The sequence below is a fragment of the Pseudomonas sp. CGJS7 genome, assembly GCF_036961695.1.
Genome location: NZ_JBAMDI010000041.1, coordinates 1 through 56538, shown reverse-complemented (window position 1 = coordinate 56538; position 56538 = coordinate 1). Strand labels below are relative to the sequence as shown.

Here is a 56538-nt window from a genome sequence, read left to right as displayed (position 1 = left end):
TGGATGTGGGTTACCGCACTGGTGGGCATGTCCAGCAGCTTCTTCGAATGCACCCTGGCCCAGGTGTACAAGCGCGCTGATGGCGACGGCCTGTACCGTGGCGGCCCGGCCTACTACATCCAGCACGGGCTGAAGCGCAAGAGCATGGCCATCGTGTTCTCGATCTTGCTGCTGGTCACCTACGGCTTCGCCTTCATCGGCCTGCAGTCGTACACCGTTACCCACTCGCTGCAGAATGCCTTTGCCTTCGACCCAAGCCACACCGGTATTGTGCTGGCCGTACTGCTGGCCATCACCTTCATCGGCGGCATCAAGCGCATCGCGGCAGTGTCGGACCTGCTGGTACCCGTCAAGACCCTGGCCTACATCGGCGTGACCCTGTACGTGATCGGCACCCAGATCGAACACGTGCCAGCCATGCTGGAAACCATCTTCAAGAGCGCCTTCGGCCTCGACCCGGCGTTTGCCGGCCTGCTCGGCAGCGCCATCGTCATGGGCGTGAAACGTGGCGTGTTCGCCAACGAAGCAGGCCTGGGCAGTGCACCGAACGTCGCTGCCGTGGCTGCCGTGAAACACCCGGGCGCGCAGGGCGTGGTCCAGGCCTTCAGCGTGTTCCTCGACACCTTCGTGATCTGCACCTGCACCGCCTTGCTGATCCTGCTGTCGGGCTTCTACACCCCAGGCTTCGAAGGTGACGGCATCGTCCTGACCCAGAACTCGCTGGCCGCCGTAGTCGGTGACTGGGGTCGCGTGTTCGTCAGCGTGGCGCTGTCGCTGTTTGTCTTTACCTGCATCCTCTACAACTACTACCTCGGCGAGAACAGCCTGCAGTTCCTCAGCCGTAACCGCGTAGTGTTGATGGTGTTCCGTGGCCTGGTACTGGCACTGGTCGTTTGGGGTTCGATGCAAGACCTGTCGACCGTGTTCGCCTTCGCCGACATCACCATGACCTGCCTGGCCTTCGTCAACCTGGTGGCCCTGGCCCTGCTGTTCAAGGTCGGCCTGCGAGTCATGCGCGACTACGACGAGCAGCGCAAGGCCGGTGTAAAGCAGCCTGTGTTCGACTCGTCCAAGTTTGCCGACCTGGACCTGGACCGCAATGCCTGGCCTGCCAATCCTCAGGTGGAAACAGCCACTGACAAAGCAGTCGGCCAAGTTCAGACGCAGCGCTGATATCCTCCCCTGCCCAGCCGCCCCTTCCGCGGGCGGCTTTTCTTTGTCCGCTCACCGCTACGGATGCTTTCCATGCGCGCAGTAAAGAATCTTCTCGTTCTCTATACCGGTGGCACCATCGGCATGCTCGAAACCCCCGAAGGCCTGGCACCGGCCGGTGGTTTTGACGCGCGGATGCGTGAACACTTTGCCCAGATGGCCAATGCACCCCAGGTGCAATGGACACTGCACGAGCTGAACCCGCTGCTCGACAGCGCCAACATGCAACAGCACAACTGGCTGGCGATGCGCGATGCCATCGTCGCGGCGGTGGATGTAACGGGCCACGATGGCGTGCTGGTGCTGCACGGTACCGACAGCATGGCCTACAGCGCTGCAGCGTTGTCGTTCCTGTTGCTGGGCCTGCCAGCACCGGTAGTGCTGACCGGCTCGATGCTGCCGGCAGGTGCCCCGGACAGCGATGCCTGGGACAACCTGTGCGGCGCATTGCGCCAGTTCGAGCACGGCCTGGAAGATGGCGTGCAACTGTACTTCCACGGTCAGCTGCTGCATGGCTGTCGGGCGTCGAAGCTGCGTAGCGAAGCGTTCGATGCCTTTGCTGCGCTGCCGCGCCATCGTGACGCTGAGCGGGCCGATACGATCCCTGCCGAGCTGGGTTACAAGCAACCGCGCAAACCGGTCAACCTGGCGGTTGTGCCGGTGTTCCCGGGGCTTCAGGCCGGGCATTTGCAGGCCTTGATCGACAGTGGTGTGCAGGGCTTGCTGCTGGAGTGCTACGGCAGCGGTACCGGTCCGTCGGATGACCAGGCGCTGCTGAATGTGCTGAGCGCAGCGCGCCAGCGCGGCGTGATGTTGGCGGCGATCAGCCAGTGCCCGGAAGGCTCGGTGGTGTTCGACACCTATGCAGCGGGTAACCGCTTGCGCGGGGCCGGGCTGGTCAGTGGCGGTGGCATGACCCGTGAAGCGGCACTGGGCAAGATGATGGCGCTACTGGGCGCAGGGTTGGATGCTGACGCAGCAGACCGCTGGTTTGTCCTGGATTTGTGTGGCGAGCGGGCTTGATCAGCGCCCTTTAGGGCCTCTTCGCGGGTAAACCCGCTCCTACGACGATAGCGTTTCCTGTGTAGGAGCGGGTTCACCCGCGAAGAGGCCCTAAAGGGTGAAAAAATGGCGGAAGGCAGCGGGAGTCGAACCTGCCCGGGAACGGCTGCCGTCCCCAACCGGGTTTGAAGCCCGGCCGCGCCACCGGGCGCGATTGCCTTCCTTGAACTCAGTGCCTGGCGTGCTGTTGAGCCAGGGCGCTGTCGGCGCGGATGTGACGCTGGTCGGCCACCCTCCGGGTCAGGCCGATGCGGTCGAAGTATTCCAGAATCTGCACACTGCGCTTGCGACCGATGCCCAACATATCGCGAAACGCGGCAACCTGCACTATCGTCGTTTCGCTGGCCTGCCCCAGCATCAACGCTGCCATGCGCTGTAGCGTCGCCTCGGGGTAGAACAAGTCGCGCACCACCTGATGTACCAGGCCCAGCCGGGCCAACTTGCGCAGTAACAGGCGCACATCGGCTTCGGCACGGTTCTCCTCACTCGCCAGCGTCCTGACCCAGGGTGGGTCAAATTGCCCTGCGATCAACTTCGGCTGCAGACGTGCCCACAATGCACTGTCGGCTTCGCTCAACTGTACCTTGTGATCGGGCAGATGCAGCCATGGCCCGCTGCTGGCGATGGCGCTGTCGTCGAGCAGTTCATCCAGCAAACTGACGAATGCCGGCCGTTCCAGAGGCAAGGCTACAAAGCGCCGCAAGCGATCACGGTCAGGGCCAAGCTGGTCGGGCTCTTGCTCGTGAAAGCGCGCCAGCTGCTCCAGGACCTGCTGCTTGAGCGCCTGCCATTGAGCGTTGGCGAACAGCAGTTGGCCCTGCCGGGTGGCCACCACCCGCACATCGTCCGGTAACTGCCAGGTTTCCCGCAGGCGGTTGAACTGCCGCTCGAGCCGCTGCGGGCTAATACCGCCCGGTGCACTGGCGAGCAGCGCTGGCAGTGCCTGCTCCAGATCCACTGCGTCGCGCAGCACCAGCAACTGTTGCAGACGGGCATCGCTGCGGCGTTGGCGACTTGGCGCGAACGGGTCGAGCACCTTGCCGCCGCCCAGTGTGCGCTGGGCGCGCTGATCGCGCAGCACCAGGCGGTCGCCGTGCACGGCCTGCAACGGCGCGTTGAGCAGCAACTGGGCAAACATGCGTTGGCCGGCAGCCAGGCTTTCGCCTTCGAGCAAGGCGACCCGGGCCGTTACATCCTGGGTGCCGAGGTGCACATGCACGGCGCTGAAATGTTCGAAAGTACGCTTCTCGTCCGGTAACAGGTACAGCTCGATATCCACCCGAACACTGGGCGCATGCAACCATTCGGGCACCAGCCAGTCGCCCCGGTGCACCTGCTCCACGGCCAGGCGCTCGGCAGCGATGTTCAGCGCCACCCGTTGGCCTGCTTCTGCCACCAACGCGGCCTGGTTCTGCGCATGCAGGCCACGCACGCGCACCACCTTGCCGGCCTTGCCCAGCAACAACGTATCACCCGCACTGACCCGCCCGGCCAGTGCCGTGCCGGTGACCACCACACCGGCGCCGGTAACCGCAAAGGCACGGTCGACGGCCAGGCGAAAACCACCGTGCACACTGCGTTGCCGTGTACCTGCTTCGGCCTCCAGCAGGGCCTGGCGCAACGCTTCCACGCCCTCCCCGCTGATGCTCGACAGCGGAAACTGCCGCGCACCGGCATACGGCCCAGGCGCCAGCAGTTCACTGACTTGCATCTGCACCTCGGCCAGACGCGACGGCTCTACCCGGTCGCATTTGCTGATCGCCACCAAGGCCTGGGGAATGCCCAGCAGCTCGATGATCGCCAGGTGCTCACGGGTCTGCGGCATGACCCCGTCGTCGGCCGCCACTACCAACAGCACCAGGTCGATGCCATGGGCGCCGGCCAGCATGTTGTGGATAAAGCGCTCGTGGCCCGGCACATCGATGAAGCCGGTCAGCGGCCCGCCTTCGCTCAGCGCCGCATAGCGGTAACCAAGGTCGATGGTCATGCCGCGGGCGCGCTCTTCTTGCCGCTGGTCGCCGGCCTGGCCGGTCAGCGCCAGCAGCAGTGCGGTCTTGCCGTGGTCGATGTGGCCAGCGGTACCAACGATCACTGCACCGGCCCCAGCTGCAGGGCTGGCAACTGGGCCAGCCACTGGGCTTCGTCATCCAGCTGGCGCAGGTCCAGCCACAGGGCATCGTCGTCAATGCGGCCCAGCACCGGCACCGGCAGGTCGAGCAGGGCGCGCTCCAGCACATGCAGGCTGCGCCCGCGCAACTTCTTCGACACTTGCGGGCGCAGGCACAGCGCGGCACTGGGCAAGCGCGCAACCGGCTGGCTGCCACTGCCGATCATGCCCAACGCGGGCTCTACGCTAATTGCCCATTGCTCACCGAGACGCGCCTTGAGTTCAGGCGCCAGGCGCTCGGCCTGGGCCTGAATCTCGGCCTGGCTGCGGGTCAGCAGGCGCAGGCTGGGCAGGCGCTCGGCCAGGCGATCGGGGTTGCGGTACAGCGCCAGCACCGCTTCGAGTGCAGCAAGGGTGATCTTGTCGACGCGCAACGCACGCTTGAGCGGATTTTTCTTGATCCTGGTGATCAAGTCCTTGCGGCCGACGATGATCCCGGCTTGCGGACCACCCAGCAGCTTGTCGCCACTGAAGGTGACGATATCGGCACCATCGGCCAGAGCCTGGCGTACCGTGGGTTCGGCGGGCAGACCCCAGCGGGTAAGGTCGAGCAGGCTGCCGCTGCCCAGGTCTTCAAGCAGTGGCAGTTGATGTTGGTGGGCGATACGTGCCAGCTCGGCAGTAGGCACCTGGGTGGTGAAGCCCTGGATGCTGTAATTGCTGCAATGCACCCGCATCAGCAGGCCAGTGCGCGGGCCGATGGCGGCCTCGTAGTCGCGGGCGTGAGTACGGTTGGTAGTGCCAACCTCGTGCAGCTTCACGCCGGCGCGGGCCATGATGTCGGGAATACGGAACGCACCACCGATCTCGATCAGCTCGCCGCGAGAGATGATGCCTTCCTTGCGCGCGCCCAGGCTGTTGAGCGCTAGCAGCACGGCGGCGGCATTGTTGTTGACCACGGTGACGGCTTCGGCACCGGTCAGCTCGCGGATCAGGCCTTCGATCAGGTCATCACGGTCGCCACGTTTGCCGGTGGCCAGGTCGAATTCCAGGTTGACCGGGTAACGAGCCGCGGTCTGCATGGCCTCGATGGCTTCATCCGGCAGCAAGGCGCGGCCCAGGTTGGTGTGCAGCACGGTCCCGGTGAGATTGAACACGCGGCGAACCTGGCTGCGTTGCTGGAGGGCGAGGCGTTCGCCGCTGCGGCCAAGGAGGATTTCCGGGGCCAGTTCGGCGCTGCCGAGTTCGCCATTACGGGCGGGCTCGCGCAGGTCATCGAGCAACTGGCGCAGGGTATTCAGCACGGCGTCACGGCCGTGGCGATCGATCAGAGGGAGGCAAGCCGGGTGGCGAAGGAGGGTATCGATGGACGGCAGGCGTGGGGTGTCGCTGGCAAGGCTGTTGGACATGCGGTACTACCTTGGACTGATCCGTTGTCTGTGCTGGCCCATTCGCGGGTGAACCCGCTCCTACAAGTACAGCGTGATCCGGAAGGTTGGCGCAATTACCTGTAGGTACGAAGGCAAGTCGGTGTTTCAGTGTAGACCCTCAGCCACTTCCCGGGGCGAGCATCAGGTTGGGCGCCAGGCGATGGAACCCCTCCCCGTCCAGGCGTATATCCAGGGCCAGGCTGGCCAGGTCATCGGCCAGCGGCTCGGCCGCCGCATCGTTCTCCAGGTAGTTCTGCTTCAGGTAGCTGTCGCACCCTGGGCAGCATTCGGCGCGCAGCGGCGCTTTGCCTGGCGCATGGCGATCATCCTCAAGGCTGGTGTAACGCAAGTCCTTGCTCGACTCGCAGTACACGCACTTGACCCGCACCACATGCCACTCACAGGCACACAACGAACAGGCCAGGTAACGCAAACCGTTGTGCTTTCCACGGTTGCGCACCACCCCGGCCATCGCCGGCGAACCACAAGCCGGGCATTGGGCCAGGCTGCCGGCAGGCTCGAGCTGGTGTACGGGCAGCGCCAGCAGCCAGCTGGACCACGCCGCCTGCAACGCGGCCCCGAGGAACGGCACCAGTGCTGCAGGCACACCATCGTACTGACCTGCCAGCAAAGCAATGCCCCAGCCCTTGCGCTGATTGTCATCACTGCCTCGTAGCACCTGCAGCGCCTCACCCAGCGGGCCACTGCGTTCGCCGCTGAGGTGCTCTAGCAGTGCCTGCAACCAGACCAGCCACGGCCCTTCACGCACCAGGCTGTCAGCCGCCAGCGGCGGCAAACCATGATCCATGCACAGGCGCTGACGCTCCTCGGCCACGGGCAAGCCGCTGGGCGGGTTATCCACAAGCTGCTGCTGGATGCGGCATAAACGCGCAATCAACCTCAGGTAGTCGCCAAGCGCGTTGCCCTCGGCCAGTTGCTCCAGGCGGGCGGCGCGCAGTTCAAACAGGTTGGCGGCGGGCAGGTGCAGAAATGGCGGCGTGACTGCCGACGCTTCGATCTGCCCGGGTTCGAGTAGGGTGCTCAAGCGCTTATCCTTCTTTTCGTCCGTGATCACCCGGCGTCTTGTCGCCGGTCACTTCGCGGTACCACAACTCATGATGCTTGCGGGCCCAGGCGCGGCTGACCCAGCCATGCAGCATGGCGCCGATCGAGCCCTTGATCCAGATGCCGGCGTAGATGTGCACGATGATGCTGAGAATCAGCACGAAGGCCGCCAGCGCATGCAGCAGCGCAGACAAGCGAATGGCATCGATGCCAAACCAATGGCTGAAGTATGCGCGCCAGATCACCACGCCACTGACCAGCAATACCAGCATGCACACCAGCAGGGTCCAGAACAGCAGCTTCTGCCCGGCATTGTACTTGCCGATCGGCGGTACGCCCTCCTCCTCGTTGCGCATTACCCGGTCCACCCGGCGCAGCCACAGGCGATCATTGGCGGTGATGAAGTTGGCCCGCCAGAAGCGCAATACCAGGCCGAGGAAAAACACGAACATCGCCACCCCGATGAAGGGATGCAGAATGCGCGTCCACGGCCCGCCGCCGAACAGGTTGCTGAGCCAGAATAGCGCCGGATGGAACAGCGCAAGCCCCGACAGCCCAGCCAGGATGAACAGGATCGCCACCACCCAGTGGTTGCTACGCTCGTTGGCGTTGTAGCGCAGGATGGGTTTGTTGTCGTTCATGGCCGCTGCTCCCCTTGCCCACCGGGCTGCTTCGGATCATAGACATGGACCGACGGGTCCACTTGATGCACGCTTTCGTCCGGCGGTGTCGGGTGTTCATCCTCCTCGACACGCTGTGGGCCGATCCGCACATAGTGGAAGAACCCCGCCAGCACCGCCGCGCCCATGGCCAACAGCGCCAGCGGCTTGGTGAAGCCCTTCCACAACCCCACCAACGGGCTGATCACTGGCTGGTCCGGCAGGCCGGCATACAGCTTCGGCGTGTCGGCATGGTGCAGCACGTACATCACGTGGGTACCACCGACGCCGTCCGGGTCGTACAGCCCGGCCTTGTCGTAGCCCCGCGACTTCAGATCGACGATGCGCTCGGCCGCATGCACTTTCATCTCGTCCTTGCTGCCGAACACGATTGCCCCGGTCGGGCAGGTTTTCACACACGCCGGCTCCAGCCCCACGCTCACGCGATCGGAACACAGGGTGCACTTGTACGCCTTGTGGTCTTTCTGCGAGATGCGCGGGATGTTGAACGGGCAGCCGGTGATGCAGTAGCCGCAGCCGATGCAGTGGTCCTGGTTGAAATCGACGATACCGTTGGCGTGCTTGATGATCGCACCCGGGCTCGGGCAGGCCTTCAGGCAACCTGGGTCGGCACAGTGCATGCAGCCGTCCTTGCGGATCAGCCACTCCAGGTTGCCGTCGTCGCGCTCGTGCTCGGTAAAGCGCATCAGTGTCCAGGTCTCGGCAGTGAGGTCCTGGGGGTTGTCGTAGGTGCCGTGGTTGTGGCCAACCTCGTCACGCAGTTCATTCCACTCCGAGCACGCCACCTGGCAGGCCTTGCAGCCGATGCACTTGGTAGTGTCGATCAGCTTGGCGACCTCCTCCTGCTGACGCACCGAGGGCGGCACGGTAGTGGTGGCCGAGCGGGCGATGATGTCTTGGCTGGCCATCAGAGTTTCTCCACTTTCACGAGGAACGACTTGGACTCTGGCGTCTGCGTGTTGCCGTCACCGAGGAACGGCACCAAGGTATTGGTCAGGTAGCCATGCCGGGTAGCGCCGGTGAAGCCCCAGTGCAACGGAATGCCGATCTGGTGCACGGTCTGATTGTTGACCTGCAGCGGGCGAATCCGCTTGGTCACCACCGCCACCGCATCGATATGCCCACGCTTGCTCGACACCCGTACCCGGTCGCCGGCCTTGATGCCTTTCTCGTTGGCCAGCACCTCGCCTATCTCGACGAACTGCTCGGGCTGGGCAATGGCGTTGAGCCGGCAATGCTTGCTCCAGAAGTGGAAGTGCTCGGTCAGCCGGTAGGTGGTCGCCGCATAAGGGAACTCGTCGTGCGTGCCAAGGGTGTCCCACACAGAATCGAAGATGCGCCCGGCCGGGTTGCTGGTGGCCTTCTTGTTCTGCGGGTGCAGCGGGTTGATGCCGATCGGTGTTTCGAAGGGCTCATAGTGCTCGGGGAACGGGCCTTCGGCCATCTTGTCGATGGCGAAGAAACGCGCCACGCCTTCGGGGTTCATGATGAAGGGGTTCATCCCCGCCTCGGGCGGCGAGTCGACCTTGAAGTCCGGCACGTCGGTGCCGGTCCAGGCCTTGCCGTTCCACCATACCAGGCGCTTTTTCTCCGGGTCCCACGGCTTGCCTTGCGGGTCGCTGGAGGCACGGTTGTAAAGGATGCGGCGGTTGGCCGGCCAGGCCCAGGCCCAGTTCTGCACCTGGTGCATGCCATACGGGTCGCTGTTGTCGCGGCGAGCCATCTGGTTGCCTTGTTCGGTCCAGCTACCGGCAAAGATCCAGCAGCCAGACGCGGTGCTGCCATCGTCCTTGAGCTGGCCGAAGCCCGCCAGTTGCTGGCCCGCCTTGATCACCGCGCCAGTCGGGTCGGTGACATCGGCCACCGCCCAGCCGTTCATCTCCTTGGCCAGCTCCTCCGGGGAGGGCTCCTCAGGGATCTTGTACGGCCAGCTGATATTCATTATCGCGTCAGGATAGGCTCCCCCTTCGGCCTGGTAACGTTGGCGCAGGCGCAGGAACAGCTCGCTCATGATCTGCACGTCGGTACGCGTCTCGCCCGGGCCGTCTGCGCCCTTCCAGTGCCATTGCAGCCAGCGGCTGCTGTTGACCAGCGAGCCGTCTTCCTCGGCAAAGCAGGTAGTGGGCAAGCGGATCACTTCGGTCTGGATAGAGGCCGTGTCGACATCGTTGAACGGCCCGGCGTTGCGCCAGAATTCCGAGGTCTCGGTGGCCAAGGGATCCATGACCACCAGCCACTTGAGCTTGCCCAGTGCCGCAGTGACGCGGTTTTTGTCCGGCAGCGCGGCGATCGGGTTGAAGCCCTGGCACATATAACCATTGACTTTGCCCTGGCCCATCATCTCGAACATGCGCAGCACGTCGTAGGCCGGTACATCGAGTTTGGGCAGCCAGTCATAACCCCAGTTGTTTTCCGCCGTGGCGTTGGCGCCGTACCAGGCCTTCATCAGGCTGACGTGGAACTTGCCGTAGTTCTGCCAGTACGACAACTGCCCAGGCCGCAGCGGCTTGGAAGCGCGCTTGTCGATGTAGGCGGCGTAGTCCTGCTCGGCGTCACCGGCCAGGGTCAGGTAGCCCGGCAGCGAGTTGGACAGCAGGCCGAGGTCGGTCAGGCCCTGGATGTTGGAGTGCCCGCGCAGGGCATTGACCCCGCCACCGGGCATGCCGACGTTGCCGAGCAGCAGCTGGACCATGGCCGCACTGCGGATAATCTGCGCACCGATCGAATGCTGCGTCCAACCTAGCGCATAAAGGATCGTCATGGTCTTGCCCGGAACCGAGCAGGAGGCGATCTCTTCCCAGACCTTCATCATGGCGTCCTGTGGCATGCCACAGGTCATGCTCGCCAGTTCCGGGGTGTAGCGGCTGTAATGCTGCTTCATCAGCTGGAACACGCAGCGAGGGTGCTGCAGTGTCGGGTCGACCTTGGCATAGCCGTCCTCACCCAGCTCGTAACCCCAGCCGGACTTGTCGGCGTACACACGCTTGGCCTCGTCGTAACCGCTGAACAGGCCATCCTCGAAGCCATAGTTCTCTTTGACGATGAACGACACGTCAGTGTAGTTGCGCACGTACTCGTGCTGGATCTTGTCGTTGCTGAGCAGGTAGTTGATCAGCCCGCCCATGAAGGCGATATCGGTGCCGGTACGGATCGGCGCGTAGTAGTCCGCCACCGAAGCGGTACGGGTAAACCGCGGGTCGACCACAATAAGCCGCGCCTTGTTGTGCGCTTTGGCCTCGGTCACCCACTTGAAGCCACACGGATGCGCTTCTGCTGCGTTGCCACCCATCACCAGGACCAGATTCGCGTTGGCGATATCGGACCAGTGGTTGGTCATGGCGCCACGGCCGTACGTCGGGGCAAGACTTGCCACCGTCGGGCCATGTCAGACACGTGCCTGGTTATCGAACCCCAGCATGCCTGTTGCGCGGATGACCTTGTGGGTCAGGTAGCCAGCCTCGCTGGAAGCGGCGGAGGCGGCAAGAAAACCGGTGGTGAGCCAGCGGTTGACCGTTTGGCCTTGGGCGTTCTTCTCGATGAAGTTGGCATCGCGGTCCTGCTTCATCAGGTCGGCGACGCGGTCCAGCGCCTCGTCCCAGCTGACCCGCACCCACTCTTTGCTGCCCGGCTTGCGAACCTCGGGGTACTGCAGGCGGCTCGGGCTGTGGATAAAGTCCAGCAAGCCGGCGCCCTTCGGGCAAAGTGTGCCGCGGTTGACCGGGTGGTCGGCATCCCCTTCGATATGGATGATGTTCTGTTTGACGTTCTTACCCGCATCACCCTGGCTGTACAGGATCAGGCCGCAGCCGACCGAACAGTAAGGGCAGGTGTTACGGGTTTCTTTGGTATGCGCCAGCTTGAAGTGACGCACCTGCTCGGCGAATGCCGGCGTCGGGGCCATGCCCAACGCCGCAAGGCTCGAGCCTCCAAGGCCGACGGCGGCGACCTTGAAGAACTGCCGACGGTTCAGGTCCATCGTGCACTCCTGATCAGGTGGTGGACGCGCGGAACATTGCCGGCGCCTCTTGGTAGTCACGGTGGCGGCCAATTGATGGCCGCCAAAGGATAAGACTAGTCAAGAATCCAGAAGGTGCGATGACCTGGGTCAGTAGTGCGGACCCGATCAGGCACGTGGCAGGTTGCGCACCACATTCAGCGCCGCACTGCTCTGCGCCACAGGCATGATCTCGATGGTATTGATATTCACGTGCGCCGGCTGCTCGGCAACCCAGGCTACCGTCGCTGCAATGTCCTCCGGCAGAAGGGCCTCTACATCCCGATACAAGGCCTGCACGGCGTCCATGTCGCCATTGAGGCGCACTACCGAGAAGTCCGTGCCTGAGCACAGCCCCGGCTCGATGTTGCTCACCCGCACCCGGGTGCCAGCCAGGTCGGCACGCAGGTTGAGGCTGAACTGGCGGACGAACGCCTTGCTGGCGCCATACACGTTACCGCCCGGGTAGGGGTAAGTGCCGGCGATCGAGCCGATGTTGATGATCATGCCGCTATCGGCTTCCACCATCTGCGGCAGGATCTTGTGGGTGACCATGGCCAGGCCGGTGATGTTGGTGTCAATCATCTGCTGCCAGTTTGCGGCACTGCTGGTTTGGGCACGGTCCACGCCCAGCGCCAGTCCCGCGTTGTTGACCAGCAGATCGATCTGCAGCGACGCCTCACGCATCTGCTCGACCGCCTTCTCGAGCGACACTGAATCAGTGACATCCAGCGCCAGCGGAATGAAATTTACGCCGAGTTCGGCCTCCAGTGCTTTCAGTTTGTCCATGCGCCTGGCTCCACCGATCACACGGTAGCCTTTGCCGATCAGGGTGCAGCAGATGGCGCGGCCAAAGCCTGAGGAAGCACCGGTTACAAATGCGGTTTTCATTCGTTGTCTCCTATCAATGGGTCAGGTGAGGTACTTCACGCCCAGGCTGGTGAACAGACAGAGCATCGAGAACACCAACGCCTTGCGCACCACGTCGTTGCCTTTACGCAAGGCCAGGGAACTGCCCAGGTGGTTACCGAGGATGTTGCAGGCCACAAGTGGCAATGCCAGCAGGTAGACGACCTTGCCTGCGCTGACGAACGCCACCAAAGCACCGATGTTGGAAGCGAAGTTGAAGGTTTTGGAGTTGGCCGAACTGGAGACCAGGTCCATGCGCAGCAGGTAATGGAAAGCGATGATGAACATGCTGCCGGTACCGGGGCCGAAGAAGCCGTCATAGAAGCCAATGGCCAGGCACGTCAACGGCACTACGGTGTACAGCATTCGCGAAGACAGCTCGCGCTCCTCGACCGGACGATCCTTGGGGGTAAGGAAAATGAGAATGCCGAGGGGGATCAGTACCAGGATGATCTTGCCCACCGTTTCCTGCGAGATCGATACGATCAGATGAGCCCCCAGGTAGGCGCCTAATAGCGAAAACGGCACCCCGACCAACGCTACCTGCCAGACCATCTTGCTGTTGGCCAGGAAGTTGCGGATAGCAGCCAGCGTGCCAAGGGTACTGACCAGTTTTTCCTGGCCCAGTGCCACCTGGGGCGGCATGCCAACCAGCAGAAAACCCGGCACCAGAAACAAACCACCACCACCGGCAATGCTGTCGACGAAGCCCGCAACGAAGGCGATCGCGCCAAGTATGAGGACTGCCAGCAACCAGTGCTCCGCCCAGTAAGAACCCAACATTTCCATAGCGATGTCCATCCAGTGGAGCGTTATGCCAGGCACAGCCCGAGTGCGGCCGGCCTGATCGGTGCGATGATTGTAATTTCAAAAATTGAATCGATTCAATCTAAAATAAATTCAACTCAATTTAGCCGATTACCATCATTACCTGCATCCGAGCTTTCATGCTAGGCTTTCGCGCTCTTGCAGAGCCTGGTGCCATCTCCATGTGGGTCCCCCAATACAGCCATCAAACACAGCCGGTTTACCTGATGATCGCTGATGCCCTTGAACAGGACATCGAAAGTGGTCGGCTTGCAGAAGGCGATCGCTTACCCACGCTCAAGGACCTGGCCGAGGCGCTGAATGTAACCCCCGGCACTGTTGGCAGGGCCTACGACGAAGCAGCCAAGCGTGGTCTGGTGGCTGGCGAGGTGGGCCGAGGCACATTTGTCAGGCAACTGCGGCAGCCATTACCCGCCCCGTCGGTGCCCACACCCGTTGCCGGCGAGAGTAGCCAGATCGACCTCTCGATCATCAAGCCCAACGACGCTCACATGAGCGAGTGGCTAGGCACGGCTATCAGCGAACTGGCCGCCTCATCGGACTTGGGGCAGGTACTCGACTATGTGACAGAGGGTGGTCACACGTCCCACAAACAAGCCGGTGCGACCTGGATACAGCGCTGGCTGCCTGATGCTCGCTGGCAGCAGGTAGTACTGACCGCTGGCGCCCAACATGGGCTGCTGGTGGCCATCAGCAGCCTGTCGAAGAATGACGATGTGGTGCTGTGCGAGTCGCTCTGCTACCCGGGCATCATATCCCTGGCCCACAGCCTGGGCCGGCGCCTGCGCGGCGTCGCCATGGACGAACACGGGCTCATCCCGGAGGCATTGCGCGCGGCCTGCCTGGAACACCGCCCTTCCCTGCTGGTGTGCGTCACCACGCACCAGAACCCGACCAACTCGATCATGCCCCCAGCAAGGCGCCAGGCTATCGCCGAGATCGCCCGTGAGTTCGACCTGTTCATCGTGGATGACGATATCTACGGTTTTCTCGAGCCCAGCCCGGACTACAAGCCGCTTGCAGCGTATGCGCCTGAACGCTCGGTATACCTCACCAGCCTGTCCAAAAGCGTACTGCCGGCGCTGCGCATCGGCTACCTGTACGCCCCGCCGCAAACCCTGTCGCGGTTATCATCGATGGTACGCAGCAGCGTGTGGATGCCATCGCCTCTGATGGCGCAATTGGCCAGTAACCTGATCAACAGCGGCAAGGCCGACCAGTTGGTGCGTATGCAGCAGCAGGAGGCGGCCGCGCGCCAGCACATGGCCCGGGAGATTCTTGGCCAATACAAGATCCGCAGTCAGCCCCACAGCTTCCATATCTGGCTGGAGCTGCCAGAACCGTGGACCAGCGACGAGTTTGCCAACTTAGCGCGTGACAACGGCGTAACGGTGGTCAGCGGCAGCCAGTTCCTGCCTGAACGCAGCCACGCCACCAGCGGTGTGCGCATCGCCCTGATGGCACCCAGCCGCCAAGAACTGGGCTTTGCCCTGACCAAGCTGGCAAGCCTGCTGGATTCGCCGGAGCCCCGGTTGTTCTACTGAAAGCGATGCCAGATACGCAGTGCTGCCCATAAAAAAACCCAGGGCAACGGCCCTGGGTTTCTGGTCTTGCTGAACGCCCTACCGCTCTGATCAGAACGGAATATCGTCATCGAAGCTGTCGAAGTCAGCCGCCGGCTGCGGCGCAGGCTGTTGCGGCGCTGGGCGCTGAGGGGCCTGTTGCGGGCGCTGGGCCTGCTGGCGTGGCGGTGCCTGGTTGTACTGTTGCTGCTGGCCGCCACCATAATTGCCGCCACCCTGGTTGTACGGGTCGCCGCCCTGCTGCTGGCCCTGCGGACGACCGCCGAGCAGCTGCATGGTGCCGTTGATGTCGACGATGATCTCGGTGGTGTAGCGCTTGATGCCGTCTTTTTCCCACTCGCGGGTCTGCAGCTTGCCTTCGATGTAGCACTGCGAACCCTTGCGCAGGTATTCGCCAGCGATTTCGGCAACCTTGCCGAACAGCGACACACGGTGCCACTCGGTACGCTCGACCTTCTGGCCCGACTGCTTGTCAGTCCACTGCTCGCTGGTGGCCAGGCTCAGGTTGGTCACGGCGTTACCGTTGGGCAGGTAGCGGACTTCGGGATCCTGGCCACAGGTACCGACCAGAATGACTTTGTTAACCCCACGGGCCATAACGTTCTCCTAGGCTTCGCACGCCGAAGAGGCTGGATTCACCAGTCGCTCGAGGGTCGCACGGTCCAAAATTTTCGTATCCAGTTTGATATAGATGGCGGCTTCTTCTTCCACCACCACAGCGTCGGTCACACCCGGCACGGCCATCAGGCGCTCGGTCAGGCCGGCTTCCCGGACCGCCTCAGGCGTCAGGGGCATGCGCAGGCTGGTCACATATGGCGGCTCGTTCATGCGCAAGGCGACGATCAGCCAGATAGCACACAGCACCGCGCTACCGAGGAACACCGTGTTCAGCCCACCGTGCTGGAACAGCCAGCCGCCAAGAATCCCGCCTAACGCTGCACCGAGGAACTGGCTGGTGGAATACACCCCCATTGCCGTCCCCTTGCCACCGGCAGGCGACACCTTGCTCACCAGAGAAGGCAGCGAAGCCTCCAGCAGGTTGAATGCGGTAAAGAATACCACGGTGCCAATCACCAGTCCGCGCAAACCGTCAGCCCACTCCCAGAAGTATATCTCCGTCAGCAGCAGGACACTGACCGCGCCGGCCAACACACGTTTCATCTTGCGCTTTTTTTCGCCGTAGATGATGAACGGGACCATTGCAAAAAATGAGATGAACAGCGCGGTCAGGTACACCCACCAATGCTGCTCCTTGGGCAGGCCACCACGCTCGACGAACGCCAGCGGCAGCGCAACGAAGCTGGCCATGAGGACGGCGTGCAGGATGAAAATGCTGACGTCCAGGCGCAGAAGGTCCGGATGGCGCAGGGTCGGGCCGATGGCCTGGCGCGCCACACCCGACTCGCGGTGCTGCAAAATGCTGTGGGTGCTGGGCACGACAAACGCGATCAACAGCATGCCGACCAGGGCAAGCCCAGCCGTGACCAGGAACAAACCTGACAAACCAAAGGCACTTGTCAGCAATGGACCGACGACCATGGCGACAGCAAACGACAGGCCGATGCTCATGCCGATCATGGCCATGGCCTTGGTCCGGTGTTGTTCGCGGGTGAGGTCCGACAGCAGTGCCATGACCGCAGCAGAAATTGCCCCCGCGCCCTGCAGGATGCGCCCGGCAATCACGCCCCAGATAGAGTCGGCTTGGGCCGCCAGTACACTGCCCAGGGCGAAGATCACCAGCCCCAGATAAATCACCGGCCGACGACCGATGCGGTCGGAAATCATCCCGAACGGGATCTGCAATATCGCCTGGGTCAGGCCATAGGCACCAATGGCCAGGCCGATCAGGGCAGGCGTGGCGCCAGCCAGGTCCATGCCGTAGGTGGCCAGTACCGGCAAGACCATGAACATGCCCAGCATACGAAAGGCAAAGACCAAGGCAAGGCCGCCAGCGGCGCGGGTTTCGCCGCCACTCATGCGCTCGTTGTGGGTGTCGTGCATGGATTAACCTCGTGTGAACCGGCGGCGATTCTATCAGTCCGACAGCTTGACGGCATCTACGCGACGCTTTGCCGCGTCATACTGGCGCGCCGTATACTTCCTTGTTTATGCCCGCCAAGCGAGGCCGCAGTGGACAAGATTCTGATTCGTGGGGCACGTACCCACAACCTGAAGAACATCGACCTGACCCTGCCCCGGGACAAGTTGATCGTGATCACCGGCCTGTCCGGTTCCGGCAAGTCGTCCCTGGCGTTCGATACCTTGTACGCCGAAGGCCAGCGCCGCTATGTGGAATCGCTGTCGGCCTACGCCCGGCAGTTCCTGTCGATGATGGAAAAGCCCGACGTCGACACCATCGAAGGCCTGTCGCCGGCGATTTCGATCGAGCAGAAGTCGACCTCGCACAACCCGCGCTCCACGGTCGGCACCATCACCGAAATCTACGACTATCTGCGCCTGCTGTACGCCCGCGTCGGTACTCCACGCTGCCCGGACCACGATATCCCGCTGGAGGCGCAAACGATCAGCCAGATGGTCGACCTGGTGCTGGAGCGCCCGGAAGGCAGCAAGCTGATGCTGCTCGCGCCAGTAGTACGCGAGCGCAAAGGCGAGCACCTGGCGGTATTTGACGAGCTTCGCGCCCAGGGCTTCGTGCGGGCCAGGGTCAACGGCAAGCTCTACGAACTCGATGAGTTGCCCAAGCTGGACAAACAGAAGAAGCACAGCATCGATGTGGTGGTGGACCGCTTCAAAGTCCGCGCCGACCTGCAACAGCGCCTGGCCGAATCGTTCGAGACGGCGTTGAAACTGGCCGACGGAATTGCCCTGGTGGCACCGATGGACGACGAACAAGGCGAAGAGACGATCTTCTCCGCGCGCTTCGCCTGTCCGGTGTGCGGCCACGCGATCAGCGAGCTGGAACCGAAGCTGTTTTCCTTCAACAACCCGGCTGGCGCCTGCCCGACCTGCGACGGCCTGGGGGTCAAGCAATTCTTCGACACCAAACGCCTGGTCAACACCGAACTGACCTTGGCCGAAGGCGCGATCCGCGGCTGGGACCGGCGTAACGTGTACTACTTCCAGATGCTCGGTTCGTTGGCTGCGCACTACGGCTTCAGCCTGGAGGAGCCTTTCGGCGAGCTGTCAGCCGAACACCAGAAAGTGATCCTGCAGGGCAGCGGCAAGCAGAGTGTCGATTTCAAGTACCTCAACGACCGAGGCGACATCGTCAAGCGATCGCACCCGTTCGAAGGCATTGTGCCGAACCTTGAGCGCCGCTACCGCGAAACCGAATCGGCCACCGTGCGTGAAGAACTGGCCAAATTCCTTGGCACGCAACCGTGCCCGGATTGCCGGGGTACGCGCCTGCGCCGCGAGGCGCGCCATGTGTGGGTGGGCGAGAAAACCCTGCCGGCGGTAACCAATTTGCCGATCGGTGAAGCCAGCAACTACTTTGGTCAACTGACCCTTACTGGGCGGCGTGGCGAAATCGCGGCAAAAATCCTCAAGGAAATCTGCGAACGACTTCAGTTCCTGGTCAATGTCGGTCTCGACTACCTGACCCTGGATCGTAGCGCCGACACCCTGTCCGGTGGCGAAGCGCAACGTATCCGCCTCGCCAGCCAGATCGGCGCTGGGCTGGTGGGGGTGATGTACATCCTCGATGAACCGTCCATCGGCCTTCATCAACGCGACAACGACCGCCTGTTGGCCACCCTCAACCATTTGCGCGACCTGGGCAACACGGTGATCGTGGTGGAACACGACGAGGACGCCATTCGGCTGGCCGACTACGTGGTCGATATCGGCCCGGGCGCCGGTGTTCACGGTGGGCAGATTGTCGCCGAGGGCTCGCCCCAGGAGGTCATGGACCATCCCGATTCGCTGACTGGCAAGTACCTGTCCGGGCGCAAGAAGATCGTCGTGCCGGCCAAGCGCACGCCGCGCAACAAGAAGCTGCAGCTCAAGCTCAAGGGCGCACGTGGCAACAACCTGCAGAACGTCGACCTGGAAGTACCGATCGGCCTGCTGACCTGCGTGACCGGTGTATCCGGCTCGGGTAAATCGACGCTGATCAACAATACCCTTTACCCCTTGGCCGCTACCGCCCTCAATGGCGCAAGCAGCCTGGAAGCCGCACCGCACAGCAGCATGGACGGCCTGCAGCACCTGGACAAGGTGGTGGATATCGACCAGAGCCCGATCGGCCGCACACCACGCTCCAACCCGGCCACCTACACCGGCATCTTCACGCCGATCCGCGAGCTGTTCTCCGGTGTCCCGGAGTCACGCTCGCGTGGTTATGGCCCGGGGCGTTTCTCGTTCAACGTCAAGGGTGGCCGTTGCGAGGCCTGCCAGGGCGATGGCCTGATCAAGGTGGAAATGCACTTCCTGCCGGACATCTACGTGCCGTGTGACGTGTGCAAGAGCAAGCGCTACAACCGCGAAACCCTGGAGATCAAGTACAAGGGCAAGAACATCCACGAGGTGCTGGAAATGACCATCGAGGATGCCCGCGAGTTCTTCGATGCGGTGCCGGCGCTGGCGCGCAAGCTGCAAACGTTGATGGATGTGGGCCTGTCGTACATCAAACTGGGGCAATCAGCGACCACGTTGTCCGGCGGTGAGGCGCAGCGGGTGAAGCTGTCGCGCGAACTGTCCAAGCGCGATACCGGCAAGACCTTGTACATCCTCGACGAACCTACTACCGGTCTGCACTTTGCCGATATCCAGCAGCTGCTGGATGTGTTGCATCGCCTGCGCGACCACGGCAATACCGTGGTGGTGATCGAGCATAACCTGGATGTGATCAAGACTGCCGACTGGCTGGTTGACCTGGGGCCTGAGGGCGGCTCCAAGGGTGGGCAGATCATTGCCTGCGGTACGCCAGAAGAGCTGAGCGAGATGAAGCAGTCATATACCGGCCATTACCTGAAACCATTGCTGGAGCGGGACCGGGCCTAAGTGTTGCCAGCGCAATGAAAAAGCCCCTGGTACCGATGGTGCCAGGGGCTTTTACTTGAGCCTGTGGGTAACTTACATCTGCGACTGCAGGTAGTTTTCCAGCCCGATGGCCTTGATCAGGCCCTGCTGCTTCTCAAGCCAGTAGGTGTGATCTTCTTCGGTGTCGGCCAGCTGCGCACGCAGGATGTCACGACTGACGTAGTCCTTGTGCAGTTCGCATAGCTCGATGCCTTTACAAAGCGCACCGCGCACCTTGTATTCGAGCTTGAGGTCTGCCTCGATCATTTCCGGCACGGTGCTACCGACCTCCAGGTCATCCGCACGCATGTCAGGGGTCCCTTCGAGCATGAGGATACGACGCATCAGGGCATCGGCGTGCTGCGTCTCTTCCTCCATCTCGTGGTTGATGCGCTCGTAGAGCTTGGACAGGCCCCAGTCTTCGTACATGCGCGAATGAATGAAGTACTGGTCGCGTGCCGCCAGTTCGCCCTTCAGCAGCGTGACGAGATAGTTGATTACATCCGGGTGGCCTTGCATCGCCCTGATTCTCCATGTGAAAACGTCTATGCCACATAGTGTGAACCAGCTTTTGCCTATGGTCACTGAAAAACGCGCAATCAGACGCAAAAAATCGGTTAAACAGTAGTGATATTCATTGAAAAACCGCCCAAATGAGGGCGGTTCTTCTTATCACTTCGACTTAGGCGAGATTGATGCCCAAAGCCTTCGCAATCCCTTCGCCATAGGCCGGATCCGCCTTGAAGAAGTACTGTAGCTGACGCTGAATCACGTCTTCGCTGACACCCGCCATGGTACCGGCGATGTTGCTGATCAGCAGGCCTTTCTGCTCATCGCTCATCAAACGGAACAACGCGCCGGCATGACTGAAGTAGTCAGTGTCCTCACGGTGATCGTAGCGATCAGCCGAACCATTCATGGCCAATGCTGGCTCAGCATGACGTGGCGACTGTTTCGGGGCATCGCTGTAGCTGTTTGGCTCGTAGTTCGGTGCACTACCGTAACTGCCGGTGGCCATCGAGCCGTCACGCTGGTAGCTGTTCACCGGGCAGCGTGGCGCGTTGACTGGCAATTGCTGGTGGTTGGTCCCCACGCGATAGCGGTGCGCGTCGGCGTAGGCGAATACGCGGCCTTGCAGCATGCGGTCCGGCGAAAGACCGACGCCGGGCACCATATTGCTCGGCCCGAACGCGGCCTGCTCGACCTCCGCAAAATAGTTGAGCGGGTTACGGTTGAGCTCCAGCACACCCACCTCGATGAGTGGATAATCCTTCTGCGACCAGGTCTTGGTCACGTCGAATGGGTTCTCGTCGCGGCTGGCAGCCTCGGCTTCGCTCATCACCTGAATGCAGACAGTCCAGCGCGGGTAGTCGCCACGCTCGATGGCCTCGAAGAGGTCGCGCTGAGCGTAATCCGGATCGGTCCCTGCCAGGCGTGCAGCGTCTGCCGGGGTGAGGTTCTTGATGCCTTGTTGGGTCTTGAAGTGCCACTTGACCCAAGTGCGCTCACCCTTTGCATTGATCAGGCTGTAGGTGTGGCTGCCAAAGCCATGCATGTGACGGTAGCCGTCCGGAATGCCACGGTCGGAAAACAGGATGGTGACCTGATGCAACGCTTCTGGAGAGTGCGACCAGAAGTCCCACATCATCTGAGCATTCTTCAGGTTGGACTGCGGGTGGCGCTTCTGGGTGTGGATAAAGTCCGGGAACTTCAGTGGGTCGCGAATGAAGAATACTGGCGTGTTGTTACCGACAATGTCCCAGTTGCCTTCCTCGGTGTAGAACTTCACCGCGAAGCCGCGCGGGTCACGCTCGGTATCTGCAGAGCCGCGCTCGCCACCAACGGTGGAGAAGCGTAAGAAAGTCTCGGTTTGTTTACCGACCTCTTCAAACAGCTTGGCGCTGGTATAGCCGGTGATATCGTGAGTAACGGTAAAGGTACCGTAGGCGCCCGAGCCTTTGGCATGGACGCGGCGCTCAGGAATGTTCTCGCGGTTGAAATGGGCGAGCTTCTCGATCAGGTGGAAGTCGTCGAGCAGCAGCGGACCGCGCGGGCCGGCGGAGCGGGAGTTCTGATTGTCGGCTACAGGTGCACCGCTAGCGGTGGTGAGAATCTTGCTCATGGGCTCTCCATTTCGGTCTTCAAGGGCCGGCTGATCGGCTGTAGAGAGAGTATTGACGAGCAAGATTACAGGGACAAATTCATTACATGACTTACATCAATAGAAATAAACAATAGATGTATAAACAAAAAACCGGGCACTAGGCCCGGTTTTCTGTAGCAGACAGAACGTCTTACTCAGCAGCTTCTACAGCACCGCCGACCGGACGATCAACCAGCTCGACATACGCCATAGGCGCGTTGTCGCCAGCGCGGAAACCGCACTTCAGGATGCGCAGGTAGCCGCCCTGACGGGTGGCGTAACGCTTGCCCAGGTCGTTGAACAGTTTGCCAACAGCGGACTTCGAACGGGTACGGTCGAAGGCCAGACGACGGTTAGCAACGCTGTCTTCCTTGGCCAGGGTGATCAGCGGCTCGGCAACGCGGCGCAGTTCCTTGGCTTTCGGCAGGGTGGTTTTGATCAGCTCGTGCTCGATCAGCGACACTGCCATGTTCTGGAACATAGCCTTGCGGTGAGAGCTGGTACGGCTCAGGTGACGTCCACTTTTACGATGACGCATGATTCATTCCTTACCAAACACTACGTTCGGTGATTACGACGATCAGGCGGTCGCCTTGTCGTCTTTCTTAAGACTTGCAGGCGGCCAGTTGTCGAGGCGCATGCCGAGAGACAGACCACGAGAGGCCAGAACGTCCTTGATTTCAGTCAGGGACTTCTTACCCAGGTTAGGAGTCTTCAACAGCTCTACTTCGGTACGCTGAATCAGGTCGCCGATGTAGTAGATGTTCTCCGCCTTGAGGCAGTTGGCCGAACGTACAGTCAGTTCCAGGTCGTCAACCGGACGCAGCAGGATCGGATCGATCTCGTCTTCCTGCTCGACTACGACAGGCTCGCTGTCACCTTTGAGGTCGACGAACGCGGCCAACTGCTGTTGCAGAATGGTCGCAGCGCGGCGGATAGCCTCTTCAGGATCCAGGGTGCCGTTGGTTTCCAGATCAATGACCAGTTTGTCCAGGTTGGTACGCTGTTCAACACGGGCGTTCTCGACCACATAGGCGATACGACGCACCGGGCTGAAGGAGGCGTCCAACTGCAGACGGCCAATGCTACGGCTTTCGTCTTCGTCGGTTTGACGGGAGTCGGCCGGCTCGTAACCACGACCACGAGCTACAGTGAGCTTCATGTTCAGAGCGCCGTTCGACGCCAGGTTCGCGATTACGTGATCGGGGTTGACGATCTCGACATCGTGATCCAGCTGAATATCGGCAGCGGTAACCACCCCCGAACCCTTTTTCGACAAGGTCAGCGTAACTTCGTCACGACCATGCAGTTTGATAGCGAGACCTTTCAGGTTCAACAGGATTTCAATTACGTCTTCCTGAACACCTTCGATCGCGGAGTACTCATGGAGTACGCCATCGATCTCGGCCTCGACTACTGCACAGCCAGGCATGGAGGACAACAGGATGCGGCGCAGCGCGTTGCCCAGGGTATGGCCGAAACCACGCTCGAGAGGCTCGAGCGTAATTTTGGCGCGGGTCGGACTGACTACCTGCACATCAATGTGGCGGGGAGTCAGGAACTCATTTACCGAAATCTGCATGGATGCACCTATTTTCTAGCCCTTACTTGGAGTAGAGCTCGACAATCAGGTTTTCGTTGATGTCGGCAGACAGGTCGCTGCGAGCAGGAACGTTCTTGAAAACGCCCGACTTTTTAGCAGCATCCACGTCAACCCACTCAACGCGGCCACGCTGGGCGCACAGTTCAAGGGCTTGAACAATGCGCAACTGGCCCAGCGATTTCTCGCGGACTGCGACCACGTCACCCGGACGAACTTGGTAGGATGGAATGTTTACAGTCTTACCGTTGACGCTGATCGCTTTGTGCGAAACCAGCTGACGGGACTCGGAACGAGTCGAGCCGAAGCCCATACGGTAAACGACGTTATCCAGACGGCACTCGAGCAGTTGCAGCAGGTTCTCACCGGTTGCGCCTTTTTTCGAGGCAGCAGCTTGGTAGTAACCGCGGAACTGACGCTCCAGAACACCGTAGATACGACGGACTTTTTGTTTCTCACGCAGCTGGGTGCCGTAGTCGGACTGACGGCCACGGCGCTGGCCGTGGATACCTGGGGCTGCTTCGATATTGCACTTCGATTCCAGAGCGCGAACGCCGCTCTTCAGGAACAGATCAGTGCCTTCACGACGAGACAGTTTGCATTTTGGACCAATGTAACGTGCCATTCTTCTGTCTCCTGATTACACGCGACGCTTCTTCGGCGGACGGCACCCGTTGTGCGGGATTGGCGTCACGTCGGTGATGCTGGCGATCTTGTAGCCGCAGCTGTTCAATGCACGAACGGCGGACTCACGACCTGGACCTGGACCCTTGACGTTAACGTCGAGGTTCTTCAGACCGTATTCCAGCGCAGCTTGACCAGCACGCTCAGCAGCGATCTGAGCTGCGAACGGGGTGGATTTGCGCGAACCACGGAAACCCGAACCACCGGAGGTCGCCCAGGACAAAGCATTGCCCTGACGGTCGGTGATGGTCACGATGGTGTTGTTGAAAGAAGCATGGATGTGGGCGATGCCATCAACCACTGTCTTTTTGACTTTCTTACGAGGACGAGCAGCAGGTTTTGCCATGTCTATATTCCTGGGCGATTACTTGCGGATCGGCTTACGCGGGCCCTTACGGGTGCGTGCGTTGGTCTTGGTGCGCTGACCGCGAACCGGCAGACCTTTACGATGACGCAGGCCGCGGTAGCAACCCAGGTCCATCAAGCGCTTGATCTTCATGTTGATGTCACGACGCAGGTCACCTTCGGTGGTGAACTTCGCGACTTCGCCACGCAGGGTTTCGATTTGCTCGTCGCTCAGATCCTTGATCTTAGCGGCTGGGTTTACACCAGCGTCTGCACAAATCTTCTGTGCAGTTGTGCGACCGACACCATAGATGTAGGTCAGCGAGATAACAGTATGCTTGTTATCTGGAATGTTGACGCCTGCAATACGGGCCATTCAGTGGGACTCCAATTGACAGCTACCTACGCCCCGGAAGCCAAGAAATAGGGCGCGAGATAATATCGCTGTAGAAACGAATAATCAACCCAGCAGCACACTAGCTGCTGGGTTTGAAGCGCAGATCACACTCAGCCTTGGCGCTGTTTGTGACGCGGTTCCGCGCTGCAGATCACTCGTACGACGCCTTCGCGACGGATGATCTTGCAGTTACGGCACAGCTTTTTCACCGATGCACGAACTTTCATTACCGACTCCTCGAACCTTAGGGGCGTATCAGCGCAGCAAACCGCTGCCACCGTAGCCTTTCAGGTTGGCTTTCTTCATCAGGGATTCGTACTGGTGCGAAACGAGGTGCGATTGTACTTGGGACATGAAGTCCATCACAACCACTACCACAATCAGCAACGAGGTCCCGCCAAGGTAGAACGGCACATTTGCTGCCACCACCAGGAACTGGGGCAGAAGGCAGACGGCCATCATGTAAAGAGCACCGAACATGGTCAAACGGGTCAGAACGCCATCAATGTAGCGTGCCGACTGCTCACCAGGACGGATACCCGGAATAAAGGCACCGGACTTCTTCAGGTTTTCCGCTACGTCTTTCGGGTTGAACATCAACGCTGTGTAGAAGAAGCAGAAGAAAATGATCCCTGCACTAAACAGCAGAATGTTCAACGGCTGACCAGGAGCGATCGACTGCGAGATGTCCTGCAGCCAGCCCATACCTTCGGACTGACCAAACCAGGCACCCAGCGAAGCCGGGAACAGCAGAATGCTGCTCGCGAAAATAGCCGGGATAACCCCCGCCATGTTCACTTTCAGCGGCAAGTGGCTAGTCTGCGCAGCGAAGACCTTACGGCCCTGCTGACGCTTGGCGTAATGAACGGCGATACGACGCTGACCACGCTCAATGAACACCACAAAACCGATAATCGCTACTGCCAGCAGACCGATGGCGACCAGGGCGAAAATGTTGATATCGCCTGTGCGTGCAGACTCGAAAGACTGCCCGATTGCTCTCGGAAGACCGGCAACGATACCCGCGAAAATCAACATCGAGATACCGTTGCCCACACCGCGCTCGGTGATCTGCTCGCCCAGCCACATCATGAACATCGCGCCTGCCACGAAAGTGGAAACAGCGACGACATGGAAGCCCAGGCCTACAGAAAACGCCACGCCCTGGTTGGCCAGGCCAATGGACATGCCAATGGCTTGGACCAGTGCCAGGATAACGGTGCCGTAGCGGGTGTACTGGCTGATCTTGCGACGGCCAGCTTCACCTTCCTTCTTCAACTGCTCCAGTTGCGGGCTGACCGCCGTCATCAACTGCATGATGATCGATGCCGAAATGTACGGCATGATCCCCAGTGCAAAGATGCTCATGCGCTCGAGCGCGCCACCGGAAAACATGTTGAACAAGCTAAGAATGGTCCCCTCATTCTGCCGAAACAGATCCGCCAGACGGTCCGGATTGATGCCGGGAACCGGGATATGCGCACCTATCCGATAGACGATGATCGCCATGAACAGAAAGCGCAGACGAGCCCAGAGTTCCGACATCCCGCCCTTACCGAGCGAAGAGAGAGCACCTTGCTTAGCCATTTATTCCTCGAATTTGCCGCCAGCTGCTTCGATAGCCGCACGCGCACCCTTGGTGGCTGCGATACCCTTGATGGTGACTGCGCGAGTAACTTCGCCAGACAGCATGATTTTCACACGCTGAATGTGCTGGTTGATCACGTTGGCATCCTTCAGGGATTGCACGGAGATCACGTCGCCTTCCACTTTGGCCAGCTCGGACAGACGCACTTCAGCGCGGTCCATGGCTTTCAGGGAAACGAAGCCGAACTTCGGCAGGCGACGGTGCAGCGGCTGTTGACCGCCTTCGAAGCCAGGAGCGATCGAACCACCCGAACGGGAAGTCTGACCTTTGTGGCCACGGCCGCCGGTCTTACCCAGACCGCTACCGATACCACGACCTGGACGATGCTTCTCGCGACGGGAACCCGGCGCTGGACTCAGATCATTGAGTTTCATCGATTAGCCCTCGACCTTCAGCATGTAGTAAGCCTTGTTGATCATCCCGCGGTTCTCGGGAGTATCCTGGACTTCTACAGTGTGACCGATGCGACGCAGACCCAGGCCTTTAACACACAGCTTGTGGTTAGGCAGACGGCCCGAGACGCTCTTGATCAGCGTTACTTTTACGGTTGCCATGATCAGAAGATCTCCTCGACGCTCTTGCCACGCTTGGCGGCAATGGATTCAGGAGATTGCATGGCTTTCAGACCCTTGAAGGTGGCGTAAACCACGTTCACTGGGTTGGTCGAACCGTAGCACTTGGCCAGAACGTTCTGAACACCAGCAACTTCCAGGACAGCACGCATTGCGCCACCGGCGATGATACCGGTACCTTCCGAGGCAGGCTGCATGTAAACCTTCGAGGCGCCGTGGGCAGCCTTGGTGGCGTACTGCAGGGTGGTGCCCTTCAGGTCAACCTGGATCATGTTGCGGCGAGCAGCTTCCATGGCTTTCTGGATCGCGGCTGGTACTTCGCGCGACTTGCCACGGCCGAAGCCAACACGACCTTTACCATCACCAACCACGGTCAGCGCGGTGAAGGTGAAGATACGGCCGCCTTTTACGGTTTTGGCAACGCGGTTAACTTGAACCAGCTTCTCGATGTAGCCTTCGTCGCGCTTTTGATCGTTATTTGCCATAACTTAGAACTCCAGCCCGCCTTCACGAGCAGCATCAGCCAGCGCTTTGACGCGGCCATGGTACTTGAAGCCGGAACGGTCAAAGGCAACTTGAGATACACCGGCGGCTTTCGCACGCTCAGCTACCAGCTTGCCAACCTTAGTGGCCGCGTCGATGTTGCCAGTGGCGCCATCACGCAGGTCTTTGTCCAAGGTCGAGGCGCTTGCCAGAACCTTGCTGCCGTCGGCCGAAATGACCTGGGCGTAGATGTGCTGCGAGGAGCGGAACACGCACAGGCGCACGACTTCGAGTTCGTGCATCTTGAGACGTGCTTTGCGAGCGCGACGCAGTCGAATAACTTTTTTGTCGGTCATTTACTAGGCCCTACTTCTTCTTGGCTTCTTTACGACGGACTACTTCGTCCGCGTAACGCACACCTTTACCTTTGTAAGGCTCTGGCGGACGGAAGTCGCGGATTTCAGCGGCCACCTGACCTACCAGCTGCTTGTCGATACCCTTGATCAGGATGTCGGTCTGGCTAGGTGTTTCAGCGGTGATACCGGCTGGCAGTTCGTAGTCCACTGGGTGAGAGAAGCCCAGGGCCAGGTTCAGGACGGTGCCTTTAGCCTGTGCCTTGTAACCAACACCGACCAGCTGGAGCTTGCGCTCGAAGCCTTGGCTTACGCCTTGGACCATGTTGTTGACCAGAGCGCGGGTGGTACCGGCCATGGCACGAGCTTGCTGGTCACCATTGCGAGCGACGAAACGCAGCTCACCAGACTCTTCGGTAACTTCAACAGACGAGTGAACGTTCAGTTCGAGAGTACCTTTGGCACCCTTCACCGAAAGCTGCTGACCGGCGAATTTGACTTCGACACCGGATGGCAGCTTAACGGGGTTCTTAGCGACGCGAGACATGTCTATCCCCCCTTAGAACACTGTGCACAGAACTTCGCCGCCGACACCGGCAGCGCGCGCAGCGCGATCAGTCATCACACCTTTGTTGGTGGAGACGATAGACACGCCCAGACCGCCACGTACTTTCGGCAGATCGGTGACGGCCTTGTACTGGCGCAGGCCTGGACGGCTGGAGCGCTTCAGTTCCTCGATGACCGGACGGCCTTCGAAGTACTTCAGTTCGATCGACAGGGAAGGCTTGGCCTCACCAGTTACCTGGTAGCCAGCGATGTAACCTTCGTCCTTCAGAACTTTGGCAACCGCGACCTTCAGGGTAGAGGAAGGCATGCTTACGACGGACTTTTCAGCCATCTGGGCATTACGGATGCGAGTTAGCATGTCCGCTAACGGGTCCTGCATACTCATGGGCTAGATGCTCCTGATACAAGAATTATTAGCCTTGCGGCTATGACAACCACCTGAACGGTTTGGGCAAAAACCCAGGCTCAGGTGAGCCGGTCATTCTAGACACAAGGCAGAAACGAAACAAGCCCCATATAGGGGCTTGTTTGTTGGCAAGGTCACCGGCGGTCGGAAGATTGCTCCCCTTCCACCCGTGCCTTGCCTGCAGCGATTACCAGGAGGCCTTGACCAGACCTGGTACGTCACCGCGCATTGCAGCTTGACGCAGCATGTTACGGCCCAGGCCGAACTTACGGTATACACCGTGAGGACGACCGGTCAGGCGGCAACGGTTACGCAGGCGCGAGGCGCTAGCGTCGCGTGGCTGCTTCTGCAGAGCGACAACGGCAGCGAAACGCTCTTCTGGAGAGGCGTTCAGGTTGACGATGGTCGCTTTCAGCTCAGCACGCTTCTTAGCGAACTTTGCTACCGTGAGCTGACGCTTCAGCTCGCGGTTTTTCATGCTCTTCTTGGCCATTTTCCTACTCCAATCAGTTGCGGAACGGGAACTTGAAAGCACGCAGCAGAGCGCGGCCTTCGTCGTCCGAACGAGCAGTGGTGGTCAGGGTGATGTCCAAACCGCGCAGAGCATCGATCTTGTCGTAGTCGATTTCCGGGAAGATGATCTGCTCTTTCACGCCCATGCTGTAGTTGCCACGACCATCGAAGGACTTGGCATTCAGGCCGCGGAAGTCGCGAACCCGAGGCAGGGAGATCGCCAGCAGGCGGTCCAGGAATTCGTACATCTTGTCGCTACGCAGGGTCACCTTGACGCCGATCGGCCAGCCTTCGCGGACTTTGAAGCCAGCGATGGATTTGCGAGCGAAAGTCACAACCGGCTTTTGACCGGTGATCTTTTCCAGGTCGGCAACAGCGTGCTCGATGACTTTCTTGTCGCCGATCGCTTCGCCCAGACCCATGTTCAGGGTGATCTTGGTAACGCGCGGAACTTCCATCACGTTCGACAGCTTAAGTTCTTCCTTAAGCTTAGGAGCGATTTCGTTCCGGTAAATCTCTTTCAGTCGTGCCATGGTCTTCTACCTAGCAGTGTTCAAGCATCAACCGCTTTTTGGGTCGACTTGAAGACACGAATTTTTTTACCGTCTTCTACTTTGAAACCAACGCGGTCAGCCTTGTTGGTTTCACCGTTGAAGATGGCAACGTTGGAAGCGTGCAGAGGCGCTTCTTTCTCGACGATACCGCCCTGTACGCCCGCCATCGGGTTAGGCTTGGTATGACGCTTGACCAGGTTCACGCCACCGATAACCAGACGGTCATCAGCCAGAACCTTCAGCACCTTACCGCGCTTACCTTTGTCTTTGCCGGCGATCACGATGATCTCGTCGTCACGACGAATCTTTTGCATGTCGGATCTCCTTACAGCACTTCAGGGGCGAGCGAGACGATCTTCATGAACTTCTCAGTACGAAGTTCACGGGTCACTGGCCCGAAGATGCGAGTGCCGATCGGCTCTTGCTTGTTGTTCAGCAGAACAGCAGCGTTGCCGTCGAAACGAATGATGGAACCGTCAGCGCGACGAACACCGTGACGGGTACGTACGACGACAGCGGTCATCACTTGGCCTTTTTTGACCTTACCGCGCGGAATTGCTTCCTTGACGGTTACTTTGATGATGTCACCGATACCGGCGTAACGGCGGTGCGAACCGCCGAGTACCTTGATGCACATGACGCGACGAGCGCCGCTGTTATCGGCCACATCGAGCATGGATTGAGTCTGAATCATAAAATTTCTCCGACCCTTAGCCCTTAGACTTCAACAGCGCGTTCGAGGACTTCAACCAGTGCCCAGGACTTGGTCTTGGCCAGCGGACGGGTTTCACGGATGGAAACCTTGTCGCCGATCTTGCACTGGTTGGCTTCGTCGTGCGCGTGCAGCTTAGTCGAACGCTTAACGTATTTACCGTAGATCGGGTGCTTTACGCGACGCTCGATCAGAACGGTGATGGTCTTGTCCATTTTGTCGCTGACGACACGGCCAGTCAGCGTACGGACGGTTTTTTCAGCTTCAGCCATGATCACTTACCTGCCTGCTGGTTGAGCACAGTTTTCACGCGAGCGATGTCACGCTTAACTTGCGAGAGCAGGTGCGACTGCCCCAACTGGCCAGTTGCTTTCTGCATACGCAGATTGAACTGGTCGCGCAGCAAGCCGAGCAGTTGCTCGTTCAGTTGCTGTGCCGATTTTTCACGAAGTTCATTCGCTTTCATCACATCACCGTCCGCTTAACAAAGGAGGTGGCGAGAGGCAGCTTTGCAGCAGCCAGGGCGAAAGCTTCGCGCGCCAGCTCTTCAGAAACACCCTCGATCTCGTACAGGACTTTGCCTGGCTGAATCTGGGCAACCCAGTATTCCACGGAGCCCTTACCTTTACCCATACGAACCTCAAGAGGTTTTTTGGAGATCGGCTTGTCCGGGAACACACGGATCCAGATCTTACCGCCACGCTTAACGTGACGGGTCAGCGCACGACGTGCGGACTCGATCTGGCGAGCGGTGAGGCGACCGCGAGCAACAGCTTTCAGGGCGAATTCGCCGAAGCTGACTTTGCTACCGCGCAGTGCCAGACCACGGTTGTGGCCAGTCATCTGCTTGCGGAATTTTGTACGCTTTGGTTGCAACATTTGGCGTACCCCTTACTTAGCAGCTTTTTTACGAGGCGCTGGTGCTTGTGGTTTCAGTTCTTCTTGGCGACCACCAATAACTTCGCCTTTGAAGATCCAAACCTTCACACCGATCACACCGTAAGTGGTGTGAGCTTCGTAGGTGTTGTAGTCGATATCGGCACGCAGGGTGTGCAGAGGCACACGACCTTCGCGATACCACTCGGTACGAGCAATCTCAGCACCGCCGAGACGACCGCTCACCTGGATCTTGATGCCCTTGGCACCAATACGCATGGCGTTCTGTACCGCGCGCTTCATGGCGCGACGGAACATTACACGGCGTTCCAGCTGCTGAGCTACGCTCTGCGCAACCAGCATAGCGTCGAGTTCCGGCTTGCGGATCTCTTCGATGTTGATGTGCACAGGCACACCCATCTGCTTGGTCAGGTCCTGACGCAGCTTCTCGACATCTTCACCTTTCTTACCGATAACGATACCGGGACGAGCGGTGTGGATGGTGATGCGTGCAGTTTGAGCCGGACGATGAATATCGATACGGCTTACGGACGCGCTTTTTAGTTTGTCTTGGAGGTACTCACGCGTTTTCAGATCCTTCAACAGGTAATCTGCGTAAGTAGCACCGTCTGCGTACCAGACGGAGGTGTGCTCCTTGACGATTCCCAGGCGAATGCCAGTGGGATGTACTTTCTGACCCATCTGATCGACTCCGTTACTTGTCCGCAACCTTGACAGTGATATGGCAAGACCGCTTGACGATGCGATCAGCACGGCCTTTGGCACGTGGCATGATGCGCTTCAGCGAACGCCCTTCGTTGACGAAGACGGTGGAGACCTTCAGGTCATCAACGTCTGCGCCTTCGTTGTGTTCGGCGTTGGCTACGGCCGACTCGAGGACTTTCTTCATGATTTCAGCGGCTTTTTTGCTGCTGAAGGCCAACAGGTTGAGCGCTTCGCCCACCTTCTTCCCGCGGATCTGGTCGGCGACCAAGCGGGCTTTCTGGGCGGAGATGCGAGCGCCCGACAACTTAGCGGCTACTTCCATTTCCTTACCCCTTAACGCTTGGCTTTCTTGTCAGCCACGTGCCCGCGATAGGTGCGGGTACCGGCGAACTCGCCCAGTTTGTGGCCGACCATGTCTTCGTTCACGAGAACTGGAACATGCTGGCGACCGTTGTGAACCGCGATGGTCAGACCGACCATTTGTGGCAGGATCATCGAACGGCGCGACCAGGTTTTAACTGGCTTGCGATCGTTCTTCTCCACCGCCACTTCGACCTTCTTCAACAGGTGAAGATCGATAAAAGGACCTTTTTTCAGAGAACGTGGCACTGTCGTATCCCTCTAGTTACTTGCGACGACGGACGATCATGTTGTCGGTACGCTTATTACCACGGGTTTTAGCACCCTTGGTTGGGAAGCCCCATGGCGATACCGGATGACGACCACCGGAGGTACGACCTTCACCACCACCGTGTGGGTGGTCAACCGGGTTCATGGCAACACCACGAACGGTTGGGCGAACGCCGCGCCAGCGTTTGGCACCAGCTTTACCCAGCGAACGCAGGCTGTGCTCGGAGTTCGAGACTTCGCCCAGGGTCGCACGGCACTCAGCCAGGACTTTACGCATTTCACCAGAGCGCAGACGCAGGGTCACGTAGACACCTTCGCGAGCGATCAGCTGAGCCGAAGCACCAGCGGAACGAGCGATCTGAGCACCTTTACCCGGCTTCAGTTCGATGCCGTGAATGGTGCTACCTACTGGAATGTTGCGCAGCTGCAGGGAGTTACCGGCCTTGATTGGGGCCAGGGCACCTGCGATCAGCTGGTCGCCAGCGCTCACGCCTTTAGGCGCGATGATGTAGCGACGCTCACCGTCTGCGTAGCACAGCAGGGCGATGTGAGCAGTACGGTTTGGATCGTATTCGATACGCTCGACAGTGGCTGGAATGCCATCTTTGTCGTTGCGACGGAAGTCGACCAGACGGTAATGCTGCTTGTGACCACCACCAACGTGACGAGTGGTAATGCGGCCATTGTTGTTACGACCACCAGACTTCGATTTTTTCTCGATCAGCGGTGCGTGAGGAGCGCCTTTGTGCAGCTCCTTGTTGACCACCTTGACCACGAAACGGCGGCCAGGGGAAGTCGGTTTGCATTTAACGATTGCCATGATGCACCCCTTCCTTACTCAGCACTGCTGCTGAAATCGAGATCTTGGCCTGGCTGAAGGGAGACGATCGCCTTCTTCCAGTCATTACGCTTGCCCAGACCACGTGCGGTACGCTTGGTTTTACCCAGAACGTTAACAGTCGACACGTTTTCAACTTTTACGTTGAACAGGCCTTCGACAGCTTTCTTGATTTCCAGCTTGGTTGCATCAGTAGCAACCTTGAATACGAACTGGCCTTTTTTCTCAGCCAGAACGGTAGCCTTCTCGGAAACGTGCGGGCCAAGGAGGACTTTGAATACGCGTTCCTGGTTCATCCCAGCAGCTCCTCGAATTTCTTCACGGCCGAGACAGTGATCAACACTTTCTCGTATGCGATCAGACTGACCGGGTCGGAACCTTGTACGTCACGTACGTCGACGTGCGGCAGGTTACGAGCAGCCAGGTACAGGTTCTGATCAACAGCGTCGGAAACGATCAGTACATCGCTCAGACCCATGCCGTTCAGCTTGTTCAGCAGATCTTTGGTTTTCGGTGCTTCAACAGCGAAGTCCTGAACCACGACCAGACGGTCGCTACGCACCAGCTCAGCGAGGATGGAGCGCAGAGCTGCGCGATACATCTTCTTGTTGAGCTTTTGCGAGTGATCTTGAGGGCGAGCTGCGAAGGTTACACCACCGCCACGCCAGATCGGACCACGAGTGGTACCAGCACGAGCACGGCCAGTACCCTTCTGACGCCATGGGCGCTTACCGCCACCAGCCACGTCGGAACGGGTCTTCTGCTGCTTGGTGCCCTGACGGCCGCCGGCCATGTAGGCCACGACTGCTTGGTGAACCAGCGTCTCGTTGAATTCGCCACCGAAAGTCAGTTCGGAAACTTCGATCGCCTGAGCGTCATTTACATTAAGTTGCATGTCAGTTTCCCCTTAACCGCGAGCCTTGACAGCTGGACGTACAACCACGTCGCCGCCAGTAGCGCCAGGTACGGCACCCTTGATCAGCAGCAGGTTGCGTTCAGCGTCTACGCGAACTACTTCCAGGGACTGAACAGTCACGCGCTCGGCGCCCATGTGACCGGACATTTTCTTGCCCTTGAACACACGACCAGGAGTCTGGCACTGGCCGATGGAACCAGGAACACGGTGCGACACGGAGTTACCGTGGGTGTTGTCCTGACCACGGAAGTTCCAGCGCTTGATGGTACCGGCGAAGCCTTTACCTTTGGACTGACCAGTAACGTCTACCAGCTGGCCTGCAGTGAAGAGTTCAGCTTTGATCAGATCGCCAGCCTGGAAATCGCCTTCTTCAAGACGGAACTCCCAAACACCGCGACCAGCGGCAACGTTGGCCTTGGCGAAGTGGCCTGCCTGAGCGGCAGTCACACGCGAAGCACGACGCTCGCCGACAGTGACTTGCACTGCACGGTAGCCATCGGTTTCTTCAGTTTTGAACTGGGTGACGCGATTCGGCTCGATCTCAATGACCGTGACCGGAATGGAGACACCTTCTTCGGTGAAAATGCGGGTCATACCGCACTTGCGACCGATTACACCAATAGTCATGTTGTAAACCTCATGAGTGTACGGGGCTTTCACCCGCTATGGCCGCCCATTTCAGAGCGTTACACGACTAGACCGAAGTCTTAGCCGAGGCTGATCTGTACTTCCACACCTGCCGCCAGATCAAGCTTCATCAGCGCGTCAACGGTTTTATCCGTTGGCTGGACGATGTCCAGAACACGCTTATGAGTGCGAATCTCGTACTGGTCACGCGCGTCTTTGTTGACGTGCGGGGAGACCAGAACGGTGAAACGCTCTTTGCGGGTAGGCAGTGGAATTGGACCACGCACTTGTGCACCAGTACGTTTCGCGGTTTCCACGATTTCCTGGGTGGATTGGTCGATCAGGCGATGGTCGAAAGCCTTCAACCTGATACGGATTTGCTGATTTTGCATTGGATTTCAGACTCCAGGCTGTTCCCAACGGACGCACTACGCCCGCTAAAAGGAGGCGTGATTCTATAGACGCCCCCAATTAGTGTCAACCCAATAAAAAAAACCCCCGCTGAGCGGGGGTTTTTTCAATCGGTCGAGTGATTACTCGATGATTTTGGCCACAACGCCGGCGCCGACGGTACGACCGCCTTCACGGATAGCGAAGCGCAGACCGTCTTCCATTGCGATGGTCTTGATCAGGGTAACAGTCATCTGAATGTTGTCACCTGGCATTACCATTTCAACGCCTTCCGGCAGTTCGCAGTTACCGGTCACGTCAGTGGTACGGAAGTAGAACTGTGGACGGTAGCCTTTGAAGAACGGAGTGTGACGGCCGCCTTCTTCCTTCGACAGGACGTAGACTTCTGCGGTGAACTTGGTGTGCGGCTTGACCGAACCCGGCTTGACCAGAACCTGGCCACGCTCAACGTCGTCACGCTTGGTACCACGCAGCAGAACGCCGCAGTTCTCGCCAGCACGACCTTCGTCCAGCAGCTTGCGGAACATCTCAACACCGGTGCAGGTGGTGGTGGTGGTGTCACGCAGACCAACGATTTCCAGCGGATCCTGAACGCGGACGATACCACGCTCGATACGACCGGTAACAACGGTACCACGACCCGAGATCGAGAATACGTCTTCGATCGGCATCAGGAACGGCTGGTCGATGGCACGAACTGGCTCAGGGATGTAGGCATCCAGAGTTTCTACCAGCTTCTTGACAGCGGTAGTGCCCATTTCGTTGTCGTCTTTGCCTTCCAGGGCCATACGAGCGGAACCGATGATGATCGGAGTGTCGTCGCCTGGGAAGTCGTAGGTGGACAGCAGGTCGCGAACTTCCATCTCGACCAGTTCCAGCAGCTCAGCGTCGTCTACCAGGTCAGCCTTGTTCAGGAAGACCACGATGTACGGAACGCCTACCTGACGGGACAGCAGGATGTGCTCACGGGTTTGTGGCATCGGACCATCGGCGGCCGAGCAAACCAGGATCGCGCCGTCCATCTGGGCAGCACCGGTGATCATGTTCTTCACGTAGTCAGCGTGACCTGGGCAGTCAACGTGAGCGTAGTGACGAATGTTCGAGTTGTACTCGACGTGAGCGGTGTTGATGGTGATACCGCGCGCTTTTTCTTCCGGAGCCGAGTCGATCTTGTCGAACTCAACGACTGCCGAACCGAAAACTTCGGAGCAGACGCGAGTCAGAGCTGCGGTCAGAGTGGTCTTACCGTGGTCAACGTGGCCGATGGTGCCGACGTTAACGTGGGGAAGGGAACGATCAAATTTTTCTTTAGCCACGACAGTGAACCTCTTGCCTAAAGGGGATTAGCCTTGTTTTTTAACGAGTGCTTCGACGATGTTCGACGGAGCTTCGGCGTATTTGGAGAATTCCATGGAGTAGCTTGCGCGACCCTGAGACATGGAACGAACGTCGGTTGCGTAACCGAACATCTCTCCGAGCGGTACTTCAGCACGGACGACACGGCCAGAGACCGACTCATCCATACCCTGGACCAGACCACGACGACGGTTCAGGTCACCCATCACGTCACCCAGGTAGTCTTCCGGGGTTACAACTTCGACTTTCATGATCGGCTCGAGAACCACGCCACCGCCCTTCTGGGCCAGTTGCTTGGTCGCCATCGAAGCAGCGATCTTGAACGCCATTTCGTTGGAGTCGACGTCGTGGTACGAACCGTCGAATACCGCGGCCTTCAGGCCGATCAGAGGATAACCGGCAACAACGCCGTTTTTCATCTGCTCTTCGATACCCTTCTGGATCGCAGGGATGTATTCCTTAGGAATCACACCACCAACGACTTCGTTGGAGAACACCAGACCTTCTGTGATGTTGCCCTTGTCGTCCACGTCCGGCTCGGAGAAGCGAACCCAGCAGTGACCGAACTGACCACGACCACCCGACTGACGAACGAACTTGCCTTCGATCTCGACGTTGGATTTGGTGATCTTCTCGCGGTACGAAACCTGCGGCTTGCCGATGTTGGCTTCGACGTTGAATTCGCGCTTCATGCGGTCAACGAGGATGTCCAGGTGCAGCTCACCCATACCGGAGATGATGGTCTGACCGGTTTCTTCATCGGTCTTGACGCGGAACGATGGGTCTTCCTGAGCCAGCTTGCCCAGTGCGATACCCATCTTCTCCTGGTCCTGCTTGGTTTTCGGCTCTACAGAGAGCGAAATCACAGGCTCAGGGAAGTCCATACGCTCAAGGATGATCGGCTTGTCGGCGTTGCACAGGGTATCACCAGTAGTGACGTCCTTCATGCCGATCAGAGCAGCGATGTCGCCTGCACGTACTTCTTTGATCTCTTCACGCTGGTTGGCGTGCATCTGGACCATACGACCAACGCGCTCTTTCTTGCCTTTGACCGAGTTGATGACGGAGTCACCGGAGGTCAGGAAGCCCGAGTAAACGCGAACGAAGGTCAGAGTACCAACGAACGGGTCGGTGGCAATCTTGAAGGCCAGGGCCGAGAACGGCTCGTCGTCGTCAGCATGACGCTCGTCGAACTGCTCTGGCTTGACTTCGTCCTTAGGCACGTCGATCAGGTCAGGGTGGATACCCTTGATCGCAGGGATCTCGGTCGGAGCTGGCAGGAAGTCGATAACGGCGTCGAGAACCAGGGGAACACCCTTGTTCTTGAACGACGAACCGCAGACAGCCGGAACGATCTCGCTGGCCAGGGTGCGCGCGCGCAGGCCTGCCTTGATCTCTTCGACGGACAGCTCACCTTCTTCAAGGTACTTGTTCATCAGCTCTTCGGTGGCTTCGGCGGCGGCTTCAACCATGTTGTTGCGCCATTCGTTAGCCAGCTCGACCATATCCGCAGGAATTTCTTCCTCGCGGTAGGTAGTACCCTTGTCGTCGTCGTTCCAGTAGATAGCCTTCATCTTGATCAGGTCAACCTGACCCTGGAAGTTATCTTCCGAACCGATGGCCAGCTGAACAGGAACCGGAGTGTGACCCAGACGGTTCTTGATCTGACCTACGACGCGCAGGAAGTTTGCACCAGCACGGTCCATCTTGTTCACGTAGACAACACGCGGAACGCCGTACTTGTTGGCCTGACGCCATACGGTTTCGGACTGCGGCTCAACGCCGGAGGTGCCACAGAACACAACGACCGCGCCGTCGAGTACACGCAGCGAACGCTCTACTTCAATGGTGAAGTCAACGTGGCCAGGGGTATCGATAACGTTTACGCGGTAGTTGTCATACTGACCACGGGAACCTTTCCAGAAGGTGGTAACGGCAGCGGAGGTAATGGTGATACCCCGCTCCTGCTCCTGCACCATCCAGTCGGTGGTCGCGGCGCCGTCATGCACCTCGCCCATTTTGTGGCTCAGACCTGTGTAGAACAGGATCCGCTCGGTAGTGGTGGTCTTGCCCGCGTCAACGTGGGCACAGATACCAATGTTACGGTAGCGGTTAATTGCTGTAGTACGAGCCATAAAGCCCTCGCAAAAAGATTGATGCTTGAATTAGAAGCGGTAGTGCGAGAACGCTTTGTTGGCTTCAGCCATACGGTGAACGTCTTCACGCTTCTTGACTGCAGCACCCTTGCCTTCGGCAGCATCCAGCAGTTCGCCGGCCAGACGCAGAGCCATCGACTTCTCGCCGCGCTTGCGGGCGTAGTCTACGAGCCAGCGCATTGCCAGAGCGTTACGACGGGATGGACGAACTTCAACCGGGACCTGGTAAGTGGCACCGCCGACACGACGGGACTTTACTTCGACCAGCGGAGCGATGGCGTCGAGAGCTTTCTCGAAGATTTCCAGGGGGTCGCTGTTCTTGCGTGCTTTGACGGTATCCAGGGCACCGTAAACGATGCGCTCGGCTACGGCCTTCTTGCCGCTTTCCATCACGTGGTTCATGAACTTCGCGAGAATCTGGGATCCGTACTTCGGATCGTCAAGGATCTCACGTTTTGCTGCTACACGACGTCTTGGCATGATAAGCCCTCAAACGGTCTTCAGGTTAGCCCGGGACCAGGTCATTCGACCCACGCCCGACCTTACTCTTATCGACTCAAAAAAATGGATGTCTGCAAACGACCGATTACTTCGGACGCTTGGTACCGTACTTCGAACGACCCTGGTTACGGCCTTTAACGCCCGAAGTATCCAGAGAGCCGCGAACGGTGTGGTAACGAACACCTGGCAAGTCTTTTACACGGCCGCCACGAATCAGGACGACGCTGTGCTCTTGCAGGTTGTGGCCTTCACCACCGATGTACGAGGAAACCTCGAAACCGTTGGTCAGACGCACACGGCATACTTTACGCAGTGCCGAGTTAGGTTTTTTCGGCGTGGTGGTGTACACACGGGTGCACACGCCACGACGCTGCGGGCAGTTCTGCAGCGCAGGAACGTCGGACTTCTCGACCGAACGCTTACGCGGCTGACGTACCAGCTGGTTGATAGTTGCCATCTACTAGCTCCACTGATTGTCTTGCGACTCTATTGTCTTGCAAGAAAGCCAAAAATTGGCGAGACGGAGCCTCACCAAATTTAAGGGTACAAAAGTCTAAAGAGGATCTTGCACCCAGTCAAGACGAGGCCCCGGCCCTCCCCGCCCGATCATCGGCAACATTTCATGTCGCCGATGATCGCCCGAGGCTTGCCGGGGCCTTGCCCTGTACTTAATTACCGCTGGAATTCAGCGCTTCGGTCAGTGCAGCTTCCACTTCACTGGCGCTTACACGCAGCGGTTTGTCGGCATCACGGCGACGCTTGCGCTCGCTGTGGTAGGCCAGACCAGTACCGGCCGGGATCAGACGACCCACGACCACGTTCTCTTTCAGACCGCGCAGGTAGTCGCGCTTGCCGGTTACCGCCGCTTCGGTCAGTACGCGGGTTGTTTCCTGGAAGGAAGCCGCGGAGATGAACGACTCGGTGGACAGCGAGGCCTTGGTGATACCCAGCAGCACTCGGGTGAACTTGGAGATGAACTTGTCCTCGCTAGCGAGACGCTCGTTCTCTACCAGCACCTGGGTCAGTTCCATCTGGTCGCCCTTGATGAAGCTGGAATCGCCCGACTCGGAGATCTCAACCTTGCGCAGCATCTGACGCAGAATGGTCTCGATGTGCTTGTCGTTGATCTTCACGCCTTGCAGACGGTAAACGTCCTGGATCTCGTTGACGATGTACTTCGCCAGCGCACTCACACCCAGCAGACGCAGGATGTCATGCGGATCGCTCGGGCCGTCGGAGATAACTTCGCCGCGGTTTACCTGCTCACCTTCGAAGACGTTCAGGTGGCGCCACTTCGGAATCAGCTCTTCGTACGGTTCGCTACCGTCGGTCGGAGTGATCACCAGGCGACGCTTGCCCTTGGTCTCTTTACCGAATGCGATGGTGCCGCTGACTTCAGCCAGAATCGAGGCTTCTTTCGGACGACGCGCTTCGAACAGGTCGGCAACGCGTGGCAGACCACCGGTAATGTCACGGGTCTTCGACGTCTCTTGCGGGATACGCGCGATAACGTCACCAACACCGATCTGAGCACCGTCAGCCACACCGACAAGGGCGTTGGCCGGCAGGAAGTACTGGGCAGGTACATCAGTACCTGGCAGGTACAGGTCCTTGCCTGCAGCATCGACCATCTTGATTGCTGGACGGATTTCCTTGCCTGCGGCAGGGCGATCCTTGACGTCCAGTACTTCAATGTTGGTCAAGCCGGTCAGTTCGTCGGTCTGACGCTTGATGGTGATGTTTTCTTCCATGCCCACGAAGGTCACGGTACCTTTCAGCTCGGTAACGATCGGGTGGGTGTGCGGGTCCCACTTGGCGACGATGGCGCCAGCTTCGACCTTTTCACCTTCCTTGACCGAAATCACCGCACCGTAAGGCAGCTTGTAGCGCTCACGCTCACGACCGAACTCGTCAGCAATCGCCAACTCACCCGAACGCGATACGGCAACCAGGTTACCGTCGGCACGCTCAACCTGCTTCAGGTTGTGCAGACGCACCATACCGCCATTCTTAACCTGGACGCTGTCGGCAGCCGAGGTACGGCTTGCAGCACCACCGATGTGGAACGTACGCATGGTCAGCTGGGTACCCGGCTCACCGATCGACTGGGCAGCGATAACGCCGACAGCCTCACCGATGTTCACCTGGTGACCACGAGCCAGATCACGACCGTAGCACTTGGCGCAAATGCCGTAGCGGGTTTCGCAGTTGATCGGCGAACGCACGATCACTTCGTCGATGCTGTTCAGCTCGATGAACTCGACCCACTGCTCGTCGACCAAGGTACCGGCCGGAACGATAACGTCCTCGGTGCCTGGCTTGAACACGTCACGGGCGATGACACGACCCAATACACGCTCACCCAGTGGCTCTACAACGTCGCCGCCTTCGATGTGTGGCGTCATCACCAGGCCCTGATCGGTGCCGCAGTCGATCTCGGTCACTACCAGATCCTGGGCAACGTCCACCAGACGACGAGTCAGGTAACCGGAGTTAGCGGTTTTCAGTGCGGTATCCGCCAGACCCTTACGAGCACCGTGAGTCGAGATGAAGTACTGAAGTACGCTCAGACCTTCACGGAAGTTCGCGGTGATCGGCGTCTCGATGATGGAGCCGTCCGGCTTGGCCATCAGACCACGCATACCGGCCAGCTGACGGATCTGGGCTGCGGAACCCCGCGCACCCGAGTCAGCCATCATGTACATCGAGTTGAAGGACTCTTGCTCGACTTCCTTGCCTTCGCGGTCGATGACCTTCTCTTTCGAGAGGTTGGCCATCATCGCCTTGGACACTTCGTCGTTCGCCTTCGACCACAAGTCGATGACCTTGTTGTACTTCTCGCCCTGGGTTACCAGGCCGGAGGCGTACTGGCTCTCGATTTCCTTCACTTCGTCGGTAGCGTTACCGATGATGCGGGCTTTCTCGTCCGGGATAACGAAGTCGTTAACACCGATGGAAACGCCGGAAATGGTCGAGTATGCGAAACCGGTGTACATCAGTTGGTCGGCGAAGATAACGGTCTCTTTCAGACCAACCACGCGGTAGCACTGGTTGATCAGCTTGGAGATCGCCTTTTTCTTCATCGGCTGGTTGACCACGTCATACGGCAGACCTGCCGGCACAACCTGGAACAGCAGCGCACGGCCGACGGTGGTGTCGACGATGCGGGTGTTCTTGACCACCGAGCCATCACGCTCTTTCACGGTTTCGTTGATACGAACCTTGATTTTCGCGTGCAGGGCGGCTTCGCCGGCGCGGAATACGCGGTCGACTTCCTGCAGGTCGGCGAACACGCGACCTTCGCCCTTGGCATTGATGGCTTCCCGGGTCATGTAGTACAGACCCAGTACAACGTCCTGCGACGGAACGATGATTGGCTCACCGTTGGCTGGCGACAGGATGTTGTTGGTCGACATCATCAGCGCACGCGCTTCGAGCTGGGCTTCCAGGGTCAGCGGCACGTGAACGGCCATCTGGTCACCGTCGAAGTCGGCGTTGTACGCAGCACAGACCAGCGGGTGCAGCTGAATAGCCTTACCTTCGATCAGTACGGGTTCAAACGCCTGGATACCCAGACGGTGAAGGGTCGGTGCACGGTTGAGCAGTACGGGGTGTTCGCGAATCACTTCAGCGAGAACGTCCCACACCTCTGGCAGCTCGCGCTCGACCATCTTCTTGGCAGCCTTGATGGTGGTCGCCAGACCACGCATTTCCAGCTTGCCGAAAATGAACGGCTTGAACAGCTCGAGGGCCATCTTCTTCGGCAGACCGCACTGGTGCAGACGCAGGGTCGGACCTACGGTAATTACCGAACGGCCGGAGTAGTCAACACGCTTACCGAGCAAGTTCTGACGGAAGCGACCTTGCTTACCTTTGATCATGTCGGCCAGGGACTTCAGCGGACGCTTGTTCGAGCCAGTGATGGCGCGACCACGACGGCCGTTGTCCAGCAGAGCGTCAACCGCTTCCTGCAGCATGCGCTTTTCGTTGCGCACGATGATGTCCGGCGCCGACAGATCCAGCAGGCGCTTCAGACGGTTGTTACGGTTGATCACCCGACGATACAGGTCGTTCAGGTCGGAAGTCGCGAAACGGCCACCATCCAGCGGAACCAGCGGACGCAGGTCCGGCGGCAGCACTGGCAGGACGGTCAGGACCATCCACTCAGGCAGGTTGCCCGAGCCCTGGAAAGCTTCCATCAGCTTCAGACGCTTGGAAAGCTTCTTGATCTTGGTTTCCGAGTTGGTCTGCGGAATTTCTTCGCGCAGGCGGCCGATCTCGTGCTCCAGGTCGATAGCGTGCAGCAGCTCGCGGACAGCCTCGGCACCCATACGGGCATCGAAGTCGTCACCGAACTCTTCCAGCGCTTCGAAGTACTGCTCGTCGTTCAGCAGCTGGCCCTTTTCCAGGGTAGTCATGCCCGGGTCGATAACGACATAGCTCTCGAAGTAGAGCACGCGCTCGATATCACGCAGGGTCATGTCCATCAGCAGGCCGATACGGGACGGCAGCGACTTCAGGAACCAGATGTGGGCAACCGGCGAGGCCAGCTCGATGTGCGCCATGCGCTCACGACGAACCTTCGCCAGGGCAACTTCAACGCCGCACTTCTCGCAGATTACGCCGCGGTGCTTGAGGCGCTTGTACTTGCCGCACAGGCACTCGTAGTCCTTGACTGGGCCAAAGATCTTGGCGCAGAACAGGCCGTCACGCTCAGGCTTGAACGTACGGTAGTTGATGGTTTCCGGCTTCTTAACTTCACCGAACGACCACGAACGGATCATTTCAGGCGACGCCAGACCGATGCGGATGGCGTCGAACTCTTCGACTTGACCCTGGTTTTTCAGCAAATTCAGTAGGTCTTTCAAGGCCTTTCCTCCTGGCGGAGCAGGGAGCGGGCATTACCTGCCCCACTCCCCTTCGCGTCACGTGTTATTCGGTTTCCAGATCGATATCGATACCGAGCGAACGGATCTCTTTGATCAACACGTTGAAGGACTCGGGCATGCCCGGCTCCATACGGTGATCGCCATCCACGATGTTCTTGTACATCTTGGTACGGCCGTTCACGTCGTCCGACTTCACTGTGAGCATTTCTTGCAGGGTGTATGCCGCGCCGTATGCTTCCAGCGCCCACACTTCCATCTCCCCGAAACGCTGACCACCGAACTGCGCCTTACCACCCAGCGGCTGCTGGGTAACCAGGCTGTAGGAACCAGTGGAACGCGCGTGCATCTTGTCGTCCACCAAGTGGTTCAGCTTGAGCATGTACATGTAACCAACGGTCACAGGACGCTCGAACTTGTTGCCGGTACGGCCGTCGAACAGCACCATCTGGCCGCTCTCTGGCAGGTCGGCCAGTTTCAGCATGGCCTTGATCTCGCGTTCCTTGGCACCATCGAAGACCGGGGTAGCCATCGGCACGCCTTTCTTCAGGTTGTTAGCCAGGGCCAGGATCTCTTCGTCGGTGAATTCGTCGAGATTTTCCTGACGACCGCCGATCTCGTTGTAGACCTCGGTCAGGAACACGCGCAGCTCAGCGGCTTTACGCTGCTCTTCGAGCATGCGGTCGATCTTCTCGCCCAGACCCTTGGCCGCGAGGCCCAGGTGGGTTTCAAGGATCTGACCAACGTTCATACGCGAAGGTACACCCAGCGGGTTCAGTACGACGTCAACCGGAGTACCGTTGGCATCGTGCGGCATGTCTTCAACCGGCATGATGACCGAGACGACACCCTTGTTACCGTGACGACCGGCCATCTTGTCACCCGGCTGGATGCGGCGGCGGATTGCCAGGTAAACCTTGACGATCTTCAGTACGCCCGGTGCCAGGTCATCGCCCTGCTGCAGCTTGCGCTTCTTGTCTTCGAACTTGTCGTCCAGCAGACGGCGACGGTCGACGATGTACTGCTGAGCCTTTTCCAGCTGCTCGTTCAGTGCATCTTCAGCCATGCGCAGTTTGAACCACTGGCCGTGCTCCAGACCGTCCAGCACCTCGTCAGTGATCACGGTGCCTTTCTTCAGGCCTGCACCACCATCAACCACCTGGCCGTTCAGAGCAGAACGCAGACGCTCGAAGGTTGCACCTTCAACAATGCGGAACTCTTCGTTGAGGTCTTTGCGGATCTCGTCGAGCTGCATCTTCTCGATGGCCAGCGCGCGGCTATCGCGCTCCACGCCATCACGGGTGAAGACCTGTACGTCGATGACAGTACCCTTGGTGCCGGTTGGCACACGCAGGGAGGTGTCCTTAACGTCGCTGGCCTTCTCACCGAAGATTGCGCGCAGCAGTTTTTCTTCCGGAGTCAGCTGGGTTTCGCCTTTTGGCGTGACCTTGCCAACCAGGATGTCGCCAGCGCCAACTTCAGCACCTACGTAAACGATACCGGCTTCGTCCAGCTTGTTCAGTGCGGCTTCACCCACGTTCGGGATGTCCGCAGTGATTTCCTCTGGGCCGAGCTTGGTGTCACGCGCCACACAGGTCAGTTCCTGAATGTGGATGGTGGTGAAGCGATCTTCCTGAACAACACGCTCGGACAGGCAGATGGAGTCTTCGAAGTTGAAGCCGTTCCACGCCATGAACGCGATGCGCATGTTCTGACCCAGAGCCAGCTCACCCATGTCGGTGGACGGGCCGTCGGCCATGATGTCACCACGCTGAACCTTGTCACCCTTGCTCACCAGCGGACGCTGGTTGATGCAGGTGTTCTGGTTCGAACGGGTGTACTTGGTCAGGTTGTAGATATCCACACCCGCTTCGCCGGTTTCCACTTCGTCGTCGGCAACGCGAACAACGATACGGCTGGCGTCGACCGAGTCGATCACACCACCGCGGCGAGCAACCACGCAGACACCGGAGTCACGGGCAACGTTGCGCTCCATGCCGGTACCTACCAGCGGCTTGTCGGCACGCAGGGTCGGTACAGCCTGACGCTGCATGTTCGAACCCATCAACGCACGGTTGGCGTCGTCGTGCTCGAGGAACGGAATCAGCGACGCTGCAACGGAAACAACCTGCTTCGGCGAAACATCCATCAGGGTGACGTCTTCCGGCGCCTTGACGGTGAATTCGTTCAGGTGACGAACTGCTACCAGCTCATCGATCAGTTGCTTCTTGTCGTTCATCGCGGCCGAAGCCTGTGCGATAACGTGATCTGCCTCTTCGATTGCCGACAGGAACACGATGTCGTCGCTGACAACGCCTTCCTTCACCACGCGGTACGGGCTTTCCAGGAAGCCGTACTGGTTGGTGCGGGCGTAGGCCGCCAGGGAGTTGATCAGACCGATGTTCGGACCTTCAGGGGTCTCGATCGGGCACACACGGCCATAGTGGGTCGGGTGTACGTCACGGACTTCGAAGCCGGCACGCTCACGGGTCAGACCGCCAGGGCCGAGTGCGGAGACGCGGCGCTTGTGGGTAATCTCCGAGAGAGGGTTGTTCTGGTCCATGAACTGGGACAGCTGGCTGGAACCGAAGAACTCTTTCACCGCTGCCGCTACCGGCTTGGCGTTGATCAGGTCTTGCGGCATCAGGCCTTCGCTTTCCGCCATCGACAGGCGTTCCTTGACCGCGCGCTCGACACGCACCAGGCCAACGCGGAACTGGTTCTCGGCCATCTCGCCGACGCAACGTACGCGACGGTTACCCAGGTGGTCGATGTCGTCGACGATGCCTTTGCCGTTACGGATATCGACCAGGGTCTTCAGAACCTCGACGATGTCTTCCTTGCTCAGCACGCCCGAACCCTCGATCTCGGTACGACCGATACGACGGTTGAACTTCATGCGGCCTACGGCGGACAGATCGTAACGCTCGGCACTGAAGAACAGGTTGTTGAACAGGGTCTCGGCTGCGTCCTTGGTTGGCGGCTCGCCTGGACGCATCATGCGGTAGATCTCGACCAGCGCTTCCAGTTGGTTGCTGGTGGTATCGATCTTCAGAGTGTCAGAGATGAACGGACCGCAATCGATGTCGTTGGTGTACAGGGTCTCGATACGGACAACCTGCGCCTTGGCGACCTTGATCAGCAGCTCCGTAGTCATCTCGGTGTTGCATTCGGCGAGAATTTCGCCGGTAGCCGGATGCACGATAGCCTTGGCGGTAGTGCGGCCCAGGACGTATTCCATTGGAACGTCCAGTTGCTTGACGCCGGCCTTCTCGAGCTGGTTGATGTGGCGCGCGGTAATACGGCGGCCTTGCTCGACGATGACTTTGCCGGTTTCGTCATGGATGTCCATGACTGCAACTTCACCACGCAGACGCTGCGGTACCAGTTCCAGGCTGAGTTTTTCGCCGGAAATGTGGAACACGTTGGTGGTGTAGAAGGTGTTCAGCACTTCTTCAGTGCTGTAACCCAGGGCGCGCAGCAGCACCGAGGCCGGCAGTTTGCGGCGACGGTCGATACGCACGAACACGCAGTCCTTCGGGTCGAACTCGAAGTCCAGCCAGGAACCGCGGTAAGGGATGATGCGAGCGGAGTACAGCAGCTTGCCCGAGCTGTGGGTCTTGCCACGGTCGTGGTCGAAGAACACACCAGGCGAACGGTGCAGCTGGGAAACGATCACACGCTCGGTACCGTTGATAACGAAGGTACCGTTCTCAGTCATCAGGGGGATTTCACCCATGTAGACTTCTTGCTCTTTGATGTCCTTGATCGCTTTGTTCGACGATTCCTTGTCGAAGATGATCAGGCGCACCTTGACCCGCAGTGGGACCGCGAAGGTCACGCCACGCAGGACACATTCCTTCACATCGAAGGCGGGTTCGCCCAGGCGATAGCCTACGTACTCCAGGGCAGCATTGCCGGAGTAGCTGATGATCGGGAATACCGATTTGAAGGCCGCGTGCAGGCCGACGTCGCGGAAGTGATCCTTGGATGCTCCCGCTTGCAGGAATTCGCGATACGAATCCAGCTGGATGGCCAGGAGGTAAGGCACATCCATGACGTCCGGCAACTTGCTAAAGTCCTTGCGGATACGTTTTTTCTCAGTGTATGAGTAAGCCATCAGCGTTCCCCAGCTTGGTCACCTGCTTGTTTGGCTTCTCCCGGCGGGAGCAGCCAGAAAATCGTGCAAACCCCTTGGTTTGCGCCACCCACATGGGTGTCTTGCAGCTCGTTATCGGGACCGGCCTGACCGGCCACCAATAACGGAAAAAGGCCGGTGGCATAAGCCACCAGCCATCAGCCTTTCGCTCAACGCTCAGGCTGGCATCGCAAGGTCGAGATTACTTCAGCTCGACTTTAGCGCCTGCTTCTTCCAGCTTCTTCTTAGCGTCTTCAGCGGCTTCTTTCGAAACGCCTTCAGCTACAACCTGAGGAGCGCCATCGACTTTCTCTTTGGCTTCTTTCAGGCCCAGACCGGTCAGTTCGCGAACGGCCTTGATCACGTTCACTTTCTTGTCGCCGGCTTCAACCAGAACAACGTTGAACTCGGTCTGCTCTTCAACAACGGCAGCAGCAGCAGCTGGGCCAGCAGCGGCAACAGCAGCGGTAACGCCGAAGGTTTCTTCCATTGCTTTGATCAGCTCAACAACTTCCAGAACGGTTTTCTGGCCGATTGCTTCGATGATTTGTTCGTTAGTCAGAGACATGACTTAAATCCTGTATTGGGGTGACAGCCTACGCAGCCATCAAATTAAACGTATGATTTTGAAAGAATTCGCGCGCCTTAGGCGGCGGTAGCTTCTTTCTGGTCGCGAATGGCTGCCAGAGTACGAGCCAGCTTGCTGGTGGCGCCTTGAATAACGCTCATCAGTCGTGCAATAGCTTCGTCGCGGGTCGGCAGGGTAGCCAACACGTCGATCTGGTTCGCTGCAATGAAATTGCCGTCAAACGCAGCTGCCTTGATCTCGAACTTGTCCTGACCCTTGGCGAACTCTTTGAACAGACGAGCAGCAGCGCCCGGGTGTTCGTTGGAGAAAGCAATCAGGGTCGGGCCTTTGAACGCGTCGTTGAGGATCGAGAATTCGGTGCCTTCAACAGCGCGCTTGAGCAGGGTATTACGCACTACACGTACGTATACGCCAGCTTCGCGGGCCTCTTTACGGAGTCCGGTCATTGCGCTTACAGTCACACCACGGGCATCAGCCACGACAGCGGACAGAGCGACTTTGGCAGCCTCGTTGACTTCAGCGACGATGGCCTTCTTGTCTTCGAGTTTAATTGCCACGGGTTTACTCCTGGTTTTTACCGTTTCATCTGGCCGAGGCCGGATGTCGTTTTGGTGTCTGATTCGGTAACGAATCGGGAGCACCATCTGCGTGGGCTGATGTTTTAAGGCTTGCGCCGCCTACGGTCTTGGATAGCCCCCGCCAGGCAGGGACCCCAATTTTTGCTGGCGGCGCGACTGGTCGCGCCGCCATGTTCTTACACGTTCAGCGAGCTCTGATCGATGACCAGACCTGGGCCCATGGTGGTGCTCAGGGTAACGCGCTTAACGTAGATACCTTTCGAGGAAGCTGGCTTGATACGCTTCAGGTCAGCGATCAGGGCTTCAACGTTTTCCTTCAGCTTGTCAGCTTCAAAGCCGATCTTGCCAACGGAGGTGTGGATGATACCGTTTTTGTCGGTACGGTAGCGAACCTGACCAGCCTTGGCGTTTTTCACGGCAGTGGCTACGTCTGGGGTCACGGTACCAACTTTCGGGTTAGGCATCAGGCCGCGAGGACCCAGAACCTGACCCAGCTGACCTACAACGCGCATGGCATCAGGCGATGCGATAACGACGTCATAGTTCAGGTCGCCGCCTTTCATTTCGGCAGCCAGATCGTCCATACCTACGCGATCAGCGCCGGCAGCCAGAGCAGCTTCAGCAGCTGGACCCTGGGTGAAGACAGCAACGCGAACGGTCTTGCCAGTGCCGTGTGGCAGCACGGTAGCGCTACGTACGACCTGGTCGGATTTACGCGGGTCAACACCGAGGTTAACGGCGATGTCGTAGGACTCGACGAACTTGGCAGCAGGCAGCGAGGCCAGCAGAGTTGCCGCTTCTTCGAAGTTGTAGGCCTTGCCTGCTTCGATTTTCTCGGCGATTGCCTTTTGGCGTTTGGTCAGCTTAGCCATTACACACCCTCCACGTTCAGGCCCATGCTGCGGGCAGAGCCAGCGATGGTGCGTACAGCAGCGTCCAGGTCAGCGGCAGTCAGGTCAGCCTGTTTGGCTTTCGCGATGTCTTCCAACTGAGCACGGGTAACGGTACCGACTTTAACGGTGTTCGGGCGAGCCGAACCACTGGTCAGGCCAGCAGCTTTCTTCAGCAGAACCGAGGCAGGGGTGCTCTTGGTCTCGAAGGTGAAGCTACGGTCGCTGTAGACAGTGATGATCACTGGAGTCGGCAGGCCGGCTTCTTGACCCTGGGTACGGGCGTTGAAGGCCTTGCAGAATTCCATGATGTTCACACCATGTTGACCCAGAGCTGGACCAACGGGTGGGCTTGGGTTGGCCTGGCCGGCCTTAACTTGCAGCTTGATGTAAGCCTGAATCTTCTTAGCCATGAGCTACTCCAAAATCGGGTACGAACGCCTGATGGCTCCCCGGATGACTTGCGTTTTATCCCAGTGACGACAAAACCCCGCAGCACACAGGGCTGCGGGGTATGGGATGCTTCGTCCGCCTAGACCTTTTCGACCTGGCTGAACTCGAGCTCCACCGGAGTAGAGCGACCGAAAATGAGCACCGCAACCTGCAGGCGACTCTTTTCGTAGTTAACTTCTTCGACACTACCATTGAAGTCAGCGAACGGACCATCAATGACTCGAACCACTTCACCTGGCTCGAACAGCGTCTTGGGCTTCGGCTTATCGCTACCGTCGGCAACGCGACGCAGGATGGCCTCAGCTTCTTTATCGGTAATCGGCGCAGGCTTGTCAGCAGTACCGCCAATAAAGCCCATCACGCGAGGGGTGTCCTTGACCAAGTGCCAAGTCCCTTCATTCATCTCCATCTGGACCAGTACATAGCCAGGGAAGAATTTACGCTCACTCTTGCGCTTCTGGCCGTTGCGCATTTCAACGACTTCTTCGGTCGGGACCAAGATCTCGCCGAAACCGTCTTCCATGCCAGCCAGCTTGACGCGCTCGATGAGGGAGCGCATTACATGCTTCTCGTAACCCGAGTAAGCATGCACAACATACCAACGCTTAGCCACGGGACACCTTTAGCCAACGATCAAGGAGACCGCCCAGCCGAGCAGGGAATCGAGCCCCCACAGCAGCAGTGCCATAACCAGCACGACAGCCACGACAATCAGCGTGGTCTGGGTGGTTTCCTGGCGGGTCGGCCACACGACTTTACGAATCTCGGTACGAGCTTCCTTCGCCAGCGCAAAGAACGACTTGCCCTTCGCAGTCTGCAGAGCTACAAAGCCCGCGACAGCAGCAAGGACGAGAAGCACAAGAACGCGATACAGGATTGGAGAGCCGGAGTAATATTGATTACCCACAACACCAACAACCACCAAAGCCACTACAGCCAGCCACTTGAACAGATCAAAACGCGATTCTTGGGCTTCAGTTTTGGGGGTCATCGAGGAGGATCCTGTAAGAAGAAAGCCATCACACCGAGGTGAAATGGCAGGTCAGGAGGGAATCGAACCCCCAACCTACGGTTTTGGAGACCGTCGCTCTGCCAATTGAGCTACTGACCTGTAACGCTGTATCAGGCCGGCCATTATACCGGCCTGATCAAGTAAATCAACTACTTATTCAATAATTTTTGCTACGACGCCGGCGCCGACGGTACGACCGCCTTCACGGATAGCGAAGCGCAGACCGTCTTCCATTGCGATGGTCTTGATCAGGGTAACAGTCATCTGAATGTTGTCACCTGGCATTACCATTTCAACGCCTTCCGGCAGTTCGCAGTTACCGGTCACGTCAGTGGTACGGAAGTAGAACTGTGGACGGTAGCCTTTGAAGAACGGAGTGTGACGGCCGCCTTCTTCCTTCGACAGGACGTAGACTTCTGCGGTGAACTTGGTGTGCGGCTTGACCGAACCTGGCTTGACCAGAACCTGGCCACGCTCGACGTCGTCACGCTTGGTGCCACGCAGCAGAACGCCGCAGTTCTCGCCAGCACGACCTTCGTCCAGCAGTTTGCGGAACATCTCAACACCGGTGCAGGTGGTGGTGGTGGTGTCACGCAGACCAACGATTTCCAGCGGATCCTGAACGCGGACGATACCACGCTCGATACGACCGGTAACAACGGTACCACGACCCGAGATCGAGAATACGTCTTCGATCGGCATCAGGAACGGCTGGTCGATGGCACGAACTGGCTCAGGAATGTAGCTATCCAGAGTCTCTACCAGCTTCTTGACAGCGGTAGTGCCCATCTCGTTGTCGTCTTTGCCTTCCAGGGCCATACGAGCGGAACCGATGATGATCGGAGTGTCGTCGCCTGGGAAGTCGTAGGTGGACAGCAGGTCGCGAACTTCCATCTCGACCAGTTCCAGCAACTCAGCGTCGTCTACCAGGTCAGCCTTGTTCAGGAAGACCACGATGTACGGAACGCCTACCTGACGGGACAGCAGGATGTGCTCACGGGTTTGCGGCATCGGACCATCGGCGGCCGAGCAAACCAGGATCGCGCCGTCCATCTGGGCAGCACCGGTGATCATGTTCTTCACGTAGTCAGCGTGACCTGGGCAGTCAACGTGAGCGTAGTGACGAATGGTCGAGTTGTACTCGACGTGAGCGGTGTTGATGGTGATACCGCGCGCTTTTTCTTCCGGAGCCGAGTCGATCTTGTCGAACTCAACGATTGCCGAACCGAAAACTTCGGAGCAAACGCGAGTCAGAGCTGCGGTCAGAGTGGTCTTACCGTGGTCAACGTGGCCGATAGTGCCGACGTTAACGTGGGGAAGGGAACGATCAAACTTTTCCTTAGCCATCGATACAATCCTCCGCAGAAGAAATAGTCTTGCGCTGATAAAACAAAGGCAGATATTTTCATATCTGCCTTGTTTATATGGAGCTCTTGAGCGGACTTGAACCGCTGACCTCACCCTTACCAAGGGTGTGCTCTACCAACTGAGCTACAAGAGCGAAACACTTTGTGCAAAATCCGGCAAACTTGGAGCGGGTAGCGGGAATCGAACCCGCATCATCAGCTTGGAAGGCTGAGGTTCTACCACTAAACTATACCCGCGGAGCTTGCGGCTCTCGCTAAAACTGGTGGAGGGAGAAGGATTCGAACCTTCGAAGCTCTCGCAACGGATTTACAGTCCGTCCCCTTTGACCGCTCGGGAATCCCTCCAGATGTGGCCGGCATTCTATTTGTCTGCCGTCCTAGTGTCAAGCGTTTTTTCAAATTTTTTCAATCAAATCTGAAACTTAGCTGCTTTGACACCGCTTCCAGTTCTACCACCTGAGTGGTGTTCCCTGTGAAGCGGGCGCCATTCTATCAAGCTATTCGTCAGTTGCAATACCCTGGCAGAAAATAATTTTATGTTTTAAGTCTTTGAAATCATTGGAAAGAGCCAAGAGCACCGTTTGGTCCAGCAAACGCTCGCTTTCCGGAGCAACCTTGAGCCAGCGACCATCCGCCCCAGGCAGCTGTCCTGACACCGGCAAGGTGGCAATATCCAGACTCAGCAGGCGTTGACGCAGCGCATCCAACTGCTCCTGCCCCTTCACGCCACCGACCACCAGGCATTCATCACGACGCTTGGGCGGTGCCGACACACCTGTTTCACGCAACAGACGGATTTCTTGCTGATTCCCCTTGTACAGTGACAATGGGGCGACTTCCTTGACCTTCAGCGGGGCTTCCTGCTGATGCCATACGTAATAAAAGACGTTGAGCACCAGTAACAGCAGAAACAACCAGCGCATAGGCACCTCAATCCAATGGGCAGGCCATTGCCAGGCCAACGAAAACCAGGTCAGGCACGACCCGCGCCTGTGGTAGGGCCGCCCTCACCAGTGGCGCATCACCGCCAGTGAGGAACACGGTGAACTCCTCACCCCATAGCACACGAGCCTGCTCAAGCTGGGTGCAGGCAAAGCCCTGGAGCATCAATACGCAACCGCGCTCTACCGCTTCGACAGTCGAGCGACCTGGTGACAAGCTGCTCAATGCGCGCTCCGCGGAGGCGTCGTCATAGCGGATACGACGGGTGTGAGTGCGCAGCTGGCTACGCATCAATGGCATACCTGGGCAGATGTAGCCCCCAAGATGCTCGCCATCTGCAGAAACGAAGTCCGCTTTTGCCGCGGTACCCAGGTCAATCACCAGGCACGCACCCTTGGCCAGGTGAAATGCCCCCAACGCCGCCAGCCAACGATCCATACCCAGGCGCTGATAGTCGTCATAGCCATTGCGCACACCTGCCATTTCACGGACAGGGTGGGCAACCTTCGCCTGCACGGCAAATGCCTGAGCAATCAACGCGCAAAGCGCATCGGTCTCTTCTTCGCTGCGCACACTGACAATACGGCAACCCGTGAGACGCACTGAAGCGAGCGCAGCCACTTCCGCCACCAGCGCCTGATCGGAATCGACGATCCCACCACCTTCAATCACAGCATCGGCGACATGGATCACCCGCCACTTGATGAAGCTGTTACCGCAATCGAGCTCAAGAATCATCACGCAACCTCAAACTGAGCTCACCACCACTGAAGCTCTTTTCCATCCCGTCCACCTCAAGGCGCAAACCACCCTGCCCGTCGACGCCAAGAACCACGCCATCAATACGTGTACTACCAGCAACCAGCGATACATTGCGCCCCTGCCACAAGTGCGCCTGCTCCCACTCCTCCTGGAATGCGGCAAAGCCGTAGCGGCGATGGCGCGCCAATTCGTGCTGTAGCTGCTGACTTAGCAGCGCGACCAAGTGATTGCGATCTATGGCTGCACCAACCTCACGCCGCATAGAAGTCCACTGCTGATCGACCTGTTCGTTCACCTGCATGTTTACATTGATACCAATGCCTAGCACCACATGACAGACATCTGCAGGATCGCCTACCAATTCCAGGAGAATTCCGGTGATCTTCTGCCCACGTACCAACACATCGTTAGGCCATTTGAGGCCGACATCCTTTACACCGAACGCCTGCAAGGTGCGCATTACCGCCAACCCCACTACCAAGCTCAACCCCTCGAGCTGACGCATGCCTCCATCGACGCGCAGCACCAGGCTGTAATAGAGATTTTCAGCAAATGGGCTGACCCACTGCCGGCCGCGCCGACCGCGTCCGGCGCTCTGGCGCTCAGCCAGAACCAGGAATGGAGCCGCCTGCCCTTCACTGGCAAGGCGCAAGCCTTCGGCATTGGTCGAATCGATGGTTTCGTGGATGAATACCGGCCATTGTTCGCCCACGGCGAATCCGGCGATTGCCTGCGCCTCAAGCAACGCCAGTGGCGCGGCCAACTGGTAACCGCGCCCACGAACTTTGTGAATGGTGAGGTTCAGCTCACTTTCCAGATGCTGCAGCTGTTTCCAAACTGCGCTGCGACTCACCCCTAGGGCTGCCCCCAGAGCTTCTCCGGAATGGAACCGACCGTCCTTGAGGAGATTCAACAACTTCAGCATGCCAGTCTCGACTTGGAATAAGGCAGGCATGATAGCCATGGGCTGTTGGCTTGCATAGGAAAAGGGCCTGCAGGAAAGGCCGCGTATCGCAATCACAGGTAGGAGCATTGGCAAGGCCAGGCTTTTTAA

The 56538-nt window shown here is 58.9% G+C and carries 60 protein-coding genes and 5 tRNA genes (1 of these 65 only partly in view); 4 read left to right on the top strand and 61 right to left on the bottom strand.

The annotated features are described in order from the left end of the window. Both V7787_RS23670 and V7787_RS23665 read left to right on the top strand, forming a co-directional pair. Positions 1–1173: the 3' portion of an alanine/glycine:cation symporter family protein gene (locus tag V7787_RS23670; protein ID WP_064492906.1), read on the top strand. Its footprint begins 270 nt before the window's first position; the window shows 1173 of its 1443 coding nt (coding positions 271–1443); the start codon falls outside the window, past its left edge; its stop codon occupies positions 1171–1173. Positions 1174–1236: 63 nt separating this feature from the next. Beyond that, positions 1237–2235 (top strand): asparaginase, encoded by a 999-nt coding sequence (locus V7787_RS23665; RefSeq protein WP_081273286.1) that lies wholly within the window; start codon positions 1237–1239, stop codon positions 2233–2235. Between the two features lie 106 nt (positions 2236–2341). On the opposite strand, the gene V7787_RS23660 is transcribed toward V7787_RS23665, so the two are convergent. The 9 genes from V7787_RS23660 to V7787_RS23620 form a co-directional block, all read right to left on the bottom strand. After that, positions 2342–2437 (bottom strand) — tRNA-Sec (locus V7787_RS23660). Between the two features lie 6 nt (positions 2438–2443). Next, positions 2444–4366 (bottom strand): selenocysteine-specific translation elongation factor, encoded by a 1923-nt coding sequence (selB, locus tag V7787_RS23655; RefSeq protein WP_064492918.1) that lies wholly within the window; start codon positions 4364–4366, stop codon positions 2444–2446. Further along, positions 4363–5790: an L-seryl-tRNA(Sec) selenium transferase gene (selA, locus tag V7787_RS23650; protein ID WP_336089739.1), complete on the bottom strand. Its 1428-nt coding sequence runs from the start codon at positions 5788–5790 to the stop codon at positions 4363–4365. Before selA ends, selB begins: the two co-directional genes overlap by 4 nt. Positions 5791–5929: 139 nt before the next feature. Beyond that, complete coding sequence (gene fdhE, locus V7787_RS23645; protein WP_336089738.1) at positions 5930–6856, bottom strand: formate dehydrogenase accessory protein FdhE; 927 nt, start codon at positions 6854–6856, stop codon at positions 5930–5932. Positions 6857–6860: 4 nt separating this feature from the next. Next, positions 6861–7517, bottom strand: coding sequence for a formate dehydrogenase subunit gamma (locus V7787_RS23640; RefSeq protein WP_011953329.1), 657 nt, complete (start codon positions 7515–7517; stop codon positions 6861–6863). Next, on the bottom strand, positions 7514–8464 hold the full coding sequence (gene fdxH, locus V7787_RS23635) for a formate dehydrogenase subunit beta (protein WP_003255436.1): 951 nt from the start codon (positions 8462–8464) through the stop codon (positions 7514–7516). Before fdxH ends, V7787_RS23640 begins: the two co-directional genes overlap by 4 nt. Beyond that, positions 8464–11532: a formate dehydrogenase-N subunit alpha gene (fdnG, locus tag V7787_RS23630; protein ID WP_336089737.1), complete on the bottom strand. Its 3069-nt coding sequence runs from the start codon at positions 11530–11532 to the stop codon at positions 8464–8466. The genes fdxH and fdnG overlap by 1 nt, the downstream gene beginning before the upstream one ends. Before the next feature lie 147 nt (positions 11533–11679). After that, positions 11680–12441 carry an SDR family NAD(P)-dependent oxidoreductase gene (locus V7787_RS23625; RefSeq protein WP_020192248.1) on the bottom strand — a complete coding sequence of 254 codons (762 nt, stop codon included), beginning with the start codon at positions 12439–12441 and terminating at the stop codon, positions 11680–11682. Positions 12442–12462: 21 nt separating this feature from the next. Continuing rightward, a complete protein-coding gene (locus V7787_RS23620; RefSeq protein ID WP_064492901.1) occupies positions 12463–13248 on the bottom strand; it encodes a sulfite exporter TauE/SafE family protein in 786 nt (261 codons plus the stop codon). A gap of 200 nt (positions 13249–13448) precedes the next feature. Here V7787_RS23620 and V7787_RS23615 point away from each other — a divergent pair, with 200 nt between their 5' ends. Continuing rightward, positions 13449–14831, top strand: coding sequence for an aminotransferase-like domain-containing protein (locus tag V7787_RS23615; RefSeq protein ID WP_064492900.1), 1383 nt, complete (start codon positions 13449–13451; stop codon positions 14829–14831). Positions 14832–14921: 90 nt separating this feature from the next. Here V7787_RS23615 and V7787_RS23610 read toward each other — a convergent pair whose 3' ends face one another. Both V7787_RS23610 and V7787_RS23605 read right to left on the bottom strand, forming a co-directional pair. Then, on the bottom strand, positions 14922–15467 hold the full coding sequence (locus V7787_RS23610) for a single-stranded DNA-binding protein (RefSeq protein ID WP_003255446.1): 546 nt from the start codon (positions 15465–15467) through the stop codon (positions 14922–14924). Between the two features lie 9 nt (positions 15468–15476). Further along, positions 15477–16871, bottom strand: a complete 1395-nt coding sequence (locus tag V7787_RS23605; RefSeq protein ID WP_064492899.1) for an MFS transporter — start codon at positions 16869–16871, stop codon at positions 15477–15479. Positions 16872–17000: 129 nt separating this feature from the next. On the opposite strand from V7787_RS23605, the gene uvrA reads away from it, so the two are divergent. Then, on the top strand, positions 17001–19835 hold the full coding sequence (gene uvrA, locus V7787_RS23600) for an excinuclease ABC subunit UvrA (RefSeq protein ID WP_010951778.1): 2835 nt from the start codon (positions 17001–17003) through the stop codon (positions 19833–19835). A 72-nt stretch (positions 19836–19907) separates the two neighbouring features. Here uvrA and bfr read toward each other — a convergent pair whose 3' ends face one another. The 50 genes from bfr to birA all read right to left on the bottom strand — a co-directional run bounded on the left by bfr (position 19908) and on the right by birA (position 56409). Beyond that, entirely contained in the window at positions 19908–20372 is a 465-nt protein-coding gene (gene bfr / locus V7787_RS23595) for a bacterioferritin (RefSeq protein WP_003255449.1), read from the bottom strand. 163 nt (positions 20373–20535) lie between these two features. Next, positions 20536–21975, bottom strand: a complete 1440-nt coding sequence (locus V7787_RS23590) for a catalase (protein ID WP_064492898.1) — start codon at positions 21973–21975, stop codon at positions 20536–20538. Positions 21976–22147: 172 nt separating this feature from the next. Next, positions 22148–22534 carry a 50S ribosomal protein L17 gene (rplQ, locus tag V7787_RS23585; protein WP_003255451.1) on the bottom strand — a complete coding sequence of 129 codons (387 nt, stop codon included), beginning with the start codon at positions 22532–22534 and terminating at the stop codon, positions 22148–22150. Between the two features lie 42 nt (positions 22535–22576). Next, a complete protein-coding gene (locus V7787_RS23580) occupies positions 22577–23578 on the bottom strand; it encodes a DNA-directed RNA polymerase subunit alpha (protein WP_003255452.1) in 1002 nt (333 codons plus the stop codon). Positions 23579–23600: 22 nt separating this feature from the next. After that, positions 23601–24221 carry a 30S ribosomal protein S4 gene (rpsD, locus tag V7787_RS23575; protein WP_003255453.1) on the bottom strand — a complete coding sequence of 207 codons (621 nt, stop codon included), beginning with the start codon at positions 24219–24221 and terminating at the stop codon, positions 23601–23603. Between the two features lie 15 nt (positions 24222–24236). Next, complete coding sequence (rpsK, locus tag V7787_RS23570) at positions 24237–24626, bottom strand: 30S ribosomal protein S11 (RefSeq protein ID WP_003255454.1); 390 nt, start codon at positions 24624–24626, stop codon at positions 24237–24239. Between the two features lie 18 nt (positions 24627–24644). Continuing rightward, entirely contained in the window at positions 24645–25001 is a 357-nt protein-coding gene (gene rpsM / locus V7787_RS23565) for a 30S ribosomal protein S13 (protein ID WP_003255457.1), read from the bottom strand. Positions 25002–25132: 131 nt separating this feature from the next. Beyond that, on the bottom strand, positions 25133–25249 hold the full coding sequence (rpmJ, locus tag V7787_RS23560) for a 50S ribosomal protein L36 (RefSeq protein ID WP_002555468.1): 117 nt from the start codon (positions 25247–25249) through the stop codon (positions 25133–25135). 28 nt (positions 25250–25277) lie between these two features. After that, a complete protein-coding gene (gene secY / locus V7787_RS23555) occupies positions 25278–26609 on the bottom strand; it encodes a preprotein translocase subunit SecY (RefSeq protein ID WP_003257108.1) in 1332 nt (443 codons plus the stop codon). After that, positions 26610–27044 (bottom strand): 50S ribosomal protein L15, encoded by a 435-nt coding sequence (rplO, locus tag V7787_RS23550; RefSeq protein ID WP_003255461.1) that lies wholly within the window; start codon positions 27042–27044, stop codon positions 26610–26612. Between the two features lie 3 nt (positions 27045–27047). After that, complete coding sequence (rpmD, locus tag V7787_RS23545; protein WP_003255463.1) at positions 27048–27224, bottom strand: 50S ribosomal protein L30; 177 nt, start codon at positions 27222–27224, stop codon at positions 27048–27050. A gap of 2 nt (positions 27225–27226) precedes the next feature. Continuing rightward, complete coding sequence (gene rpsE, locus V7787_RS23540; protein ID WP_003255465.1) at positions 27227–27727, bottom strand: 30S ribosomal protein S5; 501 nt, start codon at positions 27725–27727, stop codon at positions 27227–27229. A 3-nt stretch (positions 27728–27730) separates the two neighbouring features. Next, positions 27731–28081 (bottom strand): 50S ribosomal protein L18, encoded by a 351-nt coding sequence (gene rplR, locus V7787_RS23535; protein WP_003255467.1) that lies wholly within the window; start codon positions 28079–28081, stop codon positions 27731–27733. Between the two features lie 10 nt (positions 28082–28091). After that, positions 28092–28625, bottom strand: coding sequence for a 50S ribosomal protein L6 (gene rplF, locus V7787_RS23530; protein WP_003255469.1), 534 nt, complete (start codon positions 28623–28625; stop codon positions 28092–28094). 12 nt (positions 28626–28637) lie between these two features. Beyond that, positions 28638–29030 (bottom strand): 30S ribosomal protein S8, encoded by a 393-nt coding sequence (rpsH, locus tag V7787_RS23525; RefSeq protein ID WP_003255471.1) that lies wholly within the window; start codon positions 29028–29030, stop codon positions 28638–28640. Between the two features lie 208 nt (positions 29031–29238). Beyond that, positions 29239–29544: a 30S ribosomal protein S14 gene (rpsN, locus tag V7787_RS23520; protein ID WP_003255472.1), complete on the bottom strand. Its 306-nt coding sequence runs from the start codon at positions 29542–29544 to the stop codon at positions 29239–29241. A 13-nt stretch (positions 29545–29557) separates the two neighbouring features. Next, positions 29558–30097: a 50S ribosomal protein L5 gene (rplE, locus tag V7787_RS23515; protein ID WP_003255474.1), complete on the bottom strand. Its 540-nt coding sequence runs from the start codon at positions 30095–30097 to the stop codon at positions 29558–29560. A 20-nt stretch (positions 30098–30117) separates the two neighbouring features. Then, positions 30118–30432 (bottom strand): 50S ribosomal protein L24, encoded by a 315-nt coding sequence (gene rplX, locus V7787_RS23510; protein ID WP_003255476.1) that lies wholly within the window; start codon positions 30430–30432, stop codon positions 30118–30120. Positions 30433–30443: 11 nt separating this feature from the next. Continuing rightward, entirely contained in the window at positions 30444–30812 is a 369-nt protein-coding gene (rplN, locus tag V7787_RS23505; protein WP_002555479.1) for a 50S ribosomal protein L14, read from the bottom strand. A 23-nt stretch (positions 30813–30835) separates the two neighbouring features. Then, a complete protein-coding gene (gene rpsQ / locus V7787_RS23500; protein ID WP_003255478.1) occupies positions 30836–31102 on the bottom strand; it encodes a 30S ribosomal protein S17 in 267 nt (88 codons plus the stop codon). 2 nt (positions 31103–31104) lie between these two features. After that, the gene (gene rpmC, locus V7787_RS23495) at positions 31105–31296 is read right to left on the bottom strand and encodes a 50S ribosomal protein L29 (RefSeq protein WP_002555481.1); all 192 of its coding nucleotides are present in this window, start codon (positions 31294–31296) and stop codon (positions 31105–31107) included. After that, complete coding sequence (rplP, locus tag V7787_RS23490; RefSeq protein ID WP_003255479.1) at positions 31296–31709, bottom strand: 50S ribosomal protein L16; 414 nt, start codon at positions 31707–31709, stop codon at positions 31296–31298. Before rplP ends, rpmC begins: the two co-directional genes overlap by 1 nt. A 12-nt stretch (positions 31710–31721) precedes the next feature. Continuing rightward, positions 31722–32408 carry a 30S ribosomal protein S3 gene (gene rpsC, locus V7787_RS23485; RefSeq protein ID WP_003255481.1) on the bottom strand — a complete coding sequence of 229 codons (687 nt, stop codon included), beginning with the start codon at positions 32406–32408 and terminating at the stop codon, positions 31722–31724. 13 nt (positions 32409–32421) lie between these two features. Beyond that, positions 32422–32754 (bottom strand): 50S ribosomal protein L22, encoded by a 333-nt coding sequence (gene rplV, locus V7787_RS23480; protein WP_003103908.1) that lies wholly within the window; start codon positions 32752–32754, stop codon positions 32422–32424. Positions 32755–32765: 11 nt separating this feature from the next. Next, positions 32766–33041 carry a 30S ribosomal protein S19 gene (gene rpsS / locus V7787_RS23475; protein ID WP_003255482.1) on the bottom strand — a complete coding sequence of 92 codons (276 nt, stop codon included), beginning with the start codon at positions 33039–33041 and terminating at the stop codon, positions 32766–32768. A 16-nt stretch (positions 33042–33057) separates the two neighbouring features. Next, on the bottom strand, positions 33058–33882 hold the full coding sequence (gene rplB / locus V7787_RS23470) for a 50S ribosomal protein L2 (protein WP_003255483.1): 825 nt from the start codon (positions 33880–33882) through the stop codon (positions 33058–33060). Positions 33883–33896: 14 nt separating this feature from the next. Continuing rightward, positions 33897–34196 carry a 50S ribosomal protein L23 gene (gene rplW / locus V7787_RS23465; RefSeq protein ID WP_003255484.1) on the bottom strand — a complete coding sequence of 100 codons (300 nt, stop codon included), beginning with the start codon at positions 34194–34196 and terminating at the stop codon, positions 33897–33899. After that, positions 34193–34795, bottom strand: a complete 603-nt coding sequence (gene rplD, locus V7787_RS23460; protein WP_003255485.1) for a 50S ribosomal protein L4 — start codon at positions 34793–34795, stop codon at positions 34193–34195. The genes rplW and rplD overlap by 4 nt, the downstream gene beginning before the upstream one ends. Positions 34796–34807: 12 nt before the next feature. Further along, complete coding sequence (rplC, locus tag V7787_RS23455; RefSeq protein WP_003255486.1) at positions 34808–35443, bottom strand: 50S ribosomal protein L3; 636 nt, start codon at positions 35441–35443, stop codon at positions 34808–34810. An 80-nt stretch (positions 35444–35523) separates the two neighbouring features. Further along, the gene (gene rpsJ, locus V7787_RS23450) at positions 35524–35835 is read right to left on the bottom strand and encodes a 30S ribosomal protein S10 (RefSeq protein WP_003186070.1); all 312 of its coding nucleotides are present in this window, start codon (positions 35833–35835) and stop codon (positions 35524–35526) included. 141 nt (positions 35836–35976) lie between these two features. Continuing rightward, entirely contained in the window at positions 35977–37170 is a 1194-nt protein-coding gene (gene tuf / locus V7787_RS23445; protein WP_010951775.1) for an elongation factor Tu, read from the bottom strand. Positions 37171–37197: 27 nt separating this feature from the next. Then, entirely contained in the window at positions 37198–39345 is a 2148-nt protein-coding gene (fusA, locus tag V7787_RS23440; RefSeq protein WP_003255490.1) for an elongation factor G, read from the bottom strand. Positions 39346–39375: 30 nt separating this feature from the next. Further along, positions 39376–39846: a 30S ribosomal protein S7 gene (rpsG, locus tag V7787_RS23435; protein ID WP_003246741.1), complete on the bottom strand. Its 471-nt coding sequence runs from the start codon at positions 39844–39846 to the stop codon at positions 39376–39378. Between the two features lie 106 nt (positions 39847–39952). Further along, a complete protein-coding gene (gene rpsL, locus V7787_RS23430; RefSeq protein ID WP_003255492.1) occupies positions 39953–40324 on the bottom strand; it encodes a 30S ribosomal protein S12 in 372 nt (123 codons plus the stop codon). A 211-nt stretch (positions 40325–40535) separates the two neighbouring features. Continuing rightward, entirely contained in the window at positions 40536–44735 is a 4200-nt protein-coding gene (rpoC, locus tag V7787_RS23425; protein WP_010951774.1) for a DNA-directed RNA polymerase subunit beta', read from the bottom strand. 64 nt (positions 44736–44799) lie between these two features. Next, positions 44800–48873 (bottom strand): DNA-directed RNA polymerase subunit beta, encoded by a 4074-nt coding sequence (rpoB, locus tag V7787_RS23420; RefSeq protein ID WP_003255495.1) that lies wholly within the window; start codon positions 48871–48873, stop codon positions 44800–44802. A gap of 220 nt (positions 48874–49093) precedes the next feature. Further along, positions 49094–49459 (bottom strand): 50S ribosomal protein L7/L12, encoded by a 366-nt coding sequence (gene rplL, locus V7787_RS23415; protein WP_003255496.1) that lies wholly within the window; start codon positions 49457–49459, stop codon positions 49094–49096. Positions 49460–49536: 77 nt separating this feature from the next. Further along, positions 49537–50037 carry a 50S ribosomal protein L10 gene (gene rplJ, locus V7787_RS23410; RefSeq protein ID WP_003255497.1) on the bottom strand — a complete coding sequence of 167 codons (501 nt, stop codon included), beginning with the start codon at positions 50035–50037 and terminating at the stop codon, positions 49537–49539. 197 nt (positions 50038–50234) lie between these two features. Beyond that, entirely contained in the window at positions 50235–50930 is a 696-nt protein-coding gene (rplA, locus tag V7787_RS23405) for a 50S ribosomal protein L1 (RefSeq protein WP_003255499.1), read from the bottom strand. Next, positions 50930–51361, bottom strand: coding sequence for a 50S ribosomal protein L11 (rplK, locus tag V7787_RS23400; RefSeq protein ID WP_003255500.1), 432 nt, complete (start codon positions 51359–51361; stop codon positions 50930–50932). The genes rplA and rplK overlap by 1 nt, the downstream gene beginning before the upstream one ends. A 119-nt stretch (positions 51362–51480) precedes the next feature. Further along, the gene (gene nusG, locus V7787_RS23395; RefSeq protein WP_003255501.1) at positions 51481–52014 is read right to left on the bottom strand and encodes a transcription termination/antitermination protein NusG; all 534 of its coding nucleotides are present in this window, start codon (positions 52012–52014) and stop codon (positions 51481–51483) included. A 9-nt stretch (positions 52015–52023) separates the two neighbouring features. Further along, on the bottom strand, positions 52024–52392 hold the full coding sequence (secE, locus tag V7787_RS23390) for a preprotein translocase subunit SecE (RefSeq protein ID WP_010951773.1): 369 nt from the start codon (positions 52390–52392) through the stop codon (positions 52024–52026). A 44-nt stretch (positions 52393–52436) separates the two neighbouring features. Continuing rightward, positions 52437–52512 (bottom strand) — tRNA-Trp (locus V7787_RS23385). Positions 52513–52566: 54 nt separating this feature from the next. Further along, a complete protein-coding gene (gene tuf, locus V7787_RS23380; RefSeq protein ID WP_003255489.1) occupies positions 52567–53760 on the bottom strand; it encodes an elongation factor Tu in 1194 nt (397 codons plus the stop codon). A 78-nt stretch (positions 53761–53838) separates the two neighbouring features. Then, a tRNA-Thr gene (locus V7787_RS23375) sits at positions 53839–53914 on the bottom strand. Between the two features lie 29 nt (positions 53915–53943). Then, positions 53944–54017: transfer RNA gene (locus V7787_RS23370), tRNA-Gly, on the bottom strand. 24 nt (positions 54018–54041) lie between these two features. After that, positions 54042–54125: transfer RNA gene (locus V7787_RS23365), tRNA-Tyr, on the bottom strand. Positions 54126–54277: 152 nt separating this feature from the next. Beyond that, a complete protein-coding gene (locus tag V7787_RS23360) occupies positions 54278–54703 on the bottom strand; it encodes a hypothetical protein (RefSeq protein ID WP_014589472.1) in 426 nt (141 codons plus the stop codon). Between the two features lie 7 nt (positions 54704–54710). Beyond that, positions 54711–55460, bottom strand: a complete 750-nt coding sequence (locus tag V7787_RS23355) for a pantothenate kinase (RefSeq protein WP_064490932.1) — start codon at positions 55458–55460, stop codon at positions 54711–54713. Beyond that, complete coding sequence (gene birA, locus V7787_RS23350) at positions 55450–56409, bottom strand: bifunctional biotin--[acetyl-CoA-carboxylase] ligase/biotin operon repressor BirA (RefSeq protein WP_010951770.1); 960 nt, start codon at positions 56407–56409, stop codon at positions 55450–55452. The genes V7787_RS23355 and birA overlap by 11 nt, the downstream gene beginning before the upstream one ends. Positions 56410–56538: the final 129 nt, after the last annotated feature.

What these genes read in the sequence shown, in the direction of transcription:
- rplC (WP_003255486.1), bottom strand. Translation starts at nt 35,443, where the DNA reads ATGACTATTGGTGTAATCGGTCGCAAGTGCGGTATGACCCGCATTTTC.
- rplX (WP_003255476.1), bottom strand. Translation starts at nt 30,432, where the DNA reads ATGCAAAAGATTCGTCGTGACGACGAGATCATCGTGATCGCCGGCAAA.
- rplV (WP_003103908.1), bottom strand. Translation starts at nt 32,754, where the DNA reads ATGGAAGTAGCCGCTAAGTTGTCGGGCGCTCGCATCTCCGCCCAGAAA.
- rpoB (WP_003255495.1), bottom strand. Translation starts at nt 48,873, where the DNA reads ATGGCTTACTCATACACTGAGAAAAAACGTATCCGCAAGGACTTTAGC.
- rplW (WP_003255484.1), bottom strand. Translation starts at nt 34,196, where the DNA reads ATGAACCAGGAACGCGTATTCAAAGTCCTCCTTGGCCCGCACGTTTCC.
- V7787_RS23590 (WP_064492898.1), bottom strand. Translation starts at nt 21,975, where the DNA reads ATGAGCAAGATTCTCACCACCGCTAGCGGTGCACCTGTAGCCGACAAT.
- V7787_RS23605 (WP_064492899.1), bottom strand. Translation starts at nt 16,871, where the DNA reads ATGCACGACACCCACAACGAGCGCATGAGTGGCGGCGAAACCCGCGCC.
- rpsE (WP_003255465.1), bottom strand. Translation starts at nt 27,727, where the DNA reads ATGGCAAATAACGATCAAAAGCGCGACGAAGGCTACATCGAGAAGCTG.
- rpsN (WP_003255472.1), bottom strand. Translation starts at nt 29,544, where the DNA reads ATGGCCAAGAAGAGCATGAAAAACCGCGAGCTGAAGCGTCAGCTCACG.
- rpsH (WP_003255471.1), bottom strand. Translation starts at nt 29,030, where the DNA reads ATGAGTATGCAGGACCCGTTAGCGGACATGCTAACTCGCATCCGTAAT.
- selA (WP_336089739.1), bottom strand. Translation starts at nt 5,790, where the DNA reads ATGTCCAACAGCCTTGCCAGCGACACCCCACGCCTGCCGTCCATCGAT.
- V7787_RS23360 (WP_014589472.1), bottom strand. Translation starts at nt 54,703, where the DNA reads ATGCGCTGGTTGTTTCTGCTGTTACTGGTGCTCAACGTCTTTTATTAC.
- rplE (WP_003255474.1), bottom strand. Translation starts at nt 30,097, where the DNA reads ATGGCACGACTGAAAGAGATTTACCGGAACGAAATCGCTCCTAAGCTT.
- rplN (WP_002555479.1), bottom strand. Translation starts at nt 30,812, where the DNA reads ATGATTCAGACTCAATCCATGCTCGATGTGGCCGATAACAGCGGCGCT.
- fdxH (WP_003255436.1), bottom strand. Translation starts at nt 8,464, where the DNA reads ATGGCCAGCCAAGACATCATCGCCCGCTCGGCCACCACTACCGTGCCG.
- rpmD (WP_003255463.1), bottom strand. Translation starts at nt 27,224, where the DNA reads ATGGCAACCGTAAAAGTAACGCTGATCAAGAGCGTCTCGGGCCGTCTG.
- rplO (WP_003255461.1), bottom strand. Translation starts at nt 27,044, where the DNA reads ATGAAACTCAATGATCTGAGTCCAGCGCCGGGTTCCCGTCGCGAGAAG.
- rplB (WP_003255483.1), bottom strand. Translation starts at nt 33,882, where the DNA reads ATGGCAATCGTTAAATGCAAACCGACTTCCCCTGGCCGCCGTTTCGTG.
- rpsQ (WP_003255478.1), bottom strand. Translation starts at nt 31,102, where the DNA reads ATGGCTGAAGCTGAAAAAACCGTCCGTACGCTGACTGGCCGTGTCGTC.
- V7787_RS23355 (WP_064490932.1), bottom strand. Translation starts at nt 55,460, where the DNA reads ATGATTCTTGAGCTCGATTGCGGTAACAGCTTCATCAAGTGGCGGGTG.
- rplP (WP_003255479.1), bottom strand. Translation starts at nt 31,709, where the DNA reads ATGTTGCAACCAAAGCGTACAAAATTCCGCAAGCAGATGACTGGCCAC.
- V7787_RS23625 (WP_020192248.1), bottom strand. Translation starts at nt 12,441, where the DNA reads ATGAAAACCGCATTTGTAACCGGTGCTTCCTCAGGCTTTGGCCGCGCC.
- V7787_RS23640 (WP_011953329.1), bottom strand. Translation starts at nt 7,517, where the DNA reads ATGAACGACAACAAACCCATCCTGCGCTACAACGCCAACGAGCGTAGC.
- fusA (WP_003255490.1), bottom strand. Translation starts at nt 39,345, where the DNA reads ATGGCTCGTACTACAGCAATTAACCGCTACCGTAACATTGGTATCTGT.
- V7787_RS23665 (WP_081273286.1), top strand. Translation starts at nt 1,237, where the DNA reads ATGCTTTCCATGCGCGCAGTAAAGAATCTTCTCGTTCTCTATACCGGT.
- rplA (WP_003255499.1), bottom strand. Translation starts at nt 50,930, where the DNA reads ATGGCTAAGCTGACCAAACGCCAAAAGGCAATCGCCGAGAAAATCGAA.
- rplK (WP_003255500.1), bottom strand. Translation starts at nt 51,361, where the DNA reads ATGGCTAAGAAGATTCAGGCTTACATCAAGCTGCAAGTTAAGGCCGGC.
- secY (WP_003257108.1), bottom strand. Translation starts at nt 26,609, where the DNA reads ATGGCTAAGCAAGGTGCTCTCTCTTCGCTCGGTAAGGGCGGGATGTCG.
- V7787_RS23620 (WP_064492901.1), bottom strand. Translation starts at nt 13,248, where the DNA reads ATGGAAATGTTGGGTTCTTACTGGGCGGAGCACTGGTTGCTGGCAGTC.
- secE (WP_010951773.1), bottom strand. Translation starts at nt 52,392, where the DNA reads ATGACCCCCAAAACTGAAGCCCAAGAATCGCGTTTTGATCTGTTCAAG.
- rpsJ (WP_003186070.1), bottom strand. Translation starts at nt 35,835, where the DNA reads ATGCAAAATCAGCAAATCCGTATCAGGTTGAAGGCTTTCGACCATCGC.
- rpsL (WP_003255492.1), bottom strand. Translation starts at nt 40,324, where the DNA reads ATGGCAACTATCAACCAGCTGGTACGTCAGCCGCGTAAGCGTTCGGTC.
- rplR (WP_003255467.1), bottom strand. Translation starts at nt 28,081, where the DNA reads ATGACCGACAAAAAAGTTATTCGACTGCGTCGCGCTCGCAAAGCACGT.
- birA (WP_010951770.1), bottom strand. Translation starts at nt 56,409, where the DNA reads ATGCTGAAGTTGTTGAATCTCCTCAAGGACGGTCGGTTCCATTCCGGA.
- rpmJ (WP_002555468.1), bottom strand. Translation starts at nt 25,249, where the DNA reads ATGAAAGTTCGTGCATCGGTGAAAAAGCTGTGCCGTAACTGCAAGATC.
- rpsC (WP_003255481.1), bottom strand. Translation starts at nt 32,408, where the DNA reads ATGGGTCAGAAAGTACATCCCACTGGCATTCGCCTGGGAATCGTCAAG.
- rpmC (WP_002555481.1), bottom strand. Translation starts at nt 31,296, where the DNA reads ATGAAAGCGAATGAACTTCGTGAAAAATCGGCACAGCAACTGAACGAG.
- rplL (WP_003255496.1), bottom strand. Translation starts at nt 49,459, where the DNA reads ATGTCTCTGACTAACGAACAAATCATCGAAGCAATCGGCCAGAAAACC.
- V7787_RS23580 (WP_003255452.1), bottom strand. Translation starts at nt 23,578, where the DNA reads ATGCAGATTTCGGTAAATGAGTTCCTGACTCCCCGCCACATTGATGTG.
- rplF (WP_003255469.1), bottom strand. Translation starts at nt 28,625, where the DNA reads ATGTCTCGCGTCGCTAAGAACCCCGTTAAGCTGCCATCCGGTGTCGAA.
- tuf (WP_003255489.1), bottom strand. Translation starts at nt 53,760, where the DNA reads ATGGCTAAGGAAAAGTTTGATCGTTCCCTTCCCCACGTTAACGTCGGC.
- rplD (WP_003255485.1), bottom strand. Translation starts at nt 34,795, where the DNA reads ATGCAACTTAATGTAAATGACGCTCAGGCGATCGAAGTTTCCGAACTG.
- V7787_RS23610 (WP_003255446.1), bottom strand. Translation starts at nt 15,467, where the DNA reads ATGGCCCGTGGGGTTAACAAAGTCATTCTGGTCGGTACCTGTGGCCAG.
- V7787_RS23615 (WP_064492900.1), top strand. Translation starts at nt 13,449, where the DNA reads ATGTGGGTCCCCCAATACAGCCATCAAACACAGCCGGTTTACCTGATG.
- rplQ (WP_003255451.1), bottom strand. Translation starts at nt 22,534, where the DNA reads ATGCGTCATCGTAAAAGTGGACGTCACCTGAGCCGTACCAGCTCTCAC.
- rpsM (WP_003255457.1), bottom strand. Translation starts at nt 25,001, where the DNA reads ATGGCCCGTATTGCAGGCGTCAACATTCCAGATAACAAGCATACTGTT.
- rpsK (WP_003255454.1), bottom strand. Translation starts at nt 24,626, where the DNA reads ATGGCAAAACCTGCTGCTCGTCCTCGTAAGAAAGTCAAAAAGACAGTG.
- rpsD (WP_003255453.1), bottom strand. Translation starts at nt 24,221, where the DNA reads ATGGCACGTTACATTGGTCCAAAATGCAAACTGTCTCGTCGTGAAGGC.
- bfr (WP_003255449.1), bottom strand. Translation starts at nt 20,372, where the DNA reads ATGCAAGGCCACCCGGATGTAATCAACTATCTCGTCACGCTGCTGAAG.
- rpsG (WP_003246741.1), bottom strand. Translation starts at nt 39,846, where the DNA reads ATGCCAAGACGTCGTGTAGCAGCAAAACGTGAGATCCTTGACGATCCG.